General features: G+C 45.9%; 56 protein-coding genes, 1 tRNA gene and 2 pseudogenes (1 of these 59 cut by a window edge). 35 read left to right on the top strand and 24 right to left on the bottom strand.

Annotation, left to right across the window (positions count from 1 at the left end; all coding sequences use genetic code 11):
• Position 1 precedes the first annotated feature (1 nt).
• From H3V14_RS01105 to H3V14_RS01095, 3 genes are read right to left on the bottom strand one after another with little or no spacing between them, the layout of a single operon-like run.
• Positions 2–796 carry an ABC transporter ATP-binding protein gene (locus H3V14_RS01105; protein ID WP_198226116.1) on the bottom strand — a complete coding sequence of 265 codons (795 nt, stop codon included), beginning with the start codon at positions 794–796 and terminating at the stop codon, positions 2–4.
• A complete protein-coding gene (locus H3V14_RS01100; protein WP_198226115.1) occupies positions 789–1,685 on the bottom strand; it encodes an ABC transporter permease in 897 nt (298 codons plus the stop codon). The genes H3V14_RS01105 and H3V14_RS01100 overlap by 8 nt, the downstream gene beginning before the upstream one ends.
• Before the next feature lie 59 nt (positions 1,686–1,744).
• Positions 1,745–2,704, bottom strand: coding sequence for an ABC transporter substrate-binding protein (locus H3V14_RS01095; protein WP_198226114.1), 960 nt, complete (start codon positions 2,702–2,704; stop codon positions 1,745–1,747).
• A gap of 181 nt (positions 2,705–2,885) precedes the next feature.
• Here H3V14_RS01095 and H3V14_RS01090 point away from each other — a divergent pair.
• The 4 genes from H3V14_RS01090 to H3V14_RS01075 all read left to right on the top strand — a co-directional run bounded on the left by H3V14_RS01090 (position 2,886) and on the right by H3V14_RS01075 (position 6,732).
• Positions 2,886–2,960, top strand: a tRNA-Gly gene (locus H3V14_RS01090).
• A gap of 641 nt (positions 2,961–3,601) precedes the next feature.
• Positions 3,602–4,306 carry an acetolactate decarboxylase gene (locus tag H3V14_RS01085; protein WP_198226113.1) on the top strand — a complete coding sequence of 235 codons (705 nt, stop codon included), beginning with the start codon at positions 3,602–3,604 and terminating at the stop codon, positions 4,304–4,306.
• 176 nt (positions 4,307–4,482) lie between these two features.
• Positions 4,483–4,884 (top strand): HNH endonuclease family protein, encoded by a 402-nt coding sequence (locus tag H3V14_RS01080; RefSeq protein ID WP_198226112.1) that lies wholly within the window; start codon positions 4,483–4,485, stop codon positions 4,882–4,884.
• A 345-nt stretch (positions 4,885–5,229) separates the two neighbouring features.
• Positions 5,230–6,732 (top strand): DASS family sodium-coupled anion symporter, encoded by a 1,503-nt coding sequence (locus H3V14_RS01075; RefSeq protein ID WP_198226111.1) that lies wholly within the window; start codon positions 5,230–5,232, stop codon positions 6,730–6,732.
• A gap of 194 nt (positions 6,733–6,926) precedes the next feature.
• Here the strand turns inward: H3V14_RS01075 and H3V14_RS01070 are convergent, their stop codons facing one another.
• Positions 6,927–7,604 (bottom strand): DJ-1/PfpI family protein, encoded by a 678-nt coding sequence (locus tag H3V14_RS01070; RefSeq protein ID WP_198226110.1) that lies wholly within the window; start codon positions 7,602–7,604, stop codon positions 6,927–6,929.
• A gap of 60 nt (positions 7,605–7,664) precedes the next feature.
• Here H3V14_RS01070 and H3V14_RS01065 point away from each other — a divergent pair, with 60 nt between their 5' ends.
• On the top strand, positions 7,665–8,690 hold the full coding sequence (locus H3V14_RS01065) for a GlxA family transcriptional regulator (protein ID WP_198226109.1): 1,026 nt from the start codon (positions 7,665–7,667) through the stop codon (positions 8,688–8,690).
• A 4-nt stretch (positions 8,691–8,694) separates the two neighbouring features.
• Here the strand turns inward: H3V14_RS01065 and thiD are convergent, their stop codons facing one another.
• Positions 8,695–9,540, bottom strand: coding sequence for a bifunctional hydroxymethylpyrimidine kinase/phosphomethylpyrimidine kinase (thiD, locus tag H3V14_RS01060; protein WP_210326514.1), 846 nt, complete (start codon positions 9,538–9,540; stop codon positions 8,695–8,697).
• On the bottom strand, positions 9,524–9,940 hold the full coding sequence (locus H3V14_RS01055) for a hypothetical protein (protein WP_198226108.1): 417 nt from the start codon (positions 9,938–9,940) through the stop codon (positions 9,524–9,526). Before H3V14_RS01055 ends, thiD begins: the two co-directional genes overlap by 17 nt.
• A gap of 199 nt (positions 9,941–10,139) precedes the next feature.
• Here H3V14_RS01055 and H3V14_RS01050 point away from each other — a divergent pair, with 199 nt between their 5' ends.
• From H3V14_RS01050 to H3V14_RS01020, 7 genes are all read left to right on the top strand, one after another.
• Complete coding sequence (locus H3V14_RS01050; RefSeq protein ID WP_075869444.1) at positions 10,140–10,856, top strand: gluconate 2-dehydrogenase subunit 3 family protein; 717 nt, start codon at positions 10,140–10,142, stop codon at positions 10,854–10,856.
• 3 nt (positions 10,857–10,859) lie between these two features.
• Positions 10,860–12,629, top strand: a complete 1,770-nt coding sequence (locus H3V14_RS01045) for a GMC family oxidoreductase (protein WP_075869443.1) — start codon at positions 10,860–10,862, stop codon at positions 12,627–12,629.
• A gap of 12 nt (positions 12,630–12,641) precedes the next feature.
• Positions 12,642–13,937, top strand: a complete 1,296-nt coding sequence (locus H3V14_RS01040; protein ID WP_198226107.1) for a cytochrome c — start codon at positions 12,642–12,644, stop codon at positions 13,935–13,937.
• Between the two features lie 123 nt (positions 13,938–14,060).
• Entirely contained in the window at positions 14,061–14,867 is an 807-nt protein-coding gene (locus tag H3V14_RS01035) for a 1-acyl-sn-glycerol-3-phosphate acyltransferase (protein ID WP_198214418.1), read from the top strand.
• A gap of 64 nt (positions 14,868–14,931) precedes the next feature.
• Positions 14,932–15,612: an energy-coupling factor ABC transporter ATP-binding protein gene (locus H3V14_RS01030; protein WP_371809436.1), complete on the top strand. Its 681-nt coding sequence runs from the start codon at positions 14,932–14,934 to the stop codon at positions 15,610–15,612.
• Entirely contained in the window at positions 15,609–16,229 is a 621-nt protein-coding gene (locus H3V14_RS01025) for an energy-coupling factor transporter transmembrane protein EcfT (RefSeq protein WP_198226105.1), read from the top strand. The genes H3V14_RS01030 and H3V14_RS01025 overlap by 4 nt, the downstream gene beginning before the upstream one ends.
• Before the next feature lie 12 nt (positions 16,230–16,241).
• The gene (locus tag H3V14_RS01020; RefSeq protein ID WP_198226104.1) at positions 16,242–16,793 is read left to right on the top strand and encodes a biotin transporter BioY; all 552 of its coding nucleotides are present in this window, start codon (positions 16,242–16,244) and stop codon (positions 16,791–16,793) included.
• A 65-nt stretch (positions 16,794–16,858) separates the two neighbouring features.
• Here the strand turns inward: H3V14_RS01020 and H3V14_RS01015 are convergent, their stop codons facing one another.
• Entirely contained in the window at positions 16,859–17,308 is a 450-nt protein-coding gene (locus tag H3V14_RS01015) for a universal stress protein (protein ID WP_075869437.1), read from the bottom strand.
• Positions 17,309–17,674: 366 nt separating this feature from the next.
• Between H3V14_RS01015 and H3V14_RS01010 the strand changes: the two genes are divergently transcribed.
• Both H3V14_RS01010 and H3V14_RS01005 read left to right on the top strand, forming a co-directional pair.
• The gene (locus H3V14_RS01010) at positions 17,675–18,760 is read left to right on the top strand and encodes a D-alanyl-D-alanine carboxypeptidase family protein (protein WP_198226103.1); all 1,086 of its coding nucleotides are present in this window, start codon (positions 17,675–17,677) and stop codon (positions 18,758–18,760) included.
• Positions 18,757–19,851: a GTP-binding protein gene (locus H3V14_RS01005; protein WP_198226102.1), complete on the top strand. Its 1,095-nt coding sequence runs from the start codon at positions 18,757–18,759 to the stop codon at positions 19,849–19,851. The genes H3V14_RS01010 and H3V14_RS01005 overlap by 4 nt, the downstream gene beginning before the upstream one ends.
• Positions 19,852–20,313: 462 nt before the next feature.
• Here the strand turns inward: H3V14_RS01005 and H3V14_RS01000 are convergent, their stop codons facing one another.
• The 7 genes from H3V14_RS01000 to tsaD form a co-directional block, all read right to left on the bottom strand.
• A complete protein-coding gene (locus H3V14_RS01000) occupies positions 20,314–20,550 on the bottom strand; it encodes a sulfurtransferase TusA family protein (RefSeq protein ID WP_198226101.1) in 237 nt (78 codons plus the stop codon).
• Entirely contained in the window at positions 20,543–21,736 is a 1,194-nt protein-coding gene (locus H3V14_RS00995; protein WP_075869433.1) for a murein L,D-transpeptidase family protein, read from the bottom strand. Before H3V14_RS00995 ends, H3V14_RS01000 begins: the two co-directional genes overlap by 8 nt.
• Positions 21,737–22,442: 706 nt before the next feature.
• Positions 22,443–23,096 (bottom strand): methyltransferase, encoded by a 654-nt coding sequence (locus H3V14_RS00990; protein WP_198226100.1) that lies wholly within the window; start codon positions 23,094–23,096, stop codon positions 22,443–22,445.
• A gap of 52 nt (positions 23,097–23,148) precedes the next feature.
• The gene (locus H3V14_RS00985; protein ID WP_198226099.1) at positions 23,149–23,574 is read right to left on the bottom strand and encodes an EVE domain-containing protein; all 426 of its coding nucleotides are present in this window, start codon (positions 23,572–23,574) and stop codon (positions 23,149–23,151) included.
• A gap of 1 nt (position 23,575) precedes the next feature.
• Positions 23,576–23,866, bottom strand: a complete 291-nt coding sequence (locus H3V14_RS00980) for a YciI family protein (protein ID WP_198226098.1) — start codon at positions 23,864–23,866, stop codon at positions 23,576–23,578.
• Between the two features lie 3 nt (positions 23,867–23,869).
• Positions 23,870–24,859, bottom strand: coding sequence for an NAD(P)H-dependent glycerol-3-phosphate dehydrogenase (locus H3V14_RS00975; protein ID WP_369522663.1), 990 nt, complete (start codon positions 24,857–24,859; stop codon positions 23,870–23,872).
• On the bottom strand, positions 24,856–25,932 hold the full coding sequence (gene tsaD, locus H3V14_RS00970; RefSeq protein ID WP_198226097.1) for a tRNA (adenosine(37)-N6)-threonylcarbamoyltransferase complex transferase subunit TsaD: 1,077 nt from the start codon (positions 25,930–25,932) through the stop codon (positions 24,856–24,858). Before tsaD ends, H3V14_RS00975 begins: the two co-directional genes overlap by 4 nt.
• 272 nt (positions 25,933–26,204) lie before the next feature.
• Between tsaD and H3V14_RS00965 the strand changes: the two genes are divergently transcribed.
• The 5 genes from H3V14_RS00965 (at position 26,205) to H3V14_RS00945 (ending at position 31,536) form a co-directional block, all read left to right on the top strand.
• Complete coding sequence (locus H3V14_RS00965) at positions 26,205–26,891, top strand: uroporphyrinogen-III synthase (RefSeq protein WP_198226096.1); 687 nt, start codon at positions 26,205–26,207, stop codon at positions 26,889–26,891.
• Positions 26,892–26,979: 88 nt separating this feature from the next.
• Positions 26,980–28,458, top strand: coding sequence for a COG4223 family protein (locus H3V14_RS00960; protein WP_198226095.1), 1,479 nt, complete (start codon positions 26,980–26,982; stop codon positions 28,456–28,458).
• A 16-nt stretch (positions 28,459–28,474) separates the two neighbouring features.
• Complete coding sequence (locus tag H3V14_RS00955) at positions 28,475–30,040, top strand: heme biosynthesis protein HemY (protein ID WP_198226094.1); 1,566 nt, start codon at positions 28,475–28,477, stop codon at positions 30,038–30,040.
• A gap of 246 nt (positions 30,041–30,286) precedes the next feature.
• Positions 30,287–30,775 (top strand): TerB family tellurite resistance protein, encoded by a 489-nt coding sequence (locus H3V14_RS00950; RefSeq protein WP_075869424.1) that lies wholly within the window; start codon positions 30,287–30,289, stop codon positions 30,773–30,775.
• Positions 30,776–30,789: 14 nt separating this feature from the next.
• A complete protein-coding gene (locus tag H3V14_RS00945; RefSeq protein ID WP_198226093.1) occupies positions 30,790–31,536 on the top strand; it encodes a glutamine amidotransferase in 747 nt (248 codons plus the stop codon).
• 49 nt (positions 31,537–31,585) lie between these two features.
• Here H3V14_RS00945 and H3V14_RS00940 read toward each other — a convergent pair whose 3' ends face one another.
• Positions 31,586–32,104, bottom strand: coding sequence for a gamma-glutamylcyclotransferase (locus H3V14_RS00940; RefSeq protein ID WP_198226092.1), 519 nt, complete (start codon positions 32,102–32,104; stop codon positions 31,586–31,588).
• A 142-nt stretch (positions 32,105–32,246) separates the two neighbouring features.
• Between H3V14_RS00940 and H3V14_RS00935 the strand changes: the two genes are divergently transcribed.
• From H3V14_RS00935 to H3V14_RS00925, 3 genes are all read left to right on the top strand, one after another.
• Positions 32,247–33,284: a DUF2125 domain-containing protein gene (locus H3V14_RS00935; protein ID WP_198226091.1), complete on the top strand. Its 1,038-nt coding sequence runs from the start codon at positions 32,247–32,249 to the stop codon at positions 33,282–33,284.
• Between the two features lie 360 nt (positions 33,285–33,644).
• Positions 33,645–34,520, top strand: coding sequence for a pyridoxal kinase (gene pdxY, locus H3V14_RS00930; protein WP_198226090.1), 876 nt, complete (start codon positions 33,645–33,647; stop codon positions 34,518–34,520).
• 78 nt (positions 34,521–34,598) lie between these two features.
• Positions 34,599–35,237 carry a carbonic anhydrase gene (locus H3V14_RS00925; RefSeq protein ID WP_198226089.1) on the top strand — a complete coding sequence of 213 codons (639 nt, stop codon included), beginning with the start codon at positions 34,599–34,601 and terminating at the stop codon, positions 35,235–35,237.
• A gap of 177 nt (positions 35,238–35,414) precedes the next feature.
• On the opposite strand, the gene H3V14_RS00920 is transcribed toward H3V14_RS00925, so the two are convergent.
• A complete protein-coding gene (locus H3V14_RS00920) occupies positions 35,415–36,233 on the bottom strand; it encodes a lytic transglycosylase domain-containing protein (protein ID WP_198226088.1) in 819 nt (272 codons plus the stop codon).
• 310 nt (positions 36,234–36,543) lie between these two features.
• Here H3V14_RS00920 and ffh point away from each other — a divergent pair, with 310 nt between their 5' ends.
• The 3 genes from ffh to rpsP all read left to right on the top strand — a co-directional run bounded on the left by ffh (position 36,544) and on the right by rpsP (position 38,888).
• Positions 36,544–38,088: a signal recognition particle protein gene (ffh, locus tag H3V14_RS00915; RefSeq protein ID WP_198226087.1), complete on the top strand. Its 1,545-nt coding sequence runs from the start codon at positions 36,544–36,546 to the stop codon at positions 38,086–38,088.
• Between the two features lie 23 nt (positions 38,089–38,111).
• Entirely contained in the window at positions 38,112–38,417 is a 306-nt protein-coding gene (locus H3V14_RS00910) for a chorismate mutase (protein ID WP_075913982.1), read from the top strand.
• Between the two features lie 81 nt (positions 38,418–38,498).
• Complete coding sequence (gene rpsP, locus H3V14_RS00905) at positions 38,499–38,888, top strand: 30S ribosomal protein S16 (RefSeq protein WP_075913820.1); 390 nt, start codon at positions 38,499–38,501, stop codon at positions 38,886–38,888.
• 526 nt (positions 38,889–39,414) lie between these two features.
• Here the strand turns inward: rpsP and H3V14_RS00900 are convergent.
• Positions 39,415–39,627 carry a DUF1674 domain-containing protein gene (locus H3V14_RS00900; RefSeq protein WP_075869416.1) on the bottom strand — a complete coding sequence of 71 codons (213 nt, stop codon included), beginning with the start codon at positions 39,625–39,627 and terminating at the stop codon, positions 39,415–39,417.
• Between the two features lie 83 nt (positions 39,628–39,710).
• Here H3V14_RS00900 and htpX point away from each other — a divergent pair, with 83 nt between their 5' ends.
• The 5 genes from htpX (at position 39,711) to H3V14_RS00875 (ending at position 46,799) form a co-directional block, all read left to right on the top strand.
• Positions 39,711–40,667: a zinc metalloprotease HtpX gene (gene htpX, locus H3V14_RS00895; RefSeq protein WP_198226086.1), complete on the top strand. Its 957-nt coding sequence runs from the start codon at positions 39,711–39,713 to the stop codon at positions 40,665–40,667.
• A gap of 10 nt (positions 40,668–40,677) precedes the next feature.
• Positions 40,678–42,048, top strand: coding sequence for an RsmB/NOP family class I SAM-dependent RNA methyltransferase (locus H3V14_RS00890; protein WP_210326513.1), 1,371 nt, complete (start codon positions 40,678–40,680; stop codon positions 42,046–42,048).
• A 381-nt stretch (positions 42,049–42,429) separates the two neighbouring features.
• The gene (locus tag H3V14_RS00885; RefSeq protein ID WP_198226501.1) at positions 42,430–44,067 is read left to right on the top strand and encodes a heparinase II/III family protein; all 1,638 of its coding nucleotides are present in this window, start codon (positions 42,430–42,432) and stop codon (positions 44,065–44,067) included.
• A 155-nt stretch (positions 44,068–44,222) separates the two neighbouring features.
• A complete protein-coding gene (gene purH / locus H3V14_RS00880) occupies positions 44,223–45,839 on the top strand; it encodes a bifunctional phosphoribosylaminoimidazolecarboxamide formyltransferase/IMP cyclohydrolase (protein WP_198226085.1) in 1,617 nt (538 codons plus the stop codon).
• 816 nt (positions 45,840–46,655) lie between these two features.
• Positions 46,656–46,799, top strand: a complete 144-nt coding sequence (locus tag H3V14_RS00875) for a DUF1127 domain-containing protein (protein WP_075869411.1) — start codon at positions 46,656–46,658, stop codon at positions 46,797–46,799.
• 671 nt (positions 46,800–47,470) lie between these two features.
• On the opposite strand, the gene H3V14_RS00870 is transcribed toward H3V14_RS00875, so the two are convergent.
• The 3 genes from H3V14_RS00870 to H3V14_RS00860 form a co-directional block, all read right to left on the bottom strand.
• Positions 47,471–48,376 (bottom strand): DMT family transporter, encoded by a 906-nt coding sequence (locus H3V14_RS00870; RefSeq protein ID WP_198226084.1) that lies wholly within the window; start codon positions 48,374–48,376, stop codon positions 47,471–47,473.
• Between the two features lie 485 nt (positions 48,377–48,861).
• A complete protein-coding gene (locus H3V14_RS00865; protein ID WP_198226083.1) occupies positions 48,862–49,749 on the bottom strand; it encodes a DMT family transporter in 888 nt (295 codons plus the stop codon).
• The gene (locus H3V14_RS00860) at positions 49,742–50,512 is read right to left on the bottom strand and encodes an SURF1 family protein (protein WP_198226499.1); all 771 of its coding nucleotides are present in this window, start codon (positions 50,510–50,512) and stop codon (positions 49,742–49,744) included. Before H3V14_RS00860 ends, H3V14_RS00865 begins: the two co-directional genes overlap by 8 nt.
• Before the next feature lie 209 nt (positions 50,513–50,721).
• Between H3V14_RS00860 and rpmB the strand changes: the two genes are divergently transcribed.
• Both rpmB and H3V14_RS00850 read left to right on the top strand, forming a co-directional pair.
• Positions 50,722–51,015: a 50S ribosomal protein L28 gene (gene rpmB, locus H3V14_RS00855; protein ID WP_075869408.1), complete on the top strand. Its 294-nt coding sequence runs from the start codon at positions 50,722–50,724 to the stop codon at positions 51,013–51,015.
• 76 nt (positions 51,016–51,091) lie between these two features.
• On the top strand, positions 51,092–51,742 hold the full coding sequence (locus tag H3V14_RS00850) for a queuosine precursor transporter (protein WP_198226082.1): 651 nt from the start codon (positions 51,092–51,094) through the stop codon (positions 51,740–51,742).
• On the opposite strand, the gene H3V14_RS00845 is transcribed toward H3V14_RS00850, so the two are convergent.
• Positions 51,730–51,981 (bottom strand): hypothetical protein, encoded by a 252-nt coding sequence (locus H3V14_RS00845; protein ID WP_198214444.1) that lies wholly within the window; start codon positions 51,979–51,981, stop codon positions 51,730–51,732. The two genes, H3V14_RS00850 and H3V14_RS00845, sit on opposite strands and share 13 nt — an antisense overlap.
• A gap of 548 nt (positions 51,982–52,529) precedes the next feature.
• Between H3V14_RS00845 and H3V14_RS10965 the strand changes: the two are divergent.
• From H3V14_RS10965 to H3V14_RS00830, 3 genes and pseudogenes are all read left to right on the top strand, one after another.
• Positions 52,530–52,961 (top strand): annotated as a pseudogene (locus tag H3V14_RS10965) (group II intron maturase-specific domain-containing protein); the annotation flags it as partial.
• A gap of 15 nt (positions 52,962–52,976) precedes the next feature.
• A pseudogene (locus H3V14_RS10960) lies at positions 52,977–53,153 on the top strand (HNH endonuclease signature motif containing protein); the annotation flags it as partial.
• 48 nt (positions 53,154–53,201) lie between these two features.
• Positions 53,202–53,426 (top strand): DUF2188 domain-containing protein, encoded by a 225-nt coding sequence (locus H3V14_RS00830; protein WP_198214445.1) that lies wholly within the window; start codon positions 53,202–53,204, stop codon positions 53,424–53,426.
• A gap of 664 nt (positions 53,427–54,090) precedes the next feature.
• On the opposite strand, the gene cobT is transcribed toward H3V14_RS00830, so the two are convergent.
• The 3 genes from cobT to H3V14_RS00815 all read right to left on the bottom strand — a co-directional run.
• Positions 54,091–55,968: a cobaltochelatase subunit CobT gene (gene cobT, locus H3V14_RS00825; RefSeq protein ID WP_198226081.1), complete on the bottom strand. Its 1,878-nt coding sequence runs from the start codon at positions 55,966–55,968 to the stop codon at positions 54,091–54,093.
• A gap of 11 nt (positions 55,969–55,979) precedes the next feature.
• A complete protein-coding gene (gene cobS, locus H3V14_RS00820; RefSeq protein WP_075869903.1) occupies positions 55,980–56,966 on the bottom strand; it encodes a cobaltochelatase subunit CobS in 987 nt (328 codons plus the stop codon).
• Positions 56,967–57,137: 171 nt separating this feature from the next.
• A protein-coding gene (locus H3V14_RS00815; RefSeq protein ID WP_075869404.1) for a J domain-containing protein crosses the window boundary here: on the bottom strand, positions 57,138–57,671 show its 3' portion. The gene runs 81 nt beyond the window's last position; the window shows 534 of its 615 coding nt (coding positions 82–615); its start codon lies off the right edge, out of view — the gene reads right to left on this strand; its stop codon occupies positions 57,138–57,140.

Below are 57,671 nucleotides of genomic sequence, written 5' to 3'. Positions count from 1 at the left end.
GTTAATCCATCAGCAGCTTGTCATCGTCGAGCGCTTCACCTCTGACCTTCTGGAACATGCCGACAAGGTCGCTCACATCAAGACCTTTGCGTTCTTCTTCGTGCACATCAAGTATCACCTTTCCACCGTGCAGCATAAAGGTACGATCACCATAATCAAGTGCTTGCCGCATAGAATGGGTAACCATCAAAGTGGTCAGATTGTTTTCCTTGATGACTTTTTCTGTCAGTTTCATGACAAATTCGGCCATTCCCGGATCAAGTGCGGCGGTATGTTCGTCAAGCAGCAAAACATCGGCATCCGAAAGAGTGGCCATAATCAAAGCCAAAGCCTGACGTTGCCCGCCCGAAAGACTGTCCATCCGGTTCTGGATGCGGTCTTCAAGTCCAAGACCGAGAGCGGCTATTCGGGCGCGGAATATTTCGCGATTTTCTTTGGTCAAAGCCGACCGTAACCCCCGCCGTTTTCCGCGACGGGCGGCAAGGGCGAGATTTTCTTCAATAGTGAGTGATCCGCAACTTCCCGCTAGCGGATCCTGAAAAACCCGTGCGATCATGCCTGCCCGTTCGGCTGTCGATTTTCTTGAAACATCAATATTGTTGATAACGACTTTGCCTTCATTGGGCAAAATATCTCCGGCGAGAACCCCAAGCATGGTCGATTTGCCAGCACCGTTGGAACCGATAATGGTTACAAAACTGCCACGCTCTATTTTTAGGTTGAGATCGATAAGCGCCTGTTTTTCCAAGGGCGTTCCGGCTTTGAATGTTACACCGATATGTTGCAGTTCAATCATGCTTTTTTGCCCCCAGATAATGCGGCAAAACAAGAGTCAATACCACAATCAAAGCGGTAATAAGCTGCAAGTCTGTCGATGTATCAATGCCAAGACTGCTGCCTTCAAATGCAAATTGCACAGCAACACGATAGAGGACAGAACCGACAATGCAGCTCACAATAATCAGTAAAAGATTTCGGGTTCTGAACAATGTCTCGCCGATAATAACGGCAGCAAGCCCGAAGACGATGGTTCCTGCACCTCCTGTGATATCGGTGGCAATAGCGGTCTGGATATAAAGCGACCCGCCAAGAGCAACGAGACCATTTGATAATCCCATACCGGCATAGATGAGAAGCGCGGTTTTGATTCCCTGAGCTTTCGCCATACGTTGATTCGTTCCGGTTGCCCGCATGGCAAGGCCGATTTCACTTTCCAGAAAACGCCAGACAAGAAAAGCAACAATGATGACGAGAATACCGACGAAAAGCGGGCGGATAATCATATCCGGCAATCCGAACAGATTATAAAACGGTGTGAGTGCGGTATCTGCCAAACCCAGATTGACATTAGATACCCCCATAATCCCCATAATGCGAAGATTGATGGTGTAGAGCGCCGACATTGTCAAAATGGATGCAAGGAGGTTCAGAATACCGAATTTCAAATTCAAAAGTGCGGTAACAAGTCCGGCAATCATTCCTGCAATCAAAGCCGAAAACATGGCAAACCACGGATTGAAACCGCACAATATCATGACGCCGCAGACGGTCGAGCCTAACAGAAATGAACCGTCCACCGTTAAATCCGGAAAATCGAGAATCCTGAACGATAAATAGACTCCGATAGCGACAAATGCATAAACAAGCCCGAGCTCGACAGCACCGGTAAAGGCAAACATACTCATGAGGCAATAGCCCCGCTTGCAATTATGTCAGTATCGAAAAATTCCACCGTCAGGATACCTTATTTGTTGATAATTTTTGCAGCCCTATCAAGCACCGGTTGAGGAACGGAAATTCCCATTTTTTCTGCCGCTTGAAGGTCGATTGCCACATTTTTCCCTTCCGGTGTGACAACATCTATGTCACCGGGCTTTTCACCTTTTAAAATACGGACAACGAGTTTACCGGTCTCAAGCCCCGAATCATAATAATCGATTCCCTGGGCGGCAAAGGCACCATGCCCGATCGAACTCGGATCAGCCGTAAAAAGCGGTGTTTTTGATTCGGCTGCTACTTTTGTTGCACCTTCAAGCACCGAGATAATTGTATTGTCTGTCGGTACATAAATCATATCCACCTTGCCGGTAAGGGCGCGGGTTGCTGCCTGTACATCGGATGATTTCGGTGCAGCCGAAGGGATAACCTCGATTCCTTCTTTTTCTGCAAGCTTTTTCAAAACATTCAAGGTCGAAACCGAATTGGCTTCGGCAGCATTATAAAGGTAGCCGAGTTTTTTCAGATCAGGTTTGATTTCTTTCAAGAGTTTTATGTGTTCTTCAACCGGCGAGCGGTCGGATACTCCGGTAATATTTCCACCGGGTTTCTTCATATCCGGTACAAGCTTTGCTTCAACGGGGTCTGAAACAGCCGAAAAAACAATCGGTATATTCTTGGTTGCAGCAAGCATGGTTTGTGCCGAAGGCGTTGCAATGGTCACAATCACATCCGGTTTGTCACCGACAAATTGGCGGGCAATCTGGGTTGCTGTGGAAATGTTTCCTTGCGCTGATTGGAAGTTGAGAACGAGATTCTCGCCATTCTTGTAACCCTCTTGCGAAAGGACATCCTCTACGCCTTTGCGCACGGCATCCAAAGCCGGATGGGCAACAATCTGTGTAATATCGACTTTCACTTTATCGGCTGCAAAAGAAAAATTTCCCAATGCCAGAATTGCTGCGGCTGCCAGAACCAAACGACGCATAATCACTTCTCCCTCTAAAACCTCTTAAAAGCTTTATTGGAGCCATGTCCGGAAATCAACATTTTCAACGATTTTTAAAGCATGAAAAATGAATATTGAAAGAATTTTATTTTTTATGTTGCAATCGTCGCAAGGTTGGGTCATATAGGCACGACCGAAGCAAAGCGCTTCCGGTTTGTGAGCGGGTGTAGCTCAGGGGTAGAGCACAACCTTGCCAAGGTTGGGGTCGTGGGTTCGAATCCCATCGCCCGCTCCAATTTTCCCCGAAATATGAATATAAAGATATTTTTCGTGCATGAGGCCTTGCGACAAGCTTGAAGAGCCCATTTCTTCAATATGTGAGCTTTCGTGTCTTATCTAAGATAGCGTTTATCGAGATTTTCCGGCTTCCGCATTAAAAGCGTCAGATTGAAGCGGAAATTCGTCAGCAGACGAATCTTCATAGAAATTTTCATGCGAAATCGATCTAATATGCTTTCAGATTCGATAGACATTGAAAAGACGTTTCGTGTTCCGGTTAAATAAGAAATTTTTAAAACGAAATCGGGTTCGTAAAAGATGTCAAAGATGTAATTCCTCTGAAAAGCCTGTTTGCGAATTTCACCCCCCCTTCGAATTTTTTTATTAAGTGAAAGACCGTAAAACGACTTGTCAATCGATAATCAAGTCTGACAGTTCGATTTTCCTCATAGTAGATAAACTGTGTCGAACGATTAAAACTGTCGAAGAACACATGTTTTGTCTGACAGATCGCTTCTCTCCTCGAGACATTTGCAACTATCAAAACAACCTATTATTGAACTTTTGGGTGTGATTGCTATGTAGAAAGCAGTTATTTTCAAAGAATGAATTTTGCCGAAATAGCTTTGGCAGGTTGCAAAACAGGAACAATATGTAATGACAAAAAAGATAACCCAATTTTCAGGCGTTAATGCTCTTATGATGGGAGTTTTTGATGGTTTATTTCCGATATCGGAAATTAAAAAACATGGAAATTTCGGTTTGGGATGTTCGGAAGGTTTGACCGGAGAAGCTATTATTGATTGTTGTCATTTTTGGGATGCCAAAGGTAACAGACCATTACGAATAATGGATGACACAGAAAAAATGCCATTCGCGCAAATTACAACATTTGCCCCCGAGGCGAGTTTTGCAATTTCACACGTTTCAAAATCAACTCTATATGAGGAATTGTCGAAACATCTGAAGTTCGATAATGTGTTCGTTGCAATAAAATTGGAAGGCAAATTCGATCATTTGAAGGTGCGGAGACCGAGGGAGCTTGATCAGCGTTTTAAAAACGCAATGGAAGTGGCTGAACACCAAATTGTTGAAGATATCAAAGACATGGAAGGAGAACTTATCGGGTTCTGGACACCGGAATTTTTCCAGAATGTTTCGGTTGCCGGATTTCATGTTCATTTCGTTGATAAAAACCGGACAACGGGGGGACATGTGATCGATTTTTCGATTGAAAAAGGTATTTTGTCTTATGAAACCAAATATGGTTTGGATATCGAGCTATCCGATAAAAAAGCCTATCTTGATCATGATTTGAAAATTGCCGATATGGATAAAATCATCAAGCAGTTTGAAAATTGAGGCTTGTGCCATTCGTTTTGTCAAAACGGTTGGAAAGCTTTAAATTCCGCCACGTTTTTTAATATCGGGTGAGTAAGGTTAAAGATATTTACTTACCCGAATTTTTATCGAAGTTTTCCACCCCTATTCAAAATGATCTTCTGTTTTCCCTTGTCTCCAGTCACGACATACTAATAATGACGTTGCCGAAATACTGGTCAAGATTGCTCGGCAACTATCGGCAATGCGTTCAGGAAACATGGTTGCATACGGCCGGTAATCTGACATTAACAGGATATAATTCCGAATGTGGTAACCGGTCATTTGAAGACAAACGCACTATGCGAGGCGGATTTGCTGAAAGCCCGCTCCATCTCAATAAAGGGCTTGGGGAACTTCCCGAATGGACAGAAAAAACAATCATAACGCGGGTGAGAAAACTTGCCGATCAGGCGGTCAATATCTGGCGTGTACCGGATATATCTGAAGAATCACTTGAACGTTTCAAATCGGAACAACCGGTTTTGAAATCATATACAATTGCCGATCATGAGTTTTTACAAAGTGGCATTACACGGGAATTGTTCGAGGCCTTTTGAAATGAGATTCTTGGTATTGACGACAATGTGCGAGAGTAATTTGTGAAGTGTTAAATTGATTGTAAAGCGAAAAAGAATTTTGTCGATCATATGAAAAATGGCTATAAAAGTTTCAATTACGCGAGAATTGCTGATAACGACATTCCTATCGCTATGAGATTTCACCGTTTTTCGTTTCAAACTTGGATAATGTGGCGGGAAATATCATATTCTTGCCAGTTTTACTCGAAGTGATATGAAGAAGTAGCTACTTCGCGGGGGTGACAGTGCTTTTGACTGGTCAATAAGCCGGGATATTCTATATAACACCCTTACTGGAGAAGCCTTCATAAAAGGATTATATTGATGCAATCCCTAAGCAAACTGAACCAGAAACTATCGGAATACGTACCTTTTCGTATTATCCCTGGTATTATTTGTGTGCTCATTTATTGGGCTTTATATATGACTCCGAAGCCGGCCGGTCTAACAGCCGAAGCTTGGCATTTTGTGGCCATTTTTGTGGCAGCAATCCTCGGAATTATTCTCAAAGTTATGCCGCTTGGCGTTATGTCGATGATTACGATTGCGGTAGTCATGTTGTCAAAAGTGACATCACCGACATCGCCGAAAGCGGTCGCCGATGCGCTGGGCTCGATGGACAATGCGCTGATCTGGCTTATCGTTATTTCGGTCATCGTTTCACGTGGCCTGATTAAAACAGGTTTGGGTGCGCGAATTGGCTATTATTTCATCCGTCTTCTCGGTAAACGGACGATCGGTATCGGTTACGGGCTCGCACTTTGCGAATTATTGCTTGCTCCCTTTACCCCCAGCAACACTGCCCGCTGCGGTGGTATTATCCACCCGATCATGCGTTCGATTGCTCTTGCCTATGATTCTGTTCCCCAGAAAGGAACGCAAAGCAAAGTCGGCACTTATCTTGCGCTAGTCAATTATCACGCAAATCCGATTAGCTCGGCAATGTTTATTACAGCAACTGCTCCAAATCCGCTGGTTGTCAATTATATTGCCGAAGCAACCCATCAAGGTTTCACGCTTTCGTGGAGTACCTGGGCATTGTGCATGTTGGTACCAGGCATTGTTGCCATGTTGCTTATGCCGTTTGTCATTTATTTGATCTCCCCGCCAGAACTGAAAATCACTCCGAATGCTGTTACTTTTGCCCATGACGAGTTGCAGAAACTGGGCAAGATCAAAGCCCCGGAAATTATTATGCTGCTCACATTCGTCATTATGCTTTTGTTGTGGGCAGGTCTTCCGGCAGCATTGTTCGGACCGTCGTTTTCGGTTGATCCGACAGCCGTCGCATTTGTTGGTTTGGTCATTCTGTTGTTGTGCGGAACATTGACCTGGGATGATGTGCTTAAAGAAAAAAGCGCATGGGATACGCTTATCTGGTTCGGTGCTCTCGTTATGCTGGCCGGTCAGCTCAATAAGCTTGGTGTTATTGCCTGGTTCTCTGACGGTCTGCGCTTTGCTATCGAATCAAGTGGCATGAGCTGGCCTGCAGCGATGGCAATATTGATCCTGACATTCATGTATACCCACTACGTATTTGCAAGTACGACTGCTCACATCAGTGCAATGATGCTGGCTTTCCTGATGGTTGGTGTTCACCTCATTCCCGCTGATTACACTAACCTGTTCATGTTGCTGATGGCTGCTGCCTCGGCAATCATGATGTGCTTGACCCATTATGCCACTGGTACATCGCCGATCATTTTCGGTTCGGGTTACGTTACTCTGGGCCGCTGGTGGGGCGTGGGTTTTGTGATGAGTGTCGTCAATCTTCTGGTCTTTGCAATTATCGGCGGTATCTGGTGGAAAATATTGGGCTATTGGTAAGCCTGTAAGATGTCTCTCTATGGTTTTGTTGATCAGGGGAGACGACATCTCTTATGAAAAACAACACAATAGTGCAGCACAAAGGCTGTTTATGTTGAAATAAAATGCCGGTTTTATACCGGCATTTTTTTTGAAAAAAATATCAAAGAAAATCTATCTCACCGCTATTAAAAATTATGGTTCGCAATAGTTTGTCAGGATTTCTGTTTTGCTTGCCATTCACGGATAAGTTTTCTCCGTTCGTCAGTACTATTTTCCTGTTGAAGTTGCTCTACCAGTGCCTTTGGGGCTTTCTCAGGTGTTCCACAATCAAACGGTGGCTCCGGATCATATTGCATGAGCAATTGCGTTTTTTTTGCGGTGTCCTCGCCTAAAAGTTTTGCAATAATGACCAAGCCGAAATCCATGCCCGCAGTGATTCCGCCGGCTGTTATGATATGACCGTCAACAACCACACGTTCCTCAACAGGAATTGCTCCGAAAAGTGGTAGAAATTCCATAGCGCTCCAATGGGTGGTGGCTTTCCGTCCTTTGAGTAGGCCGCTTGCACCCAGAATAAGCGAACCGGTACAAATCGATGTGAGAAAGCGCACCTCATTTGCTTCTTTACGGAAAAACTCGAGAACCGGCTCGTTGTTCAGAAACCGGTTGACGCCATTTCCTCCGGGAATGCACAGGACATCAAGTGGAAGAAGTGTGCTGATATCATGATCGGGCGAAAAGGAAAGTCCGCCCATCGTCGTAATCGGCTTCAAGCTTTCACTGAAGAGAGAGACTTCCATATCAGGAGTTGAACTAAACGCATCATAAGGTGCGGCAAAATCCAATAATTGCATTTGGTCAAAAATAAAAAATCCGGCTTTTACAGTCATTGATCATCCCTTTTTTAAAATGTGTTTCACAAAACTATAGAGCACGCTAAATTGGCAGTTATGACAAAGACCCCACATTTTAAGTCAAACAACAACGATTTGATTGATTTTCCGGCAGCCATTGCGCCAAAAACTATTGCTATTGTCGGCTTTGACGATGCACAGTTGCTTGATATCACAGGGCCAATGCAGGTTTTTTCCAGCGCCAACGACCTTTATGAAGGTAGTATGAAGCCTTATCGGCTTTTGACAATTGCCGAAAATGACAAGATCAGAACGACAAGCGGGCTGGAATTGGCAGTAGAACCTTTGTTCCGGGCTCCCGATCACCTCGATACGCTTATCATCAGCGGTGGCCCCGGCATCAACCGCTTTGCGGGAAACAAAGCCATGCTTCAATGGATTGATATGATGAACCGGAAAACAACGCGCATTGCATCGGTCTGTAGTGGCTCTCTGGCTTTGGCAAAGCTCGGGTTGCTTGACGGGAAAAAAGCGGCAACGCATTGGAGCAGAATAAGCGAGTTCGAAAAAGATTGTCCGAATGTTTCATGGACGAATGATGCAATCTTTATTCGCAATGGCAAAATCTGGACATCTGCCGGTATCACGTCCGGTATAGATATGGCTTTGGCAATGGTAGAAGAAGACTTAGGCTTTGAAATTGCAAAATCCGTTGCTCGTGAACTTGTTGTCTATCTTCGTCGTCCGGGTGGACAAAGCCAGTTCAGCGAACTTCTTGATCTCTATTGCGAGGACGAACGATTCAATGCCCTCAATCAATGGATTATGGAAAATCTTTCCCGCCCCTTGTCGGTTGCCATGCTTGCCGAAAAATGTGGTATGAGTGAACGGAATTTTTCCCGCCTTTATACCCGTGATACCGGATCGTCACCGGGCAAAGCCATAGAGCTTTTACGACTTGAAGCCGCAAGACAATATCTTGAACAGAACTGGTCGATAAAAAAGATAGTTCGCCAATGTGGTTTCGGCAGCGAAGAAACGTTAAGACGCGTTTTTCAACGTCACCTTCATGTATCGCCGCAAAATTATCGTGACCGGTTTTCGAGACTGTCGGAGGAATGACAGTTTAATCGCCGGTCATCCCGTCTCGCCATAATTCATAAAAATGATGAACAGGCCCATGCCCGTGTCCGACTTCGAGTTTATTTGAAGCGGCAAGTGCACCGGTCAGATAGCGTTTTGCAAAACGTACCGAATCAACAAGTGGCGTTGTCGGTAATAAAGCGGCAATGGCTGCCGAAATTGTGCAACCGGTGCCATGGTCATTTTTCGTTGCAATGCGTGGTGCTTCAAGTTCGATAACGCCGTGGCGGTCACAAAAAATATCGGGGCTTGTCGTTGTTTTGAGATGCCCACCTTTCAAGAGCACAGAACGACATTTGAGTTCAAGAATATCGGGTGCGCATTTGCGCATTTCTTCGAGTGACCACTGCGGTTTTGTCTTAAGAAGAACCGCTGCTTCCGGTAGATTGGGTGTGATAATGGCAGCCATTGGAACAAGCACATTGCGGATAATTTCTATGGCATCGTTTTCAAGCAATAAATCGCCGCTTTTGGCCACCATGACGGGATCAAGAACAATATTGCTTGCGCCATAATGGATAAGCTTATCGGCAATAACTTCAGCTATTGCAGCATTGGCCACCATGCCGATTTTCACCGCATCGACTTTGATGTCTTCAAAAACAGCATCAATCTGGTCGGCGACAAAATCGGCATCCATGGCTTTGAATGCCCGAACACCTTGCGTATTTTGTGCAACAACAGCTGTGACAACACTCATGGCATAAGTTTTCATAGCCGAAAAAGTTTTGATATCGGCATGCATTCCCGCACCTCCGGAAGGGTCGGTTCCGGCAATTGAAAGAATGCGGGGAATCACAGTTCCGTTTTTCTTAACTGGTGACGTCATTGCAGCGTTTTCCTGTCCAAGTATATCGGGGAACGTTCATACCTGTTCCCCAAAGGCCATCAAATTCACCAAATTTTTCGTCAAATTTCCAGATGGCAAGCCCGGAACCATATTTATCTTTCCATTCGACCGATCGTTCACGACCTTGCTTTTTTACAAGTTCTTCGACAGTTCCCTTGGTGACATTATCACCATCGCGATAAGTCATGGTGCCGATTAAGCGGCCATCTTCAGTTTTGCCGAGCACGACTTCGGAACGGACAATATAACCGGCATTATAGACGAAACCGCAATAGCGACCTTCGGGTTCGAAGGACGGGGTTCCGGCAGAAGAAAAGACGAGCGAGCATGCCATCCATAAAGGGGCGAGCACGAAAACTATCAAGTGATTCTGTTTCACGAGAATATCCCCCCTTTTTCAAACTTTTAACGAAGCATAAACGAAAACAAAAAAATAGAAAATGGATAAAGATATCAACGTTTAAAAATGTGACAATCAACTGAAGGTTTATCACTTTTTCGGAGCTCACGGTCTTGTTGCTTAAATCTTGCCATAATTCGTGTAACGAGGGCACAGTATTTCGCTCGTGGAGGTATTTATGACACGAAAAAATTTGAACGCAACCAACCTGTCCATTACGAGGCGGGGCCTTCTTATTGGGGCAGCAGCATGTGCAGCTGCCGCATTATCGGCCCGTCACGTTATGGCACAGCCACAGGGGCCAGTTCCTTTGCAAAACTATCAGCGGTCTTTCTTCAACGCTGAAGAATGGGCTTTTGTGATGGCCGCTACTGCCCGAATTATCCCGTCAGACGGGAAAGGACCCGGTGCTTTGGAAGCACGTGTTCCGGTTTTCATTGACAAGCAAATGGCTGATCCCTGGGGGCAAGGGGACCACTGGTATAGACAGGCACCTTTCAATCGTGATGCGCCGCGTTACACAGGTTATCAGGCAGAACCTTCACCTGCCGAAGCCTATCGTATTGCTATTCCGAAGATCAACGAATGGTGCAAAGCACAGTATGGTGCAATTTTTGCCGAGCTTCCCGCTGAAAAACAGGATGAAGCTTTGAAACGTATCGAAAAGGATGAAGTCGAAATTGCTGAATTGCGTTCTGGCGATTTCTTCTCGTTCCTTGTGCAGAATACCAAGGAAGGTTATTTCGCCGATCCTCAATATGGTGGCAATTATGACATGGCTGCATGGGTTTACATCGGGTTCCCCGGTGCACGTGCAAGCTTCCTCGAATGGGTCGAAAAGGATAATGTTCCTTATAAACTCGGGCCCGTTTCACTCTCAGGTCAAAGGGCTTAAATCATGACACAAACAATGAAGAAGAAAGACGTTGTCATCATCGGCCTCGGATGGACCGGCGCAATCAGTGGCATCGAACTTGCAAAAGAAGGTTTGGAAATTTTAGCACTCGAACGTGGTGAAGACCGCGATACGGTTCCGAGTTTTGCTTATCCGAAGCCGGCTGATGAATTGAAATACGGTGTCCGTCTCGGTACCGCTGTTCGTCCGCGCGATCATACGGTAACGATTCGCAGAGGTCTTGACCAGGTTGCTCTCCCCTATCGCCAATTGGGTTCTTTTCTTCCCGGTATCGGCGTCGGTGGAGCCGGTATTCACTGGAACGGCATGACATGGCGTGCACAACCGGAAGAGCTCAGAGCCCGTTCCTATATCGAAGAAACTTTCGGCAATATCATTCCGGAAGATATGACAATTCAGGACTGGGGCGTAACCTATGACGAATTGGAAAAACATTTCGATATGTTTGAAAAGGTTGCAGGTGTTTCGGGTACCGCCGGCAACCTGAACGGCAAGATTCAAGAAGGTGGCGATCCGTTCGAAGGCCCACGCAAAAACCCCTATCCTATGCCGGCTTTGCCCTATACCTATAATGGGCGGCTCTTTGCAGCGGCTGCAAAGAAAATCGGGCTTCACCCGTTCCCATGCCCGTCGGCTATTGCTTCCGAGGCTTATACAAACCCTTACGGTATGCAAATGGGGCCTTGTAACTATTGCGGTTTCTGCGAACGTTATGGCTGCCTCAATTATTCGAAAGCTTCACCACAAGTCAGCGTTCTGGCTGCCTTGAAGCGTTATAAGAATTTTGAATATCGGGTTAAATCGGAAGTTTTGCGTATTGAAAAATCCAAAGACGGCAAGACTGTAACCGGTGTTACCTATGTCAACGAAAAGAATGAAGAAATCTTCCAGCCGGCAGATCTCGTTATTCTTGGCGGTTTCATGATCAACAACGTTCACCTGTTGCTGCTTTCCGGTCTTGGTCAACCTTATGACCCGATTACCGGTGAAGGTGTTATCGGCCGTAACTACGCCTACCAGACTGCTATAGGCGGTGGCACATTGTTCTTCAAAGACAAAGTGTTCAATCCGTTTGTCGGTACCGGTTGTAACGGTTCTTATCTTGATGATTACAGTTTCAACCAGATTGATATGGCTAAAGAAGGCTTTATCGGTGGCAGCCGTATTTCGTCAGGCCAAACCAACGGCCAACCAATTCGCAATATGCCGTTACCGGGTGGCACACCGGCATGGGGTGCCGAATGGAAAAAGGCTGTTGGTGATTGGTATGGACATGCAATGTCGATTAGCCAGCACGGTTCGGTTATGTCCTATCGTGATGCCTATCTTGATCTTGATCCGACTTATAAAGATAAATTCGGCCGTCCGTTGATGCGTATGACGTTCAACTGGCACAATAATGAAATCAAGATGTCGCAATACATCACAGATAAGATCAACAAGATTGCCGATGCAATCGGTCCTGATAAATATCGTCAGAATCCGGCGATGAAAGAAGGCCAGCAATATGATACCCGCATCTATCAAACAACCCACACTGTGGGTGGTGCGATTATGGGTACAGATCGCAAACGTTCGGCATTGAACCGTTATCTCCAACACTGGGATTACCACAATCTGTTTGTTCCGGGTGCCAATGCATTCCCGCAGAACATCCAGCATAATCCTACAGGAACGCTTGGTGCTTTGACCTATTGGATGCTTGAAAATATCAAGTCCGATTACCTCAAAAACCCGCGGTCTTTGGCATAGGAGAAAAATCCGATGAAACGTTTAGTACAAATTATTATTGGATTGGTAATCCTTGCAATTATTGTCATTCTGGCAATCATGTTTGTGCCAATCAAACGAACCGGCCCGACAGAAGCTCTTTCTCCGGACTTCAAACCGGAACAGGGACGGGGTGAATATCTTGCCAGAATGGCTGATTGTGCAGCCTGCCATACTGCGCCCGGTGGCCAACCTTATGCGGGTGGTCGTGAAGTCAAAAGTCCGTTCGGCATTATCTATTCATCCAACATCACACCGGATGAAAACGGTATAAAGAATATGACACTTGACCAGTTCCGTGATGCTTTGCGTGACGGTATCGGCAAGAATGGCGAGCTTCTTTATCCGGCAATGCCATACGAAAACTATCGCAAGATCAGCGAGCCCGACATTGTTGCGCTTTATGACTATTTCATGCACGAAGTGAAACCGGTTAGTGCCAAGGTCAAGGAAACCAATCTGTCATTTCCGTTCAACCAGCGTTGGGGAATCCGTCTTTGGAACCTCTTTGCCATTTCCGGCAAAGGTGGTTTCGAGCCGCGCTTCAACGATGCGAAACTTGATCGCGGTGCCTATCTAATCGAAAGCTTGGGCCACTGTGGTGCTTGCCATACGCCGCGTGATTTCATGTTCCGCCAATCGGGTACGAATAGCGATAGCAACAAATTCCTGACCGGTGAAACAATTGACGGCTTCTATGGGCCGAATTTGCGCAGCCCGAATTCATCCGTTGCAAATTGGACGGCAGATGATTTGAAGGACTATTTGCAGACAGGTCGTAACAGTCATTCGGCTGTTGTCGGTCCGATGAAACTGGTTGTCGAAGAATCAATGCAATTTGCAACCGAAGACGATCTTGATTCAATCGTTGCATATCTTAAACATATTGCACTTCCTGGTGACGCACCAAAACAGGTACGTGATCCGAAAAAGACAACAGATATGCTCACTGAAGCAAAACCGGATATGGCACTTGGTGCCCGCCTTTACATGGATAACTGCAATGCTTGTCACTTTGTAAATGGTAAAGGTGCGAAAGGCGTCTTCCCGGAGCTTGACGGTGCAAAAATCGTCAATGCGAAGGATGCAGGCGGGTTGCTACGCGTTATCGTTAATGGTTCACGTATGCCATCGACCGAAAAACGCCCTGCAGATCTTGCAATGCCGGGCTTTGGCTGGCGTATGAATGACGACGAAGTTGCAGCACTTGCCAATTTCTTGCGGTCGAGCTGGACCAATGATGCTCCGGCAGTTACTGCTGCAGATGTCGCAAAGGTTCGCACGAAATAATAAAGTGTGAAAATTACAAACAAATTTGAAAACGGCCTACGGGCCGTTTTTTATTAAGGTGTTTTCTCGAAACATTTTGCTTTATAAGCAGGATTGATTTGAATAGCTTGAAATGGAAACATTATGGTTCTTGCAATCCGGTCAATCCTGTTTACGGCAGCGTTCTATCTGACAACTTTTGTCCAGATGATTCTTTATGCGCCGTTCTATTTTTTCCTTCCGCGCAAAAAAGCATGGATTGTTCCCAAAACATGGGCGCGGGTGAATTTATTTCTGCAAAAACATATAGCTGGAACCGACTTTGAAATCGAAGGGCTCGAGAACTTGCCAAAAGGTGCCTATATCATTGCGCCAAAACACCAATCGGCATGGGAAACGTTCGGTCTTGTTCCTTTTCTTGACGACCCCTCGCTTATTATGAAGCGCGAATTGACGTGGATACCGATTTTTGGCTGGTACATGTTGAAAACCGGCATTATTCCCATTGACCGCGGCTCGCCTTTGAAAGCCATGAAGGCAGTTTTGAACGGCGCCAAAGAAAAAGCGGCAGAAGGTCGCCAGATTCTGATTTTTCCGGAAGGTACACGCCGTCAACCAGGGGCTGAACCCGCTTATAAACCGGGTATTGTTGCCATTTATAATGAACTCGGTTTGCCGGTTGTGCCCATTGCCCACAATGCCGGGCTTTATTGGCCCCGTGGCAACTTCCGCCGTTATCCGGGTAAAATTCGTGTCCGCGTGTTGCCACCTATTGAAGCGCACCTCAATAAACGCGAATTTTTGCCTCGCCTGATAAAAGATACCGAAAGTGCTTGTGACGAATTGCTCGTGAAAGCAGCGCTTGATCCGAATCCTCCGGCTATGCCGCCGACAGCAGTTAAAAGACTGAAAGAGTTAGGCGTTGATTGGAAAGGACCAACTCGCGAATAGGCTTCGTGTGTCCGGTGGTTCCGGACCAATCAGTCGGGAAAAAACCTCATTAATCGGGAATTCAATTGCAATGATTGAGCTTAAAAATGTTTGTGTCGAGGCGGGCGGCCATAAGATACTCGATAATTTGAATTTGAAATTAGCCGAGAAGCGGATTGCTATTATTGGTGCCAATGGTTCAGGCAAAAGTACTTTTGTGCGATTGCTTAACGGTTTGCGATTGCCGACATCGGGTGAAGTGCTAGTCGATTCACTCGACAGTCGCAAATATGGCAAAGACATCCGTCGCAAAGTGGGGTTTGTCTTCCAAAATCCGGATAACCAGATTGTCATGCCGGTTGTTGAGGAAGACCTTGCTTTCGGCTTGAAAAATATCGGAGTTGAAAAAGCCGAAATCTCACGACGGATCGACTATGTTCTTGACCGCTTCAACCTTCAGCAAACACGGTTGCAATCTGTGCAAAGTTTGAGTGGTGGCCAAAGGCAGCTTGTTGCACTTTGCGGTGTCATTGTCATGGAGCCGGAAGTCATCGTGTTTGATGAACCCACCACGCAGCTTGATCTATTAAACAAGCGTAAAATGACAGAAACAATTTTTGGCCTTTCCCAGCAGGTCATTGTCGTCTCTCACGATCTTGATATGCTCGAAAATTTTGATCGGGTTATTGTTATAGATCATGGTAAAGTCGTCTTTGACGATATACCGGAAAAATCGATCAGCTATTATGTGGAGAAGATGGCATGACCGATCCGAGCTACGGAACAACATTTATTCATCGGCTTCCGGCAGGCTTAAAGCTTTTTATTGTTTTTTTCGTGAGCATCGGGCTTTTTTATTTTGCATCGCTTCCATTGGCGATTGTTTCACTCATTGTCGTCTGGTGCCTTTTTTCCCTTGCCGGATTTCAATTTTTCAAACCCCTTTTCGAACTCAGGAAAATTTCGTGGCTTCTTGTTGCTCTATTCATCATCCAGTATTTTTCGGTGAATTTTGAAAGTGCCGCACTGATTGTCATAAGGTTATCAAGCCTTCTTCTGCTTGCAACGCTGGTAACCTTGACGACGCCATTTTCGAAAATGATGGCCTGTTTTGAAAAGCTGTTTTCATTTATGCGGTTTTTCGGCGTAAATCCGGCAAAAATATCGCTCGGGCTGTCGCTCACTTTACGGTTTATTGAAATTTTTTCCGATATATCAAAAGAAGTGCGCGAGGCACAAAAAGCACGGGGGTTGGAAAAAAGTGTTTTTTCTGTCATTATGCCGGTTCTGATAAGAAGCCTTAAAGTTCAGGCCGATGTTGCAGCCGCAATCGAGGCGCGTTGTTTTGATGAAGATGTGAACAATAAAAACGAGAAAAATTGAGCGGGGAAGAAAATGTCTATTCGTGATATTGTAGCGGTTGCGCTTTTTGCGGCCTTCATAGCTGTTTTGGGATTATTTCCGGCCATACCTGTGCCCGTTATACCGGTACCCATTACTGCTCAACTGTTAGGAATTATTCTTTCCGGTGCAATTTTGGGCGCAAAAAAAGGTTTTGCCGCCTGTCTTCTGTTTCTGATACTGGTTGCAGCGGGGCTCCCGCTTTTGTCCGGCGGGCGTGGCGGCATATCGGTATTTTTTTCGCCTACAAGCGGTTATCTTTTCAGTTTTCCTTTTGCAGCAGGCTTTATCGGCTATTTCTATTCGCTCTTTCGTAACAGCCTGACACCGGCAAAAGAAATACTGATCATGATGGTCGGTGTTTTTTGTATTAATCACCTCTTCGGCATTATCGGGCTCGTATTTATTGGCGGAATTGATTTTTCCAAAGCTTTTTTAGGTGATCTTATTTTTATTCCCGGAGATATGGTAAAAATTGTTCTCGCCTATTTGATTGCGAGCAGGCTGCGCAAAGCTTTGCCGGATTTGATGGACGGAAATGGATAAAACAATGTAGAATAACAAAAAGCGGGCATAACGCCCGCTTTTTAACGAAAATTAATTTTTTAACCTTATTTGATAACCATAACCGGACGTTCACTCATTGCCAGAACTTCGGAAGCCTGACTGCCGAGAATGAGCCGGTTAACGCCACGACGACCATGCGAGGCAATAATAATAAGGTCGGCATTATGCTCGTTTGCTGCATCGACAATACCGGCAGCAGCAAGCTGGTTTTCCGCATGAACGCCTTTTGCTTTAACACCCTGTTTTTCAGCTTTGTTAAGCGCACCCTCTAGAATCTTGCGTGCGCCGTCATCCATTTCTTTGCGGAATTCATCGAAAGCTCCGGGGCTTGAAGCCCATTCGGCACCAACAACAATGCCGTAAGACGGCATCAGGCTTGTGACGGTAACAACGAAAAGCTCGCCACCCGTTTTTTTTGCAAGTTCGACAGCTGCATCAACACCACGGCCAGCAAGCTCGGAACCGTCCGTTGCTACAAGAATACGTTCATACATATTTGTTTCCTTCCCTCTTCAACGCGGACTTATGCCCTAATATGCAAATAAGAACTATCTCGCTCCGCTTCAATATTTTTAGAGCCAAACTTTTCCAAAGTATACTATATTTTGTCAGTCTATTGTTCTCTCATTGTAGAAACCGGTTTATTCACAGGCAAATGACTGGTTACCGCCTGTCCGAAAGGGAAAAAATCCTATCAACTTCTGTGTTATCGGCCATATTTTTATGCGATTTTGAATTTTATGAGCTATAGAGTTAATAAGCACTATCGGTAAAGAGAAAGCTTTCATTCTTCTCCGGTAAGAGACCGGTTCGAAGAGAACCGGAAATGATAAAGATACGTCCAATTTGGATCACATGATATGCGTAAGATAACGGGTGTCACTGCCCTTTTTTTATTGTTTTTTATGAGTCTGGCTGTGGCAAGAGCCAACCCATATCTATCCGTCGATGTCGCAACCGGCCGTATTCTTGCCCATAACGATGCATTCGACCGATGGTATCCGGCTTCATTGACAAAGATGATGACAGCCTATGTTACTTTTCGCGCTCTCCATAATGGAGAGGTGACGCCACAAACAAGGGTAACAGTGAGTGCTGCTGCAGCAAAACTCCCCCCCAGTCATTCAGGGTATAAACCGGGTTCTGTTCTTGATCTTGACACAGCATTGTCGATCACTCTGGTAAAATCCACCAATGACCTTGCAACAGCAATTGCCGAAACAGTGGGTGGCTCGGAACAAGCTTTTGTTGTTCGTATGAATGAAGAGGCACAGCGCCTTGGCATGTTCGGAACCCATTTTGCCAATGCCAATGGCCTTCCTAATCCCGACAATTATTCGACAGCCCGCGACCTTGCCGTTCTGGCAGTACAGATCCGTCGGGAATTTCCGCAATATGCCCATTATTTTTCAATTCCTGCGATCGATTTCGGGGGAGGGCGCAAAGTCGAACAGAATTCGAATAATCTGATAGGGCGTTTTTCCGGTGCTGACGGCATGAAAACCGGTTTTATCTGTGCATCAGGATTTAATCTTGTCGCATCTGCGACCCGCAACAAGCGCACGATTATAGCCGTTGTTCTTGGTGCCGATCGTATTGATCAACGTGAAGCTTTGGCAGCCAAACTGTTAAATGATGGTTTTTCCAATCAGGGCTCATCACAGACAACTCTTGCAACATTGCAGCCTTACGGAACAAAACTCACACAGGTAAGCGATATCAGAGACAGAATATGCAATGACGATGCCTGGAAAGCACGTATGCAACATCGTGATGAAAAAGGGAAAGTAGTTTTTGATTCACCTTATATTTCGGCGCGACCGCTTGATGTAACGCCGTTGCAAGTGCGGCTGATTTCGGCTCCGGCGCCTGCAAAACCGGGTGAAATACCGGCATGGAAAATTCCGGTTCCGACACCTCGTCCACAGACAATGGATGCACAATGACCGATTTTAAAAACCGTATCGCTGTTACAATTTTTACCGGTTTTCTGGGATCGGGCAAAACCACCTTGCTTAATCGGGTTCTCAAAGACCCGCTGCTTACCGATACAGCTGTTATTGTCAACGAATTCGGTGAGGTAGGAATCGATAATCTTCTCGTTGAACAAGCTGATGATGGCGTTATCGAATTATCCAATGGCTGCCTTTGCTGTACAATGCGCGGCCAGCTTGTCGATAGTCTCGCAAGTCTTGTCGACAGGCTCCAGACGGGCCGTATCAAACGCTTGAACCATGTGGTTATCGAAACCACCGGTCTTGCTGATCCGGCACCCATTCTGCAAGCTCTGCTAGGCCATCCGGCAATGGTTCAATCTTTTGTCATAGACGGGGTTATTACCACTGTTGATGCGATAAACGGATTGGAAACTCTTGCAAGGCATAAAGAGGCACGCAATCAGGTTGCATTTGCCGATCGGATTGTTCTTACCAAAACCGATCTTGTTGCTGATAAAAAAACTCTCGAACCATTGGTTGACGAGCTTGGCAAACTTAATCCCACAGCCGAAATTCTTTATTCCGATGCTGCCCATTGTCCGCCATCGGCACTCGTCAATATCGGTGTTTTCGATTTGAATAAAAAAGCGCCGGATATCAAAAACTGGCTTGGTAAAGAAGAGGACCACGAGCATCATCACCACCACCATGATGTCAATCGGCATTCCGATACGATTCATGCTTTTTCTCTCACCCATGACAAACCTGTTCCCTATTTTGCGCTGGAAGCTTTTATAGATCTTTTGCGAGCCAATCATGGGGCACAAATGTTGCGCATGAAGGGGATTGTCGAACTTGAGGAAGATCCGTCACGTCCGGTTGTCATCCACGGTGTCCAGACATTGTTTCATCCTCCGGTTCGGCTGTCCGGATGGCCGAACGACCGTCATGAAACTCGCCTTGTTATGATTACCGACGGGATAGATGAAACGACAGTGCGTGAAATGTTCGATGCTTTTTTGGGAAAACCTGTACTCGATAAGGCTGATCGGGCAGCAATGACAGATAACCCGCTCGCAATACCGGGATTGAAATTCTAGTTTAACAGTTTTTTGCCCCCGAAGATTTCTGGTTCCGTTTAGCTGGTTCGCCGGTTTTTGCTATTTATTTTTTTATGTTGTTTGCCATGATACGGGACTTTGAGTGGTAACCCTCGGCGAGAAGATACTAATACAAAATAGCGCGATCGATGTTGTTATAGACGTTGTCAGTTTTTGACAGGAAACTTCAAGCGAGCAAAAACATAGCTGGTTCCGTAAAGATTTTGCGTGAAGTAAAGAGCTTGAAAAGCAAGGGAAAGAGCCTGCAATTCCGGTAAAAAGCGGAAAAGCATGTTCTCGCACATAACCGGAAATATTTTTCTGGCCAGATGCAAAAGAAAAATTATCCGCCACTTGCTAAATCCGGATTTCAGCAAGGCTATCGAAATGACCGGAAGCACATGCGCTTAGACAAGGGGCAAGGGAATTTGTTTTTTATTCTTTTGAATAGGTGTCGTTTTTTCACGATTTTCCGTGTGGTATGATGGCAAGGTGATTAATGCCGTTTTCGAGGCTTTTTTCAAAGCCGTAATGATACTGGCGGCAATAATTGGCAATATCCAAAGGTGCCAACGGGTCATCGCTCAATATAACAAGAGTCACACCATCCGGCAGTGTGGCTTGCTTTTTTCTTGTCTTTAAAAGAATAAGCGGGCATTTGAGCCCGCGCAAGTCATATGTGAAACTTTTTTCAACCACCGAATAATTTCCAGAACGGTTTCTTGGTCGGCGTTTCACTTGCCGCGGGAGTAACCGGAGCACCGGAATTTTGTGCTTCTTCTTCGGCAAGCGATTGGCCACCGGTTTCCGGTTTCGGAGTCGGCACTACAGTGCTTGCCGATTTCCCGGTCGGGTTGGTAGCCTTGGATGCAACTGCGTTTGCAGGTGCTATATCCGGCGCGTTGGGGGTTTCTTTCGATGCCGGCGTTAATGACGGCGGTTCACGCGAAACCTGTACCCCCGAAGCACGTTTACGGCTCCAATCGGCAACGAGAGATGCTTCCTCTACCCCTTGGATTGTTGGAGCCGGTGCTTTCATTTTCTTTTCACGGGCTGAAGAAAATGCATCGTCATATTTCTTTTGGTATGACGCAAAAGCTGTTTCTAATGATGAATCGGGAATTGCAGCAGGACATACGCCAGCCGGTGTCAAAGCCTTACCGTCAGTATTGCGATTGAAAACATAGCGTTTTTCACAAACGTCGACCTTTGGCGGGCGTTTTGTTACTTCAAAAATGTCATAGCCTTCTTTGAGCATTGTCCAGAATTTATAGTTCGGGTCATTGCGATAACGAGCCATATTTTCGGCTGTCATGCGGAACGGAAAAGCTTCCAACTGGAATTCGCGTTGCCCACCTTTGAAAGAGTCACGCCCGAAAGCGTAGATCTGTGCAATGTTTTCGTCGCTCATCGAATAGCAGCCGGATGAGGAACAGGCCCCATGCACCATCAGATGTTGGCCGGTGCGCCCGTTGACCTGATCGTAAGCATTGGGAAAGCCGATATTGAAAGCGAGATAATAGTTCGAATTCGGGTTCATCTGGCTTGGACGGATTGTATAGAAGCCTTCCGGTGCCTGCCTGTCGCCTTCCATATATTTGGGTCCGAGTTTTCCCGACCATTTACATATGTTATAAGTAGAAATCAGGTCATATTTTCCGGTTCGTGTCTGCTTCCAAATCTCGACGACACTTTCTTCCTTGAAAACCCGCACAACGATAGGCGAATATTTTTCCATATTCTTGGCGGCCATCTTGTCTTGGAGCTTTTTAGGCAATTCCTGGGTAGCTTTGCCGATTTGCGGCAAATTGGATGACTGCTGGCAACCACTCAAAAAAGTCGCAGTCAGAAAGAAAGAAGCAAGAAGTGCGGTTCCAAATTTCATTCACAAAGCTCCGGATGAGCAGGTTCACGAAGGTTGAAGTTTCGTCAAGTGACGGGATTTCGTCAGTTGAAAAGTTGAACTTGAACCAATTCTATTTACCATACCATAATAGCAAAAAAATTAAACTTCCCCTAAAAAGGTGCGGTTCACCCGAGTCAAAAATCGTTGAAGCGATTTTTCTCCATTAACCATCTCGGCTTGGCAGTTCTCCTGCAGATTTTCATCGGCATGAATGCCGCTTTTATGTTGTCTCTCGTCTTCGGTTTCATATTTGGCCGGAATTGATATCCTCGGCAAAGCCTCACTTGAATTCGTCATGTCCTACTACAGCTTTTCAACAGCTGGAAATCGCAGGAAACGAAAAACAAGACATCAATCGCTTGCTTCGTTCTTGTTGTGTTACTGATAAAAATATCGCCCTACACACATGCGAAAAAAGAGAAAATGCGAACCATAAATACTTTCGTCTACCCGACTATATCCTTTAGGGGCGGCTTCCCTTCAACAATTTCACGGTAACTTTTTTGAAAAAAAGCCCGCATGATCAATCACCAACGATCATGTCCTACCACTTCCTATAATATAATGATTGGCTAAACGACTTCTAAGGGGGCTTAAACAATTTGTTTGGCGCTCACTGAATAATGGTGGACGAGTGTCTAATACCGACCTTTTTAGGCAATGTTGCAAAGGCCAGTATCAATTTTCAGATTTTTACTTGCCAGATTGTTACGTCTTTTGAACTTTTATCTTCTATTGCTTTTGAAACACGAAGATTGAATGTTGCTTTTCTTTCCAGCAATTTTTCGGGAAGGTAAGCGCGGGCGGGGTCACCAACGAATATAGCGGTCCTTGACCGGTCAAAACATTGAAACCACTTGATGACGGTTTCACTCATTATTTTGTCATAAAAGACATCGCCGGCAAGGATAACATCGAAAGCGTTTTGTAACGCCTCGCCTTTATTGACAAGATTGTCGTTTTCGATCGTCACGGACACATTATTGAGGCGGGCATTAAGCTGGATTGCTTCACATGCAAAGGCATCAATATCATTTGAAAGAACTGATAAAGCGCCCGCCTGTTTTGCAGCAATGCCGACAAGGCCCGAACCGGAAGCGAAATCGAGCACTTTTTTGCCCTTCACTATTTCGGGGTTTTCCAGAATGTAAAGCGCTAATGCCTCGCCACCTGCCCATGGAAAAGCCCAATAAGGTGGCGGAAGATCTATTTTTCCCATCTCGGCTTCAGTCATATGCCAGAGTTTGTGGACTTCATCGGCCTGATAAAGTTTTATCGAGGGGATGTTGAGACAAGCAAGCGGAGAGGTGTTTTCGAGAATGAATGTTTTTTTGTCCATCGCGGTGGCGAATTAAATATTTTGCCGAAATTATCAACTCCTGCCGAAATTTTCAGGGAGCCGGTGAAAGCCCTCCCATCCGGCAGACTTCTTGCCACTCATCATCGCGCACCGGCTGCACCGAAAGGCGCATGGAAGTCACCAAAGACATATTGGCAAGTTTCGGGTTGGCTTTAACGGCTTTCAAAGTGACGGGCTTCGGCATATCGCAAACAGCGCGGATATCGACACATTCCCAACGCGGATCATCAGTCGTCGAATCGTGGTGGGCAGTTTTGCAAACTTCGACAATTCCAACGATTTCCAGTCCTTCATTGGAATGGTAAAAGAAACCCTTGTCACCAATTTTCATAGCACGCATATTGTTACGAGCCTGATAATTGCGCACGCCGTCCCACTGTTCGCCTTCGGCACCTTTATTTTTTTGCATATCCCACGACCATTTGAATGGTTCGGATTTGAATAACCAGTAAGCCATTCTACATTTCCTCGGGATTGTTAACGCTCCAGCGCCATGGACGGATTTTGACCTCACTGAACAGTCCTGCTTGTGCATAAGGATCGTTTTTTGCAAAGTCCTCAGCTTCTTCTGCCGATTTTGCTTCCACGACCATCAAAGTACCATCAGGCTTATCATTACCATCAAGAAACGGGCCGGCGAATTTAACCGTTTTGCCGAGACTTTTCAGATATTCGAGATGTTTGGGACGTATGTCGAGACGAACATTCAAATGGTCTTTTTTGTCATTGCTGATGACGGCGTAAAGCATTGTCTAGTCCTCCGATTTCAAGGGGCGGGTAATAAGCGTGGTAACAGCTTGGTCAATGGTAATGCGTCTGTCAAGCAGAGCGGCGACGGCATCAATCACCGGTGCAACGATATTTTTTCTGCGACAGAGCCCGGCTGCCCCGGGGGCAGTGGCAACGCCTTCGGCAAGTTTCAAACCGTCTGTCGATTTGCCTTGTGCGAGTGCAAAGCCATAAGAAAAATTACGTGATTTTGTTGATGAGCAGGTAAGGATAAGATCTCCCAATACCGAAAGGCCGGTCATGGTTTCAACTTTCGCACCCATGGCCTTTCCGATGCGACGCAACTCGGCAAAACCGCGGGTTACAAGAGCTGCTTGTGCACTTGCACCAAGGCCACGTCCGGCAGCAGCACCGGCCGCAATTGCAAGCACATTTTTTAACGAACCACCAATTTCCACGCCGACAATATCGTCGCTCGCGTAGCACCGGAAAACAGGTCCCGAAAACAGATGTGCAATCTCTTTGGATAATTCGATGTTTTTTGCGGCAATTGTTACAGCCGTTGGCAGACCACGGGCTACATCTTCCGCAAAGCTCGGGCCGGAAAGTGTCGCCATTTTATGATTGGGCAAAATATCCGAAACAATGTCGGACATGAAGCGTCCGGTTTTTTGTTCTATGCCTTTGGCGCAAAGAATAATCGGGGCTTTTTCAGGAATAAAGCGGGCAAAACTGTTCAATGCGGATGCAAAAACCTGTGCCGGAATGACAGCAAGAACAAAATCGGCAGAAGCGAGTGCATAAGCCGCATCAGTCGTGGCGGAAAATCCCGAGGGTAAAACCACATCCGGCAGATAATACGGGTTGATATGATGATTATTTATTTTTTCGACAGTTTCGGGATTGCGCCCGTAAAGCGCTACATTGTGCCCGAGATTATGAGAGAGAACGGCAAGCGCTGTCCCCCATGCACCGCTTCCCATCACGGCGATTTTTTTGCCCGTTTTGTTCACGCTTTGGCTCCCCGACGTCCGGCACCGATCAATGGTGATGAGTGTTCATCAAGTGGCCAGCGCGAGCGCGGCGCAATATTGAAGGATGAGCGGTCACCGTGAATAAAATGTTGAAGTCCTGCATATGCGATCATCGCGGCATTGTCTGTGCAAAGACCGATTGGCGGTGCGATAAATCTGAATCCATGTGTGTCACACAATTTTTGCAATGAATTGCGAATGGCTTTGTTGGAGGCAACACCGCCTGCAACCACAAGGCATGCCTCTTTATCAGGATAATTGTTTTTGAAAACTGCAAGCGAACGTTCGACGCGGTCGCTCAATGTGTCGGTCACGGCAAGTTCGAAAGAAGCTGCAATATCGGCGATATCTTTGTCACTCAAAGGTGCCATTTCCATAGCGATTTGCCGCACCGCGGTTTTAAGGCCGGAAAACGAAAAATCGAGCCGCTTTTCACCTTTTAACGGTCTTGGTAGTTCAATTCTCTGATTATCGCCTTGAGCGGCCAGTTTTTCGATAATCGGCCCACCGGGATAGGGAAGGCCAAGAAGTTTTGCTGTTTTATCAAAAGCTTCTCCCAGTGCATCGTCAATAGTTGTGCCAAGGCGTTTGTAATCTCCCAATCCTTTGACCAGAATAACTTGCGTGTGGCCGCCTGAAACAAGCAGCAGAAGATAGGGATAGTCAAGATTATTGGTGAGCTTTGCTGTCAGTGCATGGCCTTCCAGATGATTAACGGCAATAAAGGGCTTGTTTGCCGCAAGAGCCAGTGCTTTTGCCGTCATCAAACCGACAATTAATCCGCCGATCAGTCCGGGGCCACCTGTTGCGGCAATGGCATCAATATCTTTGAGTTCGATTTTTGCTTCTTCAAGCGCACGCTTGACGAGCCCGTCCAGAATTTCGACATGAGCGCGCGCCGCAATTTCCGGAACGACACCACCATAAGGAACGTGGTCTTCAATCTGGCTCCAAACGATATTGCTGACAATATGGGCTTTATCACCCTCGTCGCGTTCGACGATAGCGGCAGCCGTTTCATCACAACTCGTTTCAATTCCCAAAACACGCATTTTGCGCCCCAAGTTCCTTTCTATAAGCCATTTCAGGCAAGTCTTGCCTTTTATCTTCAGGCGAGATTTGACCTGCCGCCGATGCCTTTACTCCGTTAGCATGCAAGGCCTTCAATTGTCAGTTTTAACTTTTTTCGCTATCATTGAAAAAGCAACTTTAAAGCCGGTTTTACCAAATAGCCAGTTCTATCAGATAGAATCTGTTAGGTTTTGAAGAAAAGCTATAAATCCCGGTTTTATCCGTTCGTTTTGAAGAAATGGAGTTTTCCTTTATGGTCATTCTGGTGACGCGCCCTGAACCCGGAGCAACGCGAACCGCGGAGCATTTGCGTCATTTGAAGTTATCTCCCTATATTTTATCTCTGTCAAAAACCGTTCAATTACCGGTTTTCCGGCAGGATTTTTCCTGTGATGCGGTTATCGCAACAAGTGAATCGGCATTTTTATATGGGAAACCAAACCTCATTGAAAAACTGCGGGGAAAGCCGCTCTATGTTGTTGGAAAACATACAGCAGAAGCAGCAAAAAAAGCCGGTTTTTCCGATATAGTTCTTGTCTCACCCGATGCGAAAACGCTTGGACATAAATTTGAAAGAGCGCCAACCGATCGCATTCTTTATCTTGCCGGTCATGTACGCCGGCCGGATCTTGAGGGTGAGTTGCACCAGAAATACAAATATTTCGAGACAATTGAACTATATGATACGATGCCGGTAACGCTTGACGACAAACAAAAGCTGAAGATTCCACAAAAAATAGATATCGTTATGCTTTATTCAGCTATGGCTGCTGCTGGTCTTAAACAAATTAGCGGCTATATTAATCAGTCAACAGTACTTTTATGTCTTTCCGTGCGCATAGCAAATGCTGTTCCAAAAACGTTTTTGAATGCGCCGGTTATAGCATATGAACCGAATGAAGATGCGATGTTGGATGGGGTGAAGGCAATATTGGCTTAAAGTATTTTTCCTATTTTGATGATATAAACCATTCTTTCATTTCACGCAGGTATCCTGGTCACGGATTAAACAAGGAAAGCGAGGAGCTATGGCAGAGCCTCAAAAACCAAAGGCTAAATCTCAACATTCGGGTAAAACCCGTAAGCCCCCATTGGTCGATCTTCATGCAGAAAAGACACTTCACGCAGAAAAGACAGGCATTCCGGAAGCCGAACCTGTGGTTATTGGCACAAATCAGGAAAGTTCCGTGACAGAAGCCCAACGGCAAAGTGATAAAACTTCCGGTGCTAAAATATCCGCCGAGCCAAAGACCGAAACCAAAAAGTCTGCCAATCAGGATGCACCATCAAAGCCCGCCGACACGAAAACGGCCTATGGAACCGATAGAGAAAAAAGTGGGGTAAAAATGGCAAGTGACCAGACCTCCCATAAAGGTGGAAAGAATAATAATAATGGTTCACCATCTTCCGGACAAGAAAGCGTGAGTGGAACAAAAGGGGTGAGCGGCCTCAGCCACTTTGCTTCGGGTGTCGCCGGAGGTGTCATTGCTCTTATCATCGGAGCAGGCCTGCAATGGAGCGGTTTGCTGCCAGGTCTTTCAGAACAGGATAGCTCTACGCAAGCCAAATTGGCAAATCTTGAAAACGAAATTGAGAGCCTCAAACAGAATGCCACGGAAGGTGCAACTGTAACAGCAGAGCTTTCTTCTGCCGATCGGCAGGCGCTTGATAAAGTTGTGGCTCATGTCAGTGAACTCGACAGTAAAACAAATGCTATGGGCGAGCAATTGTCAGGCATGATTGATAATGTTGAGGCATTGAACAATGTTGTCAATTCTTCCATCCGCGATAACACCAATCCGCAGGCAGCCGAAATTCTGACAAACAAATTTACCGACATTCAAAACCGGTTGCAAACTCTGCCCGCGATTTCGGAAAAATCGGTTAAGGCTCTCGATCTGGCTCAAGGGAATGCTCAAAATATAGATCAATTGAAGGAGCAGGTAGAAGAGATAAAAAGCGAGATTAAGACGCCCATTCAAGGCAAAGATGTCGCGGCAATAACAGCGGCAAATGCGCTTAAGAATGCTATTGATCGCGGTGGTTCCTATGCGAACGAACTTGGCACACTTGAAAACATTGCTCCAGATATGACTATGCTTGATAATCTCAAGCAATATGCCGACAAAGGTGTACCCAATCAGGCCGAACTTTCAAATGACTTTGCACGTGTTGCCGATCGGATTGCAAAAACAGACGATAAACCGGCAGATGATGCAGGGTTTGGTGAAAAATTATGGGCTGGCGCGAAAAGCCTCGTCACTTCTCGCCCTGTCGGCAATGTCGAGGGAAATAGTGCCGGTGCGATTGCTGCAAGAATGGAAGTGGCAATCAAGAAAGGTGACAATGAACGTGCCTTGAGCGAATGGCAAAATCTGCCACAAAGTGCCAAGGATGTTTCATCCGATTTTGTCTCGAAGTTGAAAATACGGCGTGATGCCGATGCGGTTTTATCGGAGATATTGAATAGCCTGATGTCTTCGTCTACGCCGCAAAACTTGAATTAGAGGGGTATGAAGAAAAATGGTTCGCGTACTCTTTTACGTTCTTGTAATAGCAATTCTTGGAGCCGGTTTTGCCTGGCTTGCCAATAATCCCGGCAATCTGGTGATGGACTTCGGCTCAAGCCGGGTCACTGTTTCTGTTTTGACAGCAGTGATTGCTTTCGTTCTGCTGGTTGTTGTCGTTTTGCTTTTGCTCTTCATCCTGAAATCGGTTTTTTCAGCACCTTATAAACTCTCCCGTCACCTTGAGGAACAACGGCAGAAAAAAGGTCGTGAAGCATTGTCAAGCGGACTTCTTGCAGCTTTATCGGGCGATGTCGATACGGCCAAACGCATGAACAAGCGTGTTGCCCGTTATCTTGATAGCGAAAATGAACCTCTTGCCAAATTTCTGGACGCAAAAACATTACTTATTGCAAATGATGTTCCCGGTGCACTTCGCGTTTACGAGGAGATGAGCAAATCTCCGAAAACACAGCTTGCGGGTTTTTATGGGCTTTATCGTGAAGCAATGAGATCAGGTGCCTATGAAGCCGCCGGTCAATATGCTGAAAAAGCAAGTTCGATAGCCCCATCGCTAACATGGGCCAATCAGGCAATGCTCGACCGGTTATGCGCTGAAGGTTCGTGGGAAAAAGCGCTTGAGCTTTTTGATCGGGAAGTTAAATCTCTGCCGCGGGCTGAACGGTCTGATAAAAAACTCACACATAAACGTGTGGTTCTTTTGACCGGTCAGGCCAGAGATATGTTCGAATATTACCCTGATGAAGCAAGAAAAACTGCGCTGAAAGCCCAAAAGCTCGACCCGTCATTTGTGCCTGCAACACTTGTGGCAACCGATATTCTCTATCGTCAACATGAAATCGGCAAAGCCGACAGACTCATTGAAAATTTATGGAAAAAGTCACCCCATGCCGATCTGGCAAGTCTTTATCTCAATGGTGAAGAACGTGCTGTTGACCGCTTGAAAAAAGCAAAAGCTCTTGCCCAAAAAAATCCGCAAGCCTTTGAATCATGCTTCATTGTTGCCCGCTCGGCTTTCGATGCAGGCGAACTTGGGCTTGCCCGTGATCAGGCGGAAAAAGCGGTAAAGATCGCACCCCGCGAGAGTGCCTATCTTTTGCTTGCCGATATTGAAGAAGCGCAAAGCGGAGATCAGGGGCGGGTACGTCAATGGTTGTCTCTGGCAGTGCGTGCCGATCGTGATCCGGTTTGGATGGCAGATGGCAAAACTTTTGACAAGTGGCAACCTATCTCGCCCATCAGCGGCAAATTGGATGCATTCCGGTGGCAGGTTCCTTCACGCACTCCGGGATTGACTTTAAATCCTGATGAAGTCATTCCCGCTACAATCGAACAAGCACCGGTCAAAATTAAAAAAACTGCTAGTACGGATCGTGGCAACACGATGAATGCCAATGTGAGGTCAACAAATTTAAAAGACAGGGAAGACAAAAATAAGGGAACACAGACATTCCATACCAAACCGGTTATGATTGTCGATGCTGTTGACCCGTCAAAACCGGAAACTCCTGTCGATGCGACCCGCATCAATGTTGATGATCCCGGTGTGCATAAGAAATAATGCGTCCGTAAGAAATGATATGTGCGCAAAAAAGTGTTTGGGAAAATTTGATCGTCGATCATATCTTCCGTTGTAACTCGTTTTATAACTTCTACGAGAGCGGGAATGATCTGTTAAGCGGCATGTCGGAACATATGCCAAGCCTATTGAGAAACCCGCATGAACACAAAACTTGAATAGTGAAGTTTTTTAAAGAAAATTTATGCAAAGTAACATGCATGACAACTCTAGAAGCGAGGACAGGGATTGATATTAAAGCATCTGGAAGACTTTATAAGATCGCTTGGGAAAGGTGGTCCCGAATTTGGCAACGATGATCCGCGGGTAGCAGCGGTTGCTCTGGCTTTTCACATTGTTGATGCCGATGGGCAGGAACAGGGTGTCGAGAAAAAAGTCCTCTATGACATCGTCTCCCACGAATTCGAACTCGCTGAACCGGATGTGAAAGCGTTGATTGAAGCTGGTAAGGCAGCCAATCGTGACAGTCTCGACATCTTCAACTTTACCTCGACATTAAAACGCCATCTTACAAAAGAAGAATGCATCAAATTTATCGGCGTGCTGTGGGAAATTGCTTATGCTGATGGTTATATTTACGAGTTGGAAGATACGCTGATCTGGCGGATTGCGGAAATGATTGGCGTTGACCGTAAGGATCGACTGGAATTGAAGAAAATGGTGGGCCAAAGGAAACAACTTCCGGAAAAACCGAAAGGCCTGCCAGAAACTAAATAGGTTATTGGAATAGAATGTCATTGGCGGATGAAAAAATTTCCCCGAAAGAGGAAAAGCAAAAAATAGCGGTTGTTTTGCATCAGGCCTCTTCAAGTACCGGACGCATCGGCCAAATCTTGCAGAAGAACGGCTTCGAGTTGAGCATTTACCGGCCGGTGTTAGGAGATTGTCTTCCAACAACATTGAAAGATTATGCAGGAGCAATCATTTTTGGTGGCCCGATGAGTGCTAATGACAATGAGCCGTTTATCAATCGCGAAATGGATTGGATATCGGTTGCGCTTAAAGAAAATAAACCGTTTCTCGGTATTTGTCTTGGGGCACAATTGCTTGCACGGAATCTTGGCGGAACAGTCAAACCACGTAGCGATGGTGAAGTCGAAATCGGCTGGTATCCGATTGAAGCGACTGGAAGTGGCAAACGCGTCATGGACTGGCCAAAAATGGTTTATCATTTCCATAGCGAAGGCATTTATGATTTGCCACAAGGTGCGGAGCTTCTGGCCAAGGGGAATACTTATCCTACACAAGCTTTCCGCTATGGTGAAAATGCGTGGGGTTTGCAATTCCATTCCGAATTGACGCGTGCCATGATGCAGCGTTGGGTGGTGCACGGTGCCGAACGTTTAGAGTTGAAGGGCGCCCAATGCGCAAAGTCGCAACTGGAAGGACGTTTCATCTATGATCCGGCGTTACGTCGCTGGATCGAACAGGCACTGGTCAAAATGTTCGGCAAACCGAAGCAGAACATTCAATCCTGACTGGTAACATCCAATGCGGTTTTAAAGGTTGTAGATTGTTTCAAGTCCATCAGTCTTGGAGAAGTTTTGCAAGCTTTTCCAGAGACTTGTCGGGAATGCCCATTTTCCTTAAACTTGCGGCAGTATTAACCACGTAATCAACGTTGGAACCGGCAAGTCCATGACTTTGGCGGATAATGAGCGCCATATTTTCCCGATCAAGCTTTTTGGCATATTGTTCGTGCGAGTGATCTGCAACAAAAAACAATCCGTTAACGATGCGGCCGTCTTTCAGGTGGATCGGCTTCAACTTTTCGATATAGACACTGTTTACCTGTTCGCGCTTGATCAGATAATCATAGGTTTTTTTTGTGTCTTCCACCGGAACGTGAAAAGCGAGCCCGTCGCAACATCCGCCGTGATCAAGCCCCAGAACGAGACCCGGATTTTCGACAGTTCCGCGATAATGGTTGGAATAGATACATAAGGAACGATGATAACCGTAAAGTCGGGCAGGCGACATAAAATCATAGGTAAAACCCGGATTCCACATCAAAGAGCCATAGCCGAAAACCCAAAAATCGTGCATTTGTTGCTCATCCTCATCACATGCACTTTTACATGGTTTTGATATATGCACTAAAAAAAACGTAAATGTCTATGGAGATATAAAGACTTATTCTCTATGATCGGCAAAAATTTTTCATGGAAATTGCGAGTAAAAACTTCAGATGTCTTCATTCGACTTCGAGCCTCAACGCAAATCGGTCAATCACAGATATATTGTTCGGGGTGTATTTGCCGTTGTGGTAATTGTTATACTCTACACAATCGTCTGGTATTTTCTGGCAAATAAAGTCGAAGAAAAAGTTTCCAATCAATTGGCCACCTATAATGAAAGCGGCTTTGTCGTTTTATGCGAGAATATGCATAAAATCGGCTATCCGCTCAGAATTGGTGTTTCCTGTGACACAGTCAATTTGCAACAATTGATGAAAGGTTTTGCCTTTTCGGGTGAAAAAATAATTGCCGGTGCACCTGTTTATGCACCGCGTTGGCTCGAACTGTCATTGACAGCACCTATCTCTCTCGAATTTCCGGGACTCGTTCCACTTTCGGCAAAATGGAGCCAAATGGCGATTGAAACCGATATGAGCGGGAAAATCCCCGATGCAGTCAGTTTGCGCACAGACAATTTAGAAATCGGCTCGAAAGCGGAAGCCGGCCAATTGCTCGACAGAACAACAGCAAAGTTTTTGCGTTTTGATGCGCATGGATTAAATACCAATCTTGATGCCAGATTGACGTTTGAAAATCTGGTTCTGCCCTTGATAATTCCGCACGAAAATACACCTGTTCCGGAAATGAGCGGAGATATCAAATGGTCAATCGACCAAGCTTTTTCGCTTTTTGAAGTGAGTGAAGACGAAATCGATCCGCTTCAACGCTTGCGGGGTCATAAGGGCTTTTTGAAATCGTCGACAGTCCGTTTTGAAAGCGGTGGTTCGATAACCGTTTCGGGGCCTTTTTCATTCAACGATGAAGGGTATCTCAATGCAAAATTCGATATAGCCATTAGTGACCAGAACAAGCTGTTGCAAACAGCACGTAATGCATTTCCCTCTCAGGCTGACAATCTTAAAACAATCTTTTTCGCGTTAAATGCCATGCAGAAGAACGACAAAGGCGATCCGGTTTTGCAGCTTTCGATAAAAAATGGCGAGGTCCGTTTGGCCTTTTTCAAAATCGGGCATATCGACCCGATTTGATATGTCAAGTTTCCGCACGGGCGTAAAAGGATAGATAATTTGCCATCATTGATGACGCGTTTCCTTCACGCTTTTCGCGCTATAAGTTGCGCTATAAGCCGGAATTATTTCATTTAAAATGAGCGCGAAAATTTTATTCTAAATTATTTTTATGAAAACAAATCAATGCTTTATAAAAAGCAATGGATAAGTCGGACAACGGTTCACTAAAACTACCCGGGTCATACGTTTGCGCGCTCGCGAATTTTAATTCCGGTTCTAGCGGGCTCAATATTCTTGGCACCAATCATCACTTTCGCACTTGTGACAGGGGGCAACAGGTTTTAAATAAAAGCTTGTTTTATAAAGAAGGCATTGTTGATGAGCAATTCTGGAAAGTCTGTTCTTGTTATTTCAAGCCACGTTATTCGCGGTTCGGTTGGAACGCGTGTAAGTGTCAATGCTCTTGAACAAATGGGGTATGCTGTCTGGGATATGTTGACCGTCAGCATGACATGGCAACCGCGTCATGGTCCATCCCATCGTCTCATTGCGCCGGTTGCGGATTTCAAGGCATGGGCTGATGATATCATCCGCTCGAAATGGGTAGGAGAAATTGCAGCGGTTATGACCGGCTATTTCGGAAGTGCCGAACAGATCAAGATTACAGCCGATCTTATCAAAACGCTCAAACAGAAAAATCCGCATCTCGTCTATTTTTGCGATCCGGTTCTGGGCGATGAAGGCGGGCTTTATGTAGGGGAAGATATTGCAAAAGAAACAGTTTCCCGACTGTTGCCGCTTGCCGATATTTTGAAACCCAATCGCTCGGAACTCGAATGGATTGTGTCGAAAAAACTTGAAACCAATCACGAAATTATTGAAGCCGCGCGTAAAGTAGGTTGCAAGACAACTCTTGTTACTTCTGCATGGCCACTTTTAAAAAACGCAACCGGCAATCTGCTGGTGAGCGATAAATCCATTCTGCTTGCTGAACACCCGTTGGTGAAAGATCCGGTCAATGGTCTGGGCGATCTCACAGCTGCACTTTTCCTTGCCCGCATTCTTGATGGTGACAATGAAGAAGATGCTCTCCGTTTTGCTACGGCTTCTGTTTACACCATGCTTATGGAAACAACGAGGCACAATGCTTACGAGCTGATGCTTGAAAGCGGGCTTCATTGTTTAGGAACACTCGCCGAGCGCGTTACGTTGCGTTATCTCAAAGATACGGCGGAAGTGGCAAAAAACAAATAAAAGGCGTGGAACAGTGAAAGCTGCCCAAGTGAGCGTCAAGTGAAGTGATTGTCAAGTGATTGCCAAGTTGATTGATTAATGATGGATTTCCCCGAAAAGCTCTTAAAAGGCTATCATACGTTCATGAACACACGGCTTGTTCATGAACGCGAGCGCTATAAACAATTGGCTTATGAAGGGCAAAAGCCCGAGACAATGGTTATAGCCTGCTGCGATTCACGCACTGCGCCCGAGACAATTTTCGATACCGATCCCGGTGAAATATTTGTTATGCGCAATGTGGCCAATCTGGTTCCACCTTTTCATCCCGATAAAGAATATCATGCGACGTCGGCTGCGTTGGAATTTGCGGTCCAATCATTGAAGGTCAAAAACATCGTTGTACTTGGCCATGCACGCTGTGGCGGTATACGTAATGCTCTTGACCTTGAGGGAAAGCCGCTTTCTTCTGTCGATTTTATCGGCAAGTGGATGGGGCTTTTGACTCCGGCTGCCGAAGCTGTTGCAACCAATACATTGATGACTTCAAGTGAACGTCAAACAGCACTCGAGCGGATTTCCATCCGCTATTCGATAAATAATCTGCGTACGTTTCCGTGGATAAAACAGCGTGAAGATCAGGGAAAGCTTACGCTTCACGGTGCATGGTTTGATATTGCAACAGGTGAATTATGGATTATGGACCGGCGTAGCGGTGACTTTACCCGTGCCGAATAATGATTTTCGTTTTTTGAACCGGTTAGCCTGTTGAACAGGCTATTAAATATTAAAAAGCCTGCCGATCGGGCAGGCTTTTTCTATTTTTTAAAATATTGAAGCAATAACGGGTCAATAACTTCTACTTGTTATCAGCAGAGAACAATTCCGGCCGCAATTTTACGGCCGGCCGTTTTATCAATTGCCATCTATCTGTTTACCCATGATTGCAATTGATTGTTGGTAAACGCTTGCATCATTCCACCCCTGGATAGCAGCAAAATTGGGTTCTCCGGGTTGATAACCCTGTCCCGGTTGCCAACCATGGGCGCGCAAAAAATTGAATGTCGAAGCAAGGGCGTCGGCCTTCGAATTGATCATGTCGATATGACCGTTACCATCACCATCGACGCCATAAAGCAGAACGTTCTTCGGCAAGAATTGTGTTTGTCCAATTTCACCATGCATAGCACCGATAGAATTTGGATCAAAATCTCCGCGGTCAATCAGCTTCAAAGCTGCATAGAGCTGGTCGGTAAAAAAGGCGCTGCGTCGACAATCATAAGCCAATGTTGCAACGGCTGACAGCGTATGTTGTTTTCCCATAAAGGAACCGAAGCTCGTTTCCATACCCCAAATAGCAATAACCGGACCGGAAGCAACACCGTATTTTTTCTCGAGCCGGTCAAACAGTGCCGCATTTTGCTTTTTCATCACTCTGCCACGGGCTACAATGGTTGATGAACCGCGTTTTTTCATGAATTGATCAAGGCTCAGTTTGAAACTTTTCTGGCCGCGATCTGCATTGATGGTTGCTTGGGCATAGTGCACATTATTCAAAGCGGCTATGCCACGCTTGCCAATTCCGTTTGCTGCGGCTTCCTGCTTGGTAGCCTCTACCCAGTTTTCAAAACCGGCCGAAGTACTTCCGCATGTTGGAGCTGCAAGGGCAACTCCGGTGGTTGCGGCAAATGCCAAGCCGATAAAACCGGCCTTTATCGCGCTTTTACAAAACATTCGAGCTGTTCCTTCTTAAAAACCTAACCTTTGTGCAGGTAAAATGTTGTTTATCGCTTATAACAAGTTGGTTCTGAAACCAAGTAGGATTACACTTTATCAAATACATTATGCATAAACCTTGACAAGATGCTTCTTTTGCTGTTTTAAGACGCTTTAAATCTGCGACAAGCTTATCAGACTTGGAGCCACCGACCAGGACCCGTAACGGTATAAAGAGATCCCGGAGGTCAACATCCGACAGCGCGATGCGCCCTCGGGTGCGTGTTTCGTTTGGTTCGGGTTTGTTAGCTTATTAACGAGGTAGACAATGTTTGATTCCTTACAGGAACGTCTGGGCACCATTCTGAACAATCTGACAGGTCGGGGAAGCCTGTCGGAGCAGGATGTTGCAACCGCTCTGCGTGAGGTTCGTCGTGCGCTGATTGAAGCCGATGTTGCACTTGATGTTGTGCGCTCCTTTACCGACCGTGTCCGTGAAAAGGCGGTTGGTGCCAATCTCTTGAAATCAATCAAACCGGGGCAAATGGTTGTCAAACTCGTTCATGACGAGTTGGTGGAAATGCTTGGCACGGAAGGCATTTCAATAGACCTCAATGCACCTTCACCAGTTGTTATCATGATGGTTGGCCTGCAAGGTTCAGGTAAAACCACAACTTCGGCAAAAATTGCCAAACGTCTCACTGAAAAACAGAACAAGAAAGTCTTGATGGCTTCTCTTGATACACGCCGTCCGGCGGCTCAGGAACAATTGCGCCAGCTCGGCGAACAGATTCATGTGCCGACATTGCCGGTTATTGCCGGCCAGACACCGGTGGAAATAGCTGCCCGTGCTGTTCAGGCGGCCAAACTTGGCGGTCAGGATGTTGTTATTCTCGACACTGCCGGTCGCACCCATATCGACGAGCCACTTATGGTTGAAATGGCCGACATCAAGGCCAAATCCGCACCGCACGAAATCCTGCTTGTTGCCGATAGTCTGACCGGTCAGGATGCTGTCAACCTTGCCCGTTCATTTGACGAGCGTGTGGGCATTACCGGCATCATATTGACACGTATGGATGGTGACGGGCGCGGTGGTGCTGCTCTTTCAATGCGCGCTGTGACCGGCAAGCCGATCAAGGCCATTGCAACCGGCGAAAAAATGGAAGCGCTGGAAGAATTCCATCCGCGCCGCATTGCCGATCGTATTCTGGGTATGGGCGACATTGTTTCGCTGGTTGAAAAAGCTGCCGAAACAATAGATCAGGAAAAAGCAGCCGCACTTGCCAAAAAAATGCAGAAGGGCAAATTCGACCTGAGCGATTTGGCCGAACAGCTCAAGCAAATGAAAAAATTGGGCGGTATGGGCGGCATTCTCGGCATGATGCCCGGTATCGGAAAAATGAAAGACCAGATTGCGGCTGCCGGCCTTGACGACAATCTTTTTAACCGCCAATTGGCCATTATTTCTTCCATGACCAAAGAAGAACGTGCCAATCCCGATCTTTTGAAACATAGCCGCAAGCAACGCATTGCAAAAGGTTCGGGTACCAATGCGGCCGACATCAACAAACTTCTTAAAATGCATCGCCAGATGGCCGACATGATGAAAATGATGGGCGGCAAAGGCAAAGGCGGTCTGATGCAGAAGATGATGGGCGGCATTGGCGCCAAATTGGGATTTGGCGGTTTGGGTGGTGGACTTCCCGATCTTTCGTCGATGGATCCCAAGCAATTGGAAAAAATTCAGAAACAGGCTGAAAGTGCAGGCCTTGGAAACAAGCTTCCCGGTCTTGGTGGAGGGGCATTACCCGGACTATCTTCAAGTGGAACTAAATTTCAGGGGCTTCCCGGCCTGCCGAAAAAGCATTGAAATACGAAGAAACGTTGAAGATTATGAGTGACACAAAAATTCCTGAAGAGCTTTTGCAACTTCGTGATTCGATTGACAATTTTGATGCCGCACTTGTGCATATCCTTGCCGAACGGTTCCGCTGCACCAAGGCTGTCGGAGTATTGAAGGCAAAATACGGCCTTCCGCCCGCCGATCCATCACGCGAAAAACGTCAGGTAGCTCGTCTGCGCAAGCTTGCAGAAGAAAGCCATCTTGATCCTGATTTTGCGGAGAAATTCTTAAGTTTTATTGTCAAAGAAGTCATTCGTCACCATGAAGCGACAGCTTTGAAACTTAATTCGAAATAGGAAAACAATTCTGCCGGAACACGAAAAGGCCGGCGGCAACCCGATTGGTTAAAAACCAAAACCGACAATAGGAGATAAAACATGTCGTTGAAAATTCGTCTGTCACGCGCAGGTTCAAAAAAGCGTCCTTACTACCATATCGTTATCGCCGATATCCGCAGCCCGCGTGATGGCCGGTTTATCGAACGTGTTGGTTTCTGGAATCCGATGCTTGCCGACGAGAATGATCGCATAAAGATGGATAACGAGCGCATTCAATATTGGCTTAGTCATGGTGCTTTGCCAACAGATCGCGTTGCACGTTTCCTTGATGCTGCCGGTCTTTTCAAACGCAAACCACGCAATAATCCGAATAAAGCGCTTCCGGGCAAAAAAGCTCAGGAACGTATTGCTGCTGCCAAACAGGCGGAAGAAGAAGCCAAAGCTGCCGCAGCTGCTCCTGCCGAGGAAGCAGCCCAGCCAACCGAATAAGCTTTTAAAATTGAAACTTTCGGGACTTCCGACAAGTTTTTAAAAAATTCAAAAAACGGGCGCTTGAGGCCCGTTTTTTGTTGGAATCCTGTGTGACTCATAAATGAAGAATTGAATGATTTTTTTGCATTCTTCATTTTTATCTCGCGGTGTAAGTTTATAACCGGAATGGATTGCAGCAATGGCTCTAAACCGGCAGAAAGGCGGTTGATGATCAATCATTTGCGGCAAGCAATGAACAAATCTTTTTTAAAAAATGCCAAAACCTGTCCGATCAAGCCGGAAAGGCGGTAAAGCTTTCTGTATTATCCATTACCGAATGGAAAAAACGACGGAAGAGTTCAGGTTTAAAATAAAAATTAATGAAACTCGAAACAACCGCTTGTAAAATCCGGTTTTGGAAATTGGTGTAACAAATTATTTTTAAAAATATTAAAAGAGCAATATCGCACAAAACAAGCCAATACTGCGCGAAACAAGCTTAGTTGTTCAATGAAGTCAAGTTAATTGGATCAACTTTCAAAAATTAGAAGTCGATAGCCCGCCCCTTTATTTCCCAATCTCCATAGCGTGAAGGATCGTTGCCACCACGGCCACCAATTTCCTTGGGCGCGTCGGTTTTTTTGGCTTTTTTACGCCGTTCTTCAGCCTCTTTCAGTGCTCTTTGTGCAGCAGGCGGAAGTTCTTTTTTTTCAGATTGTTCGTTATTCGCCGTTTGTTCTTGTTGCTTGTCAGTCATTTTTAATATGTCTTCCATTGAAGAAAATGGAGATATTCACCATCATATAAGGACGAATATGCTTTATATCGGAGTTGTTGACAATGAATTTTATGCGTACCGCCATGCTTCTTGCTTTCATGACGGCACTATTGATGGGCGTCGGTTACCTGATTGGCGGCGGTAATGGTGCAATGATCGCATTTCTCATTTCAGCCGGAATGAATCTGTTTTCCTATTGGAATTCGGATAAAATGGTTTTGAGTATGTATGGCGCGCATCAGGTTGATGAGCGCAGTTCCCCCCAATATTACCGGATTGTCAGCGACCTTGCCAGAAAAGCTGGTCTCCCCCAGCCGAAAGTCTTTGTGATTGAGGATGCCCAGCCCAATGCTTTTGCAACAGGGCGCAATCCTGAACATGCTTCTGTCGCGGCCACAGCCGGTCTGTTGAACGCCCTTAGTCCGGAAGAACTGGCCGGTGTTATGGCGCACGAGCTGTCACATGTGCAAAACCATGATACGCTGACAATGACGATAACGGCATCGATTGCCGGTGCCATTTCTATGCTTGGCAATTTTGCATTGTTTTTCGGCAGTAGTAACCGCGATTCCAATGGCAACTCCAATTCATCCGGTATTATCGGTACGATTATTGCGATGTTTGTCGCGCCTTTTGCTGCTATGCTTGTGCAAATGGCGATCAGTAGAACACGCGAATATGCGGCCGATAAACGTGGTGGGCAGATATGCGGAAATCCGCTATGGCTTGCTTCGGCTTTGAACAAAATTGCCCGTGGTGTTGAAACTATTCCCAATGAAGAGGCAGAGCATAATCCTGCAACGGCACATTTGTTTATCATCAATCCCTTGAATGGCAGCGGGGCTGATAATCTTTTTTCGACCCATCCCTCGACAGAAAATCGTATTGCAGCTTTGCGCAAACAGGCCGAAGAAATGAATATCACAACGACAAGCGGTTCGCCATGGGAAAATATGCGCCGCACTGTTGAACGTCCATCGTGGATGCGCAATAACACGCCAAAAGGTCCATGGTCATAATGAGTCGATATTGGCAAATAAACGTAAAATAGATCAATCCGGTTTTTCAGAAAAAAAATCTGTTTCCGCTGTTCCGGGACTTCCGGCAAGACAGGCAGCAGCCCGCCTTCTTTCGGCAGTGATTGACAAAAAGACTTCGCTTGATGGCCTCACTGATAATGAGCACGGGCATCCCCAATATTTGGTACTTGAAATGCGCGATCGTATGCTGGTGCGCGCCATTTTGGGGGCAGCACTTCGCCATCGTGCCGGTATTGAAAGAATCTTTAAGTCTTATCTTGATCGGCCTTTGCCGCAAAATGCCCTGTCCTTAAGGCATCTTCTCCATGTCGCGGCTGCACAAGTGCTCTATCTTGACGTTCCTGACCATGCGGCAATTGATCTTGCTGTCACGGCCGCTAAAAGCGACCCACGCAATCAGCGCTTTTCAGGACTTGTGAATGCAATTTTGCGAAAACTTGCCCGCAATGCCGACAAAGAACGGGCACAAAGCTCGGCAATAGAAAATATTCCGGCATGGTTTTCGGAAATGCTTGTTGAAAACTATGGCCGTGAAAAGGCAGCGAAAATTCTTGCCGCACAGGCAAATGAACCACCAATCGATATTTCAGTCAAAAGCAACCCTGAAATGTGGGCAGAAAAACTCGGCGGGCATGTTCTCTTCAATGGCACAGTTCGGCTTGAACATGTCGAAGGAGCGGTAAGCGATCTTGAAGGTTATCAGCAAGGGGAATGGTGGGTGCAAGATGCGGCCGCCTCTCTTCCCGCCCGTTTGCTCGGTGATATCAAAGATAAAACTGTTGCAGATTTATGTGCAGCACCCGGCGGAAAAACAGCAGAACTTGCTGTTCAGGGAGCCCGTGTAACGGCAATCGATCTTTCTGAAAACCGCCTGAAGCGTTTACAACGCAATATGGAAAGGCTCGATTTGAAGGTTGCAACATGGGTTGGCAACCTTAAAGACTTCAAACCGCAAGAGCTTTTCGATGCTGTTTTGCTTGACGCGCCCTGTTCATCGACCGGAACAATTAGAAGACACCCTGATATTTTATGGACAAAAGATATTAGTGACGTTGAAAAACTTGCGAAATTACAGCTTGAACTTCTTGTCGCCTCCATTTCGTTTGTCAAAATTGGCGGTTTGATTGTCTTTGCAAATTGTTCGATTGCCCAACAGGAAGGTGAAGAGCTCGTCAATAACGTCCTCTCTAGCCGCAATGACATCAAGCTCGTGCCAATCCGTGATGAGGAAGTGGCGGGAAGAAAAGAACTTTTGTCAAACGGCGTTTTACGTACAACCCCCGCTGATCTGGAAGGGGCAACGCCGTTATTGTCGGGGATGGACGGCTTTTTTGCTGCCAGATTCCAACGTATTTCCTGAACTTCCGTTACGACGCTATTATTTTCAATTTTTGTGCCGCTTTGTCCTGACAAAAGAGAAATCGGCAAGTGTAAATTCTTGAAGCCTTTAATTTATTCTATTTACGAAGTTAAAATAGCAAGTACAAAATTTGCAATTTTTATCGCTGACATTTCAAGGCTGAACGCATGGAAACCGGCATAAGACATATGCTTTTTTGCGGGAAATTGATGATAAGATTTTCCATCCTTTGAAGAGAGGGGATCAGCAGTTTTTTATTAAAATTAACCAATCATTCACCTTAATCAAAGAAAATACCCTCAAGTTTGTTTTCTTGGAGTTCCGATCGTGTCCACTACAGTTGATCAGCAATATAAAACGTCGCCGGCGCTCTATGCTGCGATGCGTTTGTTGCGGCGTCTGTGCGTCGGACCATTATTTCGTTGGCGTTTTTCGGGCTTTCGCCCGCAGCGCATTCTTGCCGAACCGGTCGATCTTCATTTGGCCGATCCGGAAATGGCGCATGAATTCTATCATGGCCGGTTCGCACTTGCCGGACGGATTGTGCAAACAGGGTCAATCTCGCCTTTTGCAATCGAACCGCCAACTCCGGCTTGGGAAGCGGCACTTAACGATTTCAGTTGGCTCCGGCATCTTGATGCGGCACGCACTCCTCTTGCCAATGCCCATGCCCGTTCTTTGCTCAATGATTGGCTTGAACAATCCGGAAAACATGTCAAAGGACCTGCTTGGTATCCCGATGTTGCGGCACGAAGACTGATTTCCTGGCTTTGCCATGCACGAATGTTGCTTGATGGAGCAAATGAAAATTTCGAACGCCGGTTTTTGCGTGCATTAGGTTTTCATGCACGGTTTTTAAGAACAGCTATCCGCAATATGGACGAGGATGAAAACCGTCTTGAGGCGGCAGTTGCTTTATGTTTTGCGTCCATTTGTTTGCCAGTGTCTCCTTCAATGAAGAAGGCAGCACAGGCGCAGCTTACCCGCTCGTTGACACGACAAATATTGCCGGATGGCGGGCATATTTCGCGCAATCCCGCAACATTGCTTTCGCTTTTGACCGATCTTATCGCACTGCGTCACCTTTATGCCCACAGCAAAGAGACGGCATCGAGAATACTGGTTGATTCGGTTGAACGCATGTTACCGGCTTTGCGGTTTTTTGTTCATCAGGATCAGACACTTGCCCATTTCAACGGTGTCGGACCGGTTTTGCCGGAACGTCTGGCGGTCGTTTTAAAACTCGACGAGACAGCCGGTATGCCTTTTTCACATGCTCCGTATTCCGGCTATCAAAGACTTTATGCCAATAACACAACGATCATTGCCGATACCGGAACCATACCGCCGCGTCAGGTTTCCTATCAGGCGGCCGCAGGTTGCCTTTCCTTTGAAATGTCCTCAGGTGCCGACCGTTTTATTATCAATGCGGGAATCGACCCTTATGGACCGGCTGATTATGCTTTGATGGCGCGGGCGACTGCAGCCCATTCGACGGCAACATTGAATGATACATCGTCCGGTAAATTCCATAAGCGCAAAGGTAACAGCCCTGCGGCACTCATAAGCGGCCCGACTATTGTCAATATAAAGCGCGTTGAAGAACCCGACCGTGTCGGTTTCGTAGCAAGTCATAACGGTTATCTCGGATCATTCAACATGATCCACGAGCGTGGATTGCTGCTAATGTCCAATGGCAATATTATCGACGGTTATGACCACTTTTTTGCGCCTGCCGGCAAATCCATCAAAAGCGATGGCCGTGATAATGTAGCGGTGCGTTTCCATCTTCATCCGCATGTCGAGGTGAGCCATGATGGTAACAGCTTGCGTCTGGAAGTTGTGGGAGGAGATGCGTGGAATTTTATGTCGCCCGATGCCGATATTCAACTTGAAGATTCAATAGACTTTGCAGATGTGAATGGCCCTAAACGGACACGTCAGATTGTCTTGAATTTTCGACCGGTTTTAACCGAAAAAATCCGTTGGCGGTTTACACGTATTACCGGAGCAAGCTAAGTATTTGGCTCGAAAATGAAGGTATTTTGAAAAGAGCTTATCTAAAAGTTCCAAGTCAAAACCGTTCACTTTTCCATTCATAGAGTGTTTTTTCCAACTTCCTGTGCTATGGCAGTCAAGGTTATTTCTTCTGCGTAAATTTCAGGAACAATATTATGACTGTGACATCGAAACACATTCCCGCGCCCGATTTGCTTCGGGTGCGTCGGGCACTTATTTCCGTATCGGATAAAACCGGTCTTATCGAATTTGCAACGCGGCTCCACGAATATGGTGTCGAACTTATTTCGACAGGTGGTACTGCAAAGGCTCTGGCTGAAGCCGGCTTGCCTGTCAAAGATGTTTCCGAAGTAACCGGTTTTCCGGAAATTATGGATGGTCGGGTCAAAACTTTGCATCCGGCAATTCATGGAGGCATACTTGCAATCCGTGACGATCCCGAACATCAGGCCGCGATGAAAAAACACGGAATTGTCGGCATTGATCTTGTTGCTGTCAATCTTTATCCGTTCGAGGAAACAAGACTTTCCGGTGCCGATAATGAAACTATTGTCGAAAACATCGACATTGGCGGTCCGGCAATGATTCGTGCGGCGGCAAAAAACCATGCCTATGTTACAGTTGTAACAGATGCGGATGATTATAATCTGGTATTGGCTGAACTTGATAAAAATGAAGGCAGTCTGAAGCTTTCTTTCCGTCGTATGCTGGCTGCTCGTGCTTTTGCCCGTACAGCTTCATATGATGCAGCAATATCGAACTGGTTTGCCGAAAAGCTTGAAATTGATACGCCGAAATGGCGTGCGATCGGCGGCGAACTCGAAACGATTATGCGCTATGGCGAAAATCCGCATCAAAAGGCCGGCTTTTATCTTACCGGTGAAAAACGTTTTGGTGTATCAACGGCACAGGTTTTACAGGGAAAACAACTTTCCTATAACAATATCAATGATACCGACGCTGCCTTTGAAACCGTTGCCGAATTCGATCCGGAAAAGAGTGCAGCGGTCGCCATTATTAAACATGCCAATCCTTGCGGGGTCGCCAAAGGCAAAACGTTGCAAGAAGCTTATCTTAAAGCTTTGGCTTGCGATTCGGTTTCGGCTTTCGGTGGTATTATTGCGCTGAACCGTCCGCTAGACGAAGATTGTGCTGCCGAAATTACCAAAATTTTTACCGAAGTTATTATCGCACCGGATGCTACAGAAACGGCACGCGAGATCATTGCCAAGAAGAAGAATCTGCGTCTTCTGATTACCGGTGGTCTGCCTGATCCGCGTGCTCCCGGTTTGACAATGAGAACCGTATCTGGCGGCATGTTGGTTCAGACGCGCGACAACGGTGTGATTGACGATCTCGAATTGAAGGTAGTCACAAAACGCCAACCGACCGAAGCGGAAATGCGCGATCTCAAATTTGCATTCCAGGTCGCCAAACACGTTAAATCGAATGCTATTGTTTATGTGAAGGATAATGCAACAGTCGGTATAGGTGCCGGCCAGATGAGCCGTGTGGATTCAGCCCGTATTGCCGCTCATAAGGCTCTCGATGCAGCTAAAATCGCCGGCATGAGTGAACCTTTGACCAAAGGTTCGGTCGTTGCCTCCGACGCTTTCTTCCCGTTTGCCGATGGATTGTTGTCGGCTGTTGAAGCGGGTGCAACAGCGGTTATCCAGCCCGGCGGTTCTATCCGCGATGACGAGGTGATTGCAGCCGCCGACGAAAACAATATTGCAATGGTCTTTACCGGTATGCGGCATTTCCGTCACTGAATGGATGGAAAGAACAAAGATTTCATACAAGGAAAAGCTGCCGGATCAATTCCGGCAGTTTTTTAATGCTACGACTGTTTCTGATACTTGCCGGAATTGAACAGAAACTACGTTGGCCCAGCTTTAAAGCGGAAGCATCGGAGAAAAATAGAGATTATTTGGGTGAAAATATTTTTAGCAGGTTATGCGTTGTTTTGATGGATTCACCTGATATTTTTGTAAAATTGGCCAATTTTCTTGAATAGGCGGTGTAAATATGACGCATGTCGCATTGGAAATCCGGCAGGAATAATTGCAATGCATATAAGCCTCGATTGAATGAAACGGATACGGCGTTCCTTGCTTGAGATAGTTTCGAGACCTTAGACGATAGCCGGATTAGTCAATTCCCATATCAACAAATTATTTTCCATCGCCAACAATATATTCATGTTCGTGGAGCTGGTTGCAATTAACGAAAAATTAACCATGATTTAAGAGTTTTATTAGAAAATATCTTCGTCCTGCAAGTTGTTTTGAAAAGGGAACTAGAATTTCTTTCGTTCAAATTCGTAATTTGGCTTAATTTAAAACAATTCTCATGAAATTTTTGATAAGAATTATGGCAAGAGACAGCGTTTTATTGCTTAAATAAGGCCGGATGTCGCGAAATGAGGCAAAAAGCTGACAATTCTTAACGAATTGTGACTAAAAAATTTGCAAAATGCTTAAACGTTGCACAGCAGCTATGCAATCTTGTCACTCCTCAATTCAGAAAGGCAAGACTATATACGCCTCAACAAATTCCAACATAGTAGTATTAATCAGGTGAGTGTCATGAACCTCCTTCGTAGTTTTAATAAATGGCGCCGTTATCGCACGACCTATAATGAATTGAGTCGTCTTTCTGCTCATGAATTGAACGATCTCGGCATTACCCGTTCCGAGATTGCGGAGATAGCTCGCCGTACAGCACGCTAAAAGCTCACAGAGCCTTTTCCCCTCGGGCTCTGTGTGGAAAGCCTTTCCTTCCCTTGAGGCTTTCCCTTCGTAACGTCTGCTGCCCCCTCCCGCAGCAGGCGTTTTTTTTGACCAAAACACTAGTTTTGCGCTATAGGCAAAATCAGCTCCGTTCTCATATCCTGTGGGCCAAGCGTTTTTTGTTTCCGAATTTTATTTTAGTCTTTGTAATCAATACATCAGTCTGGTTTATAGCTTGTCTATATTAGAGGGTCTCTCGGCACGGGGTCACTGATTGCAGAGATTATTCTCTCCGTAGAGAAGGCTAAAAGCTCGCGAGCTATTTCCCTCGGGCTCTATCGTGGGAACTTTTTTACAAATTTGGTTCATGGCTCTCCCGCACTATTAAAGATTTTTCAGGCTTTTTTCGGAAAATCAGGATCACAAAAGGAAGAAAACGCCTGATTTAAAAGTGTGCACTTTACAAGCGCAACGATATCTCGGTGGAGATAGCGCCAAAAACCTACAGAACCTTTGAATCAACAGCACCTTTCCCGATGAACATGGTCTGGCAAGTCTGCCCTAAGATGCGGGCATTCTAATATTGTTTATTCTCCCGATTACATGCATTTTCAACTTTAACTTTTCATTTCAAGCGAAGAATTCTTAAACGGGATGAGGGGCGGAGTTCATTATTTTTGTAGCGTGGCTTTTTGTGGCGTTGTTTGAGTGTGCTGATGCTTTTCGCGCATGAAAGTTAACAGGCTTGAAGCCATGATAAGGATAATGCCAATGATCATAGGAAGATCAAGATGGTCGTTGAAAATGAAGTAGCCGAATAATATTGCCCAGATCATCTGGCTATATTGAGGGGTGGCAATAGCAATGGCGGGAACACGACGAGCCGCAGCCATAACGAAAAGCGCGCCAAGAGCGGCAAATAATCCATAACCGGAAAGGTAAATCCATTCGATGTTATGAGGTTCGATATAACCGGGGAGGCTCAATAAACCACAGATAACAATCGAACCGATAATGCCGCTGGAATAGAGAGTGATGCGTTTTTCACGTCCCCCCATATGGCGGACAATAATAATGGAAATAGCACCGCTCAAACCGGCAAAGACAGCTCCCACATGTCCGATATTGAGCTCACGAAAGCCCGGTCGCAAAACGACAAGCACACCGATAAAGCCGATGATGATAGCCGACCAACGCCGCCACCCGATGGCTTCTTTTAAAAATACCATGGAAAGGATGTTGACGAAGAGGGGTTGCAAAAATATAAGTGTAAATGCCTCGGCCATTGATAAATGCGTAAAAGCTGTAACACTGCCAATAACGCCGAATGCACCCGAGATTGTTCGCAAAAACCACATTGGCCAGTTTTGTGAACGCACAATGTCTATCCATTTATTATCCCGATTTTTTAAAAATGGAATAACAATGATACTAATGAGCGCGCCATAAAAGGCTGTTTCATAGGGCGGGAGCGCACCATCAATAAATTTGACGCAGGCGTCGCTCATTGCATAGGCGGCATAAGATGCAAAGGAAAGAAAAACTCCATAAAACGTGCTTGATCCTTCCTTCGGCATTTACCTGTTTTGCCTGCTTGTTCGCATTCGCCTATCCGTACCCGTATCCGAATGAGCCCGACTGGATTCCCTTTAATCGAATTCACTTGTTAAAAAATGATTGGCACATCCAGATTATCAGCACCTATTTACGAGTTTTAATTCAGTAGTTGTGCTAAGTTGCGGGTCTATCGGTTCAAAAATATCAATATGATAAAAGATGAGAAAAAGAAAAGGGGAAGAAAAACAATTTATTCGTGAAATGTATTTAGAAATTTTAAAATAAAATAGCAAAGCCAAAACCGGTTTTTATGGCGTTAAAAATGCTGTTTATAATTTTGTGTATGTAAATTTGTAAGAGATTATTAGAAAACGATTTTTACAGGATAGTTCGATTATTTATCGTATGCAGGATTTTTTTCGAGAACTATAAAATTTGATTTCGATAATAGTGAAATGATCTCCCCAAAAAAGGAATGATGATGATTGATGAAGATCGTTTTCTTCTATTCGGAAACCGGTTGCAGTTTCGATTTGAAAATCAGATTCTTGGACGCAAGGACAGCACCGCCTGTAATGAAAAGACATGCTGCCAATAAACGCCATGACGGCTCTGCAAGTCCCGTCGCCACCATGATAAGTGTCGAAAGCAAAGGTGCGCTATAACTTGCGACGCCTAAAAGCTGGATATTGCCCTTTTTGACACCAAAATCCCAACAGTAAAAAGCAAGCCCGACAGGGAAGAGTCCTAATAACAGAACGGATAACCATTGTGTGCCGGTCCCCGGCAAAATGAAGGGTTCTGAAAAAATGAAGTGACAAAGGAACGCCAAAATAGACGTTATAAGGCAAAAGGCTGCGACGACTGTTGTTGGAACTTTTGATAATCGACGGGAAAGAAGCGAATAGGCCGCCCATGCAAAAGCGCTTCCCAATGCAACGAGATAGCCAAAGATGTTTTTTTCATCAATAACAAACCCGCCTTTTCCGGCGATGACCAGTACCATTCCGGAAAACCCCAATAATGCACCGAGAACATGGAACCAGCGCAGTTTTTCCCCCGGCATAAGTGCAGAACCAAGCACAATCAACAACGGCCATAAATAATTGATCAATGCTGCGTCAACAGGTGGTGCATTTCTTAACGCTGTAAAATAAAGGAAGTGGTAGCCGAATAGGCCACCAATGCCCACGACCCAGACGATGAAGGGTTGTTTCAGATCTTTTAGTGTTTGAGGATGTTTGATCCAGATTACCACCCCCGGTATTGTGCCGATGAGAAATGTCATAGAAGTCAACAGGAGAGAAGGAACCTTTCCGGAAAATGCCGTCAATGTCGCCAAAAGCGACCACATAAGGATTGCCAGAAAACCAATTCCTGTTGCTTTATTCATAAACGATACCGCGCCGACGCCGTTTTTCAGAAATAATTAAAAATATAGATGCTGCAAATACACCGGCAGCCAAAGTAAACCAAGTAATAGCATAGCTCAAGTGATTATTAGGAAAGCTTACCACAGTTAAACCACCAATCGGTAAACCGCCTGTATTTGGTGTTTTATCGGCATCTATAAAATATGGGGCAACGTTATCCAAGCCGACTTTCTTTGCCATAGCAGGCAATTGCCTCGTATACCACAAATTACTATCCGGATTATTTTTACGCGGGAAAAAACCGCCACCTTCGCTCATACGCAAAAGACCGGTAACTGTCGTTTTACCTTCGACAAGTCCGGCTGCCCGTGTTTTCTGGTCGCGCTTATCCATGGGGACAAATCCCCGATTGATGAATGTGATTGACCCGTCTTCTGTTTCCATTGGTGTCAGCACCCAATAACCTGTGTCTTCATCGGCAACAGCCGTGACCAGAACTTCTTTGTCATTCAAAAAACGGCCGGTTAGCGTGACAGGGCGATACTCGTCACTATCATATGTTACCTTTACCCATTCACTTCTTGTTGGTGCAGCAATTGGCGCAAGGTGGATGCGTTCATTGGCATTTTTAATCAGATTTTCTTTCCAGCCAAGCCTTTCGACTTGCCAGACTCCCAATGCCGAAAAGGCACAAAAAAAGAAAACACACAGGAAGCCGAAAATGCCCAAAAATATCGGGGAACGGCCGCGAGAACGGGGTGTATCTGTTTTCATATCACTCATCATGGCAATTCTTTTATCATATCCTTGTCAAAAAAACAGATTTGTTACGTTTTAACCTTCATCTATCACATGAAAACTCTTGACCTTTTCGTCTAGGCCCCCTATAGAAACGCAACTTACCAATTTTTGGGAAGCCAATCTATACGCGTGTTCATTGGAAATTTAACATGCTTGTCGGTTGCTTCTATTAGAATTTAAAGGTGAAACCTATGTCCCGCGCCTGCGAATTGACTGGAAAAACAGTCCAATATGGCAACAATGTCAGCCACGCAAATAACAAATCGCGTCGCCGTTTTTTGCCAAATCTCTGCAATGTTACATTGATCTCGGATGCTCTCGAGCAAAGCTATCGTTTGCGCATTTCAGCAAATGCTTTGCGTTCGGTTGAACATCGCGGTGGTCTTGATGCTTTTCTTTTGAAGTCCGGTGACAAGGAATTGTCGCAACGGGCCCGCTTGTTGAAGCGTCAGATTGAAAAGAAGCTCGCTGAAGCAGCAGCCTGATTTTTTTCAATATACGATTCGTCTTGAGGGCCGATTTTCGGCCCTTTTTTCTGGTTCCATCACCCAGGTTAAAAAAATGAAACAGACCCGACATCTTATTTTTGCGGTTTTTGCAATGTGCGTCGCGGTGACGGCATCCAATGTTCTGGTGCAATATCCGTTTCACTGGTTCGGATTGGAACATCTTCTGACCTACGGTGCATTTACCTATCCGTTTGCTTTTCTCATCAACGATCTGACAAATCGTCGCTACGGCCCCCACGCTGCACGACGTATCGTTTATGCTGGTTTTATTGCCGGTCTTCTTGTTTCCTGGATTCTTGCAAGCCCCCGATTGGCAATTGCCTCGGGAACAGCTTTTCTTTTTGCGCAGTTGTTGGATATTCTGGTGTTCAATCCCTTGCGACGCAAAACCTGGTGGATAGCGCCGCTTGCGGCTGCAATTACCGGTTCGGCACTTGATACCGTGTGGTTTTTCGCTGTTGCTTTTTCCAGCCATTTTTCGTTTATCGACAAACTCACCGGTTATAGCGATAGCTCCATTCCTACCATGACAAATCTGATGGGGCTTGAGGTGCCTGTCTGGCTCTCATTATCTTGCGGCGATTTCTGCGTAAAACTATTCATGGGGCTATTTATGCTTTTGCCTTATGGTGCCATTCTGGCAATCTTCATGCCGGATATTTATCACGGAAAAATTCACGAAAATGGCGATCAAGCCATTTGACCAAGAATGGTTCGGGCAGCTTCGCGAATCATTGCTTTGTCGTTGCTTAATGTCATGAACTGGTAACCGAGTGACTGATAACGTTTGGCAAATGTGCTATTCGGGCAATAAACGCCGGCAATCAAATGCGCATCACGGGCTTTTTCGAATACCCGGCGCGCTCCAAATCTGTCAACGAGAAGTCTACGAGGTAATTGTAAAATCGCATATAAGCCTATAAAGACGCGGAAAGCAGCCATCTCATTTCGGTCAGTGACAAGCCGAGGTACTGTCGGATCAATGTGTTACTTATTGAAAGCGTCGAACGGTCGAAATATTTGATGGTTCCGATCAAAACCAGCAATAGAAGCGTTGTATTTTAACTTTAGCGGGCTTTAGGTTGGCACGTAATTCCGTCAACGTTCTCCTCCTCCATCGTTCTTCTTCCCCTCGAAAAACTTCCCCGATAAAACCGGATTGATTGATAAATGAAAGACAGATATTCAAGATAGAAATTGGTCAGATATTGATATATCTGATGTAAAACCCAATAAAATTATTTGGCGGGAACGGGGCAGATAAGACGTTTTTTAGATCGTAAGAAAACTATCTGTTGAGAATTTTTTGAGTAATGGCGCAATTTGTGCCGAAAAACCGGTGATAACCATATTTCGGAAGGGTTTGATTTTCTGGGGCAGAACGTGCGTAAGTGCTGCGGCAAAATGCTGATAAAGCCTGTTGCCAAGGGATTGCGTAACCGCCTCCAGAAAGTCCGGCTGATAGTGAAACGTATGCGGCGTCAAAACAGGGTGACCTGATAAGACAACTTAATCCAGTATCATGGGGTTGGGCAAATTATCATCGTCATATTGTTGCCAAAGGGACGTTTGGCTATATCGACTATCGCGTCAGGAAGTTGCTCTGGCGCTGGCCGTGCCGACGGCACGGTAATCGCAACAAATACTGGGTTGAGCATAAGTATTTTTACTCGATAGGTGGCGAGAACTGGGTATTCCAGAGTGTCAATGCGGAAAACGGCCTGCAAAGGTTGGTATCCTGCAAAGATATTCCTATCAAACATCACATTAAAATCAGGTCTGAGGCTAATTCATATGATCCGGTTGATGAGTTGTACTTCGAACAGCGGCAGGTTAAGCGCTGGAAAGAAGGTAAAATGCAGCGAGGAAAACTGAGATTAATTTGGGAGCGGCAGGTCTATCAATGTCCGATCTGCCACTAGGTCTTCAGAGATAATGATGATTGGGATGTCCATCTCATTATCAGACGAGTAGAAAGAGGTGGTGATGAAATCGATAATTTATTGATACTGCATCCTAACTGCCATCGGTTGATCCATAACCATGAAATGGATAAGGTACTATATGTGGTGTTTATACATAAAATAAATATCAATATGTTGACATTAAAATGAATGTCATGGTAATTTATACAGTATATAAAAACCGGAAGGAGCTCACCCATGGCAGGTAAAAATCAGCACGTAGTTAAAAGAAATGACGGTTGGGCTGTGCTTGGTGAAAAGAACTCCAGAGATACTTCACATCATCGCACGCAGCAGGAAGCTTTCGAAGCTGCGCGTGATATAGCAAAGAATCAGAGAAGTGAGGTTTTTATTCATGGTGAAAATGGGAAAATCCGTGAGCGGAATAGTTACGGTAATGATCCTTGTCCACCAAAAGGCTAACCCAACAGTTAAAATGTTGCTGGCCCAAACAGTAGTGCGGGCTTATAAAGGCTTGAGCTGTACACGGGGAGACTTGCATGTACGGTTCTTAGGGGACGGCACAGTAATGTGCTGCTGTTAACCGGCATAGAACGGATTTTCAGTTTTTAAAGAATGCCGATTTGATGATTGCATCACCGGTTAAGTATCGGAAAAGCTCACAGGCTAAAGCAATTTATCTGAAAAAGCATTGTCGAGTTTCACTGCGGGATCGGCACGCTAATGCGGTGGTTCGGGCGCAAAAAGAATCGTCAGGATAAAGCCTTCAGAATATTTCGTCGCTTAAGCCTGAGAAATGTCATGTCCGGATAGAGCGGCAGTGCAAATTCCGATGTTACTTTTGTTTCGATAAATTTTTGAGGTAATGAGCGGAAACAGGATTGAAAGTTTTCGGTCTTTCTGCGGTTAACCGATTGTTTTTCAAAAGCCAAAAAATAAAGAAAAATGAACCGGATCATTGGAACAAAGCAGTTTTGGAAAAAGCCGAATGAACGCGAATTTCCGAAAACGCATTAACGTTTAAACAAAGATATCGGAAAACATTGTGACAGCGTGATTATTTGTCGTGAAATTCTGATTGAAAAATGAAAATCGAAAAACCGCAGCGTGTAAAAGATAGCACCTGTTAGCGAGTTTTACGGGATTCATCCTCGTCAAACAGGCTTGCAAGTTGTTCCGTCATGGCGCCGGCAAGTTCTTCCGCATCGACAATTGTCACAGCGCGCTGATAATAGCGGGTGACATCGTGACCGATACCAATTGCTATGAGTTCAACCGGAGAATGTGTCTCGATTTCGTCAATGACAGCGCGTAGATGTTTTTCAAGATAATTACCGGGATTGACGGAAAGTGTGGAATCATCAACGGGAGCACCGTCAGAAATCATCATCAGAATGCGCCGGTATTCACGCCGGCCAAGTAACCGCTGATGAGCCCATATCAAAGCTTCGCCGTCGATATTTTCTTTAAGGAGCCCTTCGCGCATCATCAGTCCGAGATTGCGTTTGGCGCGCCGCCAAGGCGTATCGGCACTTTTATAAATAATGTGGCGCAGATCGTTAAGCCGTCCGGGATTGGCAGGTTTACCGTTGGCAAGCCATTTTTCGCGTGATTGGCCACCTTTCCATGCTTTTGTGGTAAAGCCTAGAATTTCAACCTTCACGCCGCAGCGTTCGAGCGTCCTTGCCAGAATATCGACGCAGGTTGCAGCAACAGTAATGGGGCGCCCTCTCATAGAGCCGGAATTATCAATGACCAGCGAGACGACGGTATCACGAAAATCGGTATCGCGTTCCTGTTTGAAAGAAAGTGGTTGTGTCGGGTCGATCACGACGCGCGGCAATCTTGCCGAGTCGAGATAACCTTCTTCAAGGTCAAAATTCCATGATCTGTTCTGTTGAGCCATCAAGCGCCGTTGCAAGCGGTTGGCGAGCTTGCCAACAGCGCCTTGCAAATTGGTAAGCTGCTTATCAAGAAACGCACGTAATTTTGTGAGTTCTTCAATGTCGCAAAGTTCGGAAGCTTCGACTTCCTCGTCAAATTCGCGCGTATAAACTTTGTAATCGCCAAGCTCGTCCATATCGGAAAATGGTGGTTGCGGGCGCTTTGTTTGTCCGGAAGTCTCCTCGGTGTCTATCTCTTCTGAATCGCTACCATCTTCTTCCGAAGAATCGGACGCTTCCATATCGCCGTCTTCGGCATCTTCATCAACATCATCAGAAGGTTCGCTTTCCGTCCTGTCGGAGCCTTCCTGTTCTTTTGAATCGCCGTCCTCGTTTTCCTGAGGCTCGTTGTTTTCATCCTCGTTTTCGCCATCGCTATCAGTCTCGTTCTCTTCGAGACTTTCAGCAAGTTGCATGGATGCCAACATATTACGCACAATGCGGGCAAATTTGTCCTGATCATTGACATTTTTTGCCAGATTATCGAGGTCTTTTCCGGTTTTTTCTTCAATCCACTTACGCCATAGATCGACGACCGGCCCAGCTTCTTCGGGTGGTTTACGTCCGGTAATCTTCTCGCGCACCATCAGCGCAAGTGCTTCTTCAAGGGGAGCTTCTTCCTTTGTGGTGATTGCCTGATAGTTTGCCCTTTTATATTTGTCAGCAAGCATTGCATCAAGGTTTTCTGCCATGCCTTCCATAGCGAGTGTGCCAATTGCTTCAACACGTGCCTGCTCGACAGCATCGTAAACGGCACGTGCTTCGGGGACCTGCGGAGCGAGATTGGAATGGATTTCACTATCATGCCATGCTTGACGCAAAGCCATTGAATCGGCAAGTCCGCGCGTAACAGCATAATCATTATATGTCGGGTGGCGGGGAATATCGGGAAGCCGTGCGTGTCCCGCCACTATAGCGGGGCGGTCTTCACCGAAAACTACATCAAGCTCATGATCGCCAGAGACCGCACGCATGCAAACAGTTGTCGCCCGTTTGAAAGGTTCACTGTCAATCAGTCCCGAAGGACGCTCTCGCGTGTTGTCTCCTGCTTGTGCGGTCATAAATGTTTTCCTTACGACAGAACCGCATGGGCCAGTGATTCAGGCAATTCCTTACCAAAAGCCCGTTGATAGAATTCAGCAACGGTCGGGCGTTCCAGTTCGTCGCACTTGTTTAAAAATGTAAGGCGGAATGCAAATCCCAGATCTTTGAAAATCTCGGTATTTTCAGCCCATGTAATGACAGTACGCGGGCTCATAACAGTTGATAGATCACCATTGATAAAAGCTTGTCTGGTCATGTCGGCAACATGAACCATTTGTGAAACCGTCTCGCGGCCTTCCTTGGTACGGAAACTCTTGGCTTTGGCAAGGACAATATTGACTTCGTTGTCATGCGGCAAATAGTTCAAAGTCGTCACAATCGACCAGCGGTCCATTTGCGCCTGATTGATCTGCTGCGTGCCATGATAAAGTCCGGTTGTATCGCCAAGACCGATTGTGTTTGCCGTGGCAAACAGGCGAAAGGCAGGATGTGGCGCAATAACACGGCTCTGATCAAGCAAGGTCAAACGTCCGGATGATTCCAGTACGCGCTGGATGACAAACATCACATCAGGACGACCGGCATCATATTCGTCAAAAACCAGGGCCACATTTCTTTGATAAGCCCAAGGCAGGATGCCATCCTGAAATTCGGTCACCTGCATGCCGTCTTTGATAACAATCGCATCCTTTCCGACAAGGTCGATACGACTGACATGACTATCAAGATTGACGCGAATACAAGGCCAGTTCAAACGCGCCGCAATCTGCTCAATATGGGTGGATTTTCCGGTGCCATGATAGCCTGAAACCATCACACGGCGATTATAAGCAAAACCGGCAAGGATTGCCAAAGTCGTTTCCCGATCGAACAGATAATCCGGATCAAGCTCGGGCACATTGGGATCTGTTTCGCTGAACGCTGGAACCTGCATATCGGTATCAATACCGAAAAGTTCGCGTGCCGATACTGTTATATCAGGCACATTATCAATACCCAGATCGTCCTTTGTCATCATGCCTCCATACGGATAAAACCGCGTCCGAATTAAATATGAACACACCATATAGCTATAATGTGTCTTAAAATGAAGAGCTACAAGCTCTCAAGCTGTTATCAGACTATCGGACAAGAATTTCAATGTTCCATCGAAAAGAATTGTCTTTTCTTCGTCTTCAGTCCTGTGTCAGCAAAAACCGGCATTTTTCAACAGGTTGTATGCCTGTAATACTTCACGCAAACGATCTTCGGAAGACCTGTCACCACCATTTGCATCAGGATGGTGAAGTTTCACCAAAGCTTTATATTTGGCTTTGATATCGCGGCTTGTGGCATTGGCTTCAAGCCCCAATGTCATGAAAGCCCGCGCTTCCAGTGTTTTCAATTTCCGCGGTGCGTTGGTTGAACGGCTTTGCTGGCTGAACATATGAAGAGGGTCATTCACCCTGTTTTGATAGGCAGCAGAACCGGAACGGATTCTGGAAAAATCGGCAGCAGGTTTGGCTGCGGCATTAACACCCGATTTCCATGTCGGGCGATGACCTGTCAGGGCGTCTTTCTGGAATTTGGCGATTTCTTCGTCTTTCAGCCCTGAAAAATAATTGAAATTCTTGTTATATTCGCGCACATGCTCGAGGCAAAAATGAAGATATTCACCCTCATGATCGCGCCCGGCTGGTGCCCGATGTGTACCAGGTTTGGTGCATCCCTCCCATTGACA

Origin of the sequence: Bartonella sp. W8151 (assembly GCF_016100385.1) — a bacterium.
In the GTDB taxonomy this organism is placed as follows: domain Bacteria; phylum Pseudomonadota; class Alphaproteobacteria; order Rhizobiales; family Rhizobiaceae; genus Bartonella; species Bartonella apis.
Note: the sequence above shows the minus strand (reverse complement) of the source record. Positions and strands in the feature narration are given on the sequence as shown.

Coding starts and splice junctions, on each gene's coding strand:
- H3V14_RS01105 (WP_198226116.1), bottom strand. CDS start 796: ATGATTGAACTGCAACATATCGGTGTAACATTCAAAGCCGGAACGCCC.
- H3V14_RS01100 (WP_198226115.1), bottom strand. CDS start 1,685: ATGAGTATGTTTGCCTTTACCGGTGCTGTCGAGCTCGGGCTTGTTTAT.
- H3V14_RS01095 (WP_198226114.1), bottom strand. CDS start 2,704: ATGCGTCGTTTGGTTCTGGCAGCCGCAGCAATTCTGGCATTGGGAAAT.
- H3V14_RS01085 (WP_198226113.1), top strand. CDS start 3,602: ATGACAAAAAAGATAACCCAATTTTCAGGCGTTAATGCTCTTATGATG.
- H3V14_RS01080 (WP_198226112.1), top strand. CDS start 4,483: ATGACGTTGCCGAAATACTGGTCAAGATTGCTCGGCAACTATCGGCAA.
- H3V14_RS01075 (WP_198226111.1), top strand. CDS start 5,230: ATGCAATCCCTAAGCAAACTGAACCAGAAACTATCGGAATACGTACCT.
- H3V14_RS01070 (WP_198226110.1), bottom strand. CDS start 7,604: ATGACTGTAAAAGCCGGATTTTTTATTTTTGACCAAATGCAATTATTG.
- H3V14_RS01065 (WP_198226109.1), top strand. CDS start 7,665: ATGACAAAGACCCCACATTTTAAGTCAAACAACAACGATTTGATTGAT.
- thiD (WP_210326514.1), bottom strand. CDS start 9,540: ATGACGTCACCAGTTAAGAAAAACGGAACTGTGATTCCCCGCATTCTT.
- H3V14_RS01050 (WP_075869444.1), top strand. CDS start 10,140: ATGACACGAAAAAATTTGAACGCAACCAACCTGTCCATTACGAGGCGG.
- H3V14_RS01045 (WP_075869443.1), top strand. CDS start 10,860: ATGACACAAACAATGAAGAAGAAAGACGTTGTCATCATCGGCCTCGGA.
- H3V14_RS01040 (WP_198226107.1), top strand. CDS start 12,642: ATGAAACGTTTAGTACAAATTATTATTGGATTGGTAATCCTTGCAATT.
- H3V14_RS01035 (WP_198214418.1), top strand. CDS start 14,061: ATGGTTCTTGCAATCCGGTCAATCCTGTTTACGGCAGCGTTCTATCTG.
- H3V14_RS01025 (WP_198226105.1), top strand. CDS start 15,609: ATGACCGATCCGAGCTACGGAACAACATTTATTCATCGGCTTCCGGCA.
- H3V14_RS01020 (WP_198226104.1), top strand. CDS start 16,242: ATGTCTATTCGTGATATTGTAGCGGTTGCGCTTTTTGCGGCCTTCATA.
- H3V14_RS01015 (WP_075869437.1), bottom strand. CDS start 17,308: ATGTATGAACGTATTCTTGTAGCAACGGACGGTTCCGAGCTTGCTGGC.
- H3V14_RS01010 (WP_198226103.1), top strand. CDS start 17,675: ATGCGTAAGATAACGGGTGTCACTGCCCTTTTTTTATTGTTTTTTATG.
- H3V14_RS01005 (WP_198226102.1), top strand. CDS start 18,757: ATGACCGATTTTAAAAACCGTATCGCTGTTACAATTTTTACCGGTTTT.
- H3V14_RS00995 (WP_075869433.1), bottom strand. CDS start 21,736: ATGAAATTTGGAACCGCACTTCTTGCTTCTTTCTTTCTGACTGCGACT.
- H3V14_RS00990 (WP_198226100.1), bottom strand. CDS start 23,096: ATGGACAAAAAAACATTCATTCTCGAAAACACCTCTCCGCTTGCTTGT.
- H3V14_RS00985 (WP_198226099.1), bottom strand. CDS start 23,574: ATGGCTTACTGGTTATTCAAATCCGAACCATTCAAATGGTCGTGGGAT.
- H3V14_RS00980 (WP_198226098.1), bottom strand. CDS start 23,866: ATGCTTTACGCCGTCATCAGCAATGACAAAAAAGACCATTTGAATGTT.
- tsaD (WP_198226097.1), bottom strand. CDS start 25,932: ATGCGTGTTTTGGGAATTGAAACGAGTTGTGATGAAACGGCTGCCGCT.
- H3V14_RS00965 (WP_198226096.1), top strand. CDS start 26,205: ATGGTCATTCTGGTGACGCGCCCTGAACCCGGAGCAACGCGAACCGCG.
- H3V14_RS00960 (WP_198226095.1), top strand. CDS start 26,980: ATGGCAGAGCCTCAAAAACCAAAGGCTAAATCTCAACATTCGGGTAAA.
- H3V14_RS00955 (WP_198226094.1), top strand. CDS start 28,475: ATGGTTCGCGTACTCTTTTACGTTCTTGTAATAGCAATTCTTGGAGCC.
- H3V14_RS00945 (WP_198226093.1), top strand. CDS start 30,790: ATGTCATTGGCGGATGAAAAAATTTCCCCGAAAGAGGAAAAGCAAAAA.
- H3V14_RS00940 (WP_198226092.1), bottom strand. CDS start 32,104: ATGCACGATTTTTGGGTTTTCGGCTATGGCTCTTTGATGTGGAATCCG.
- H3V14_RS00935 (WP_198226091.1), top strand. CDS start 32,247: ATGTCTTCATTCGACTTCGAGCCTCAACGCAAATCGGTCAATCACAGA.
- pdxY (WP_198226090.1), top strand. CDS start 33,645: ATGAGCAATTCTGGAAAGTCTGTTCTTGTTATTTCAAGCCACGTTATT.
- H3V14_RS00925 (WP_198226089.1), top strand. CDS start 34,599: ATGATGGATTTCCCCGAAAAGCTCTTAAAAGGCTATCATACGTTCATG.
- H3V14_RS00920 (WP_198226088.1), bottom strand. CDS start 36,233: ATGTTTTGTAAAAGCGCGATAAAGGCCGGTTTTATCGGCTTGGCATTT.
- ffh (WP_198226087.1), top strand. CDS start 36,544: ATGTTTGATTCCTTACAGGAACGTCTGGGCACCATTCTGAACAATCTG.
- H3V14_RS00910 (WP_075913982.1), top strand. CDS start 38,112: ATGAGTGACACAAAAATTCCTGAAGAGCTTTTGCAACTTCGTGATTCG.
- rpsP (WP_075913820.1), top strand. CDS start 38,499: ATGTCGTTGAAAATTCGTCTGTCACGCGCAGGTTCAAAAAAGCGTCCT.
- H3V14_RS00900 (WP_075869416.1), bottom strand. CDS start 39,627: ATGACTGACAAGCAACAAGAACAAACGGCGAATAACGAACAATCTGAA.
- htpX (WP_198226086.1), top strand. CDS start 39,711: ATGAATTTTATGCGTACCGCCATGCTTCTTGCTTTCATGACGGCACTA.
- H3V14_RS00885 (WP_198226501.1), top strand. CDS start 42,430: ATGCGTTTGTTGCGGCGTCTGTGCGTCGGACCATTATTTCGTTGGCGT.
- purH (WP_198226085.1), top strand. CDS start 44,223: ATGACTGTGACATCGAAACACATTCCCGCGCCCGATTTGCTTCGGGTG.
- H3V14_RS00875 (WP_075869411.1), top strand. CDS start 46,656: ATGAACCTCCTTCGTAGTTTTAATAAATGGCGCCGTTATCGCACGACC.
- H3V14_RS00870 (WP_198226084.1), bottom strand. CDS start 48,376: ATGCCGAAGGAAGGATCAAGCACGTTTTATGGAGTTTTTCTTTCCTTT.
- H3V14_RS00865 (WP_198226083.1), bottom strand. CDS start 49,749: ATGAATAAAGCAACAGGAATTGGTTTTCTGGCAATCCTTATGTGGTCG.
- H3V14_RS00860 (WP_198226499.1), bottom strand. CDS start 50,512: ATGAGTGATATGAAAACAGATACACCCCGTTCTCGCGGCCGTTCCCCG.
- rpmB (WP_075869408.1), top strand. CDS start 50,722: ATGTCCCGCGCCTGCGAATTGACTGGAAAAACAGTCCAATATGGCAAC.
- H3V14_RS00850 (WP_198226082.1), top strand. CDS start 51,092: ATGAAACAGACCCGACATCTTATTTTTGCGGTTTTTGCAATGTGCGTC.
- H3V14_RS00845 (WP_198214444.1), bottom strand. CDS start 51,981: ATGGCTGCTTTCCGCGTCTTTATAGGCTTATATGCGATTTTACAATTA.
- H3V14_RS00830 (WP_198214445.1), top strand. CDS start 53,202: ATGGCAGGTAAAAATCAGCACGTAGTTAAAAGAAATGACGGTTGGGCT.
- cobT (WP_198226081.1), bottom strand. CDS start 55,968: ATGACCGCACAAGCAGGAGACAACACGCGAGAGCGTCCTTCGGGACTG.
- cobS (WP_075869903.1), bottom strand. CDS start 56,966: ATGACAAAGGACGATCTGGGTATTGATAATGTGCCTGATATAACAGTA.